Consider the following 57,671-nt stretch of genomic DNA (forward strand, 5'->3'; position numbering starts at 1 on the left):
GCTGGATTTCGTTGCCGGCGCCCTTTTCCTGGCCTTCGAGGATCTTGAAGATCTCGGGCTGCAGGATATAGCGGCCGTTGATGTAGAGGTTGGAGGGTGCTGTGCCGGTTTTCGGCTTCTCCACCATCTCGGTGATGCGGAAGCCGTGATGCGTATCCTCGCCACGGCCGACGATGCCATATTTGTGGGCCTCTGCCGGGTCGCATTCCTGTACGGCAATGATGTTGTTGCCGGTTTCCTCGTAGAGCTCGACCATCGACTTCATGCAGCTCTTTTCCGACTGCATGATCATGTCGGGCAAGAGCAGCGCGAACGGCTCGTCGCCGACCAGTTCGCGGGCGCACCAGACGGCGTGGCCAAGGCCCATCGGCACCTGCTGGCGGGTGAAACTGGTCTGCCCCGGCGCCGGCTGCAGCCGCTGCAGGCGGGCCAGCTGCTCGTCCTTGCCGCGCTGGGCAAGCGTGTCATAGAGCTCGAACTGGATATCGAAATGGTCCTCGATGACCGCCTTGTTGCGGCCGGTCACGAAGATGAAATGCTCGATGCCCGCCTCGCGCGCCTCGTCCACCACATATTGGATGACCGGCCGGTCGACGACGGTCAGCATTTCCTTGGGAACAGCCTTGGTGGCCGGGAGGAACCGCGTGCCGAGACCGGCGACCGGGAAAACTGCCTTGCGAACTCTCTTCATGCTTTCAATTATCCGTTTGCTGGCCGGCTCCGCAATCCCCGTCTCGCGACATTTTCACGCCGGAATTGAAGATTAGTGGGGCGGGTGAGGAAAACTTCCACCGGTTAAAGCATCGAGGTGTCTTTTCGTTCCAGGCGGCCCCTATGGTAAACTAATTCCTAACCCGGTTCGGCGATGAATGGTCTTTCCTGAGACAGAGAAGGAGGAAAACATGTCCGTTCGCAATGCCGCAAAACGTTTCACCAGCGTCATGACGGCCGCCAGCCTCTCGCTCGCTCTGCTGATGCCTGCCGGACCCGCTTTCGCCGACGCCGGTTTCCGCCAATGGGTCGCAGGCTTCCGCGCCACCGCTGTCGCCGGCGGCGTTTCCGGCGCTGTCTACGACCAGGCTTTCAGGGACATCAAGGAGCCCGATCCGGTCGTGCTGGAAAAGGCGCGCACCCAGCCCGAATTCACAGCACCGGCCTGGGATTATTTCGACAACCGCGTCCACGACCAGTCCGTCGCCGTCGGGCAGCAGATGGCGAAGAAGTGGAAGCCGTGGCTGGACAGGATCGAGGCGCGATTCGGCGTCGACCGCTACATTCTGCTGGCCATCTGGTCGATGGAATCGAACTATGGCGAGATCCTCAAGCGCGACGACATCATGCGCAACGTCATCCGGTCGCTGGCGACTCTGGGTTACGGCGACCCGAAGCGGTCGAAATATGCCCGCACCCAGCTGGTCGCGGCCTTGAAGATCCTGCAGACCGGCGACATTGACGAAAGCCATCTGATGGGCTCCTGGGCCGGCGCCATGGGCCAGACCCAGTTCATCCCCACCAGCTACCAGCACTATGCCGTCGACATGGACGGCAACGGCAAGCGCGACATCTGGAATTCCATCCCCGATGCGCTGGCGACATCAGCCAATCTGTTGAAAAAGAATGGCTGGCAAGCCGGCAAGACCTGGGGTTACGAAGTCACCATACCGGCCGGCAAGCTGCCGGGCGGATCGAAGACACTGGCGCAATGGCAGGCGCTTGGCGTCGTCAGGGCGAGCGGCAAGCCGTTCAAGAACCTTACCGACAAGGCGACGCTGAAAGTGCCGGACGGCCGTGGTGGGCCGGCCTTCCTGATGGTCCGGAATTTCTCGGTCATCAAGGCCTACAACAATGCCGACAAATATGCTCTGGCCGTTGGCCTTCTCGCCGACGAGATCGCCGGTGGCAGCGGCCTTGTCCAGGACTGGAAGCGCCCCTTCACCAAGCTCACCTTCGAGGAACGGCAGGAGCTGCAGAAGCGGCTTTCGCAGCACGGGCTTTACGACGGCAAGTTCGACGGCAAGATCGGTGACGGCACGAAAACAGCCATCATGACCTATCAGGCAAAGGTCGGCTTGACCCAGGACGGCTATCCGAGCATGGAAGTGCTCAAATGGCTCAGACAAAAATAGAGCCGGCGATGGCGCCGCGCGCATTTTGGGCGCGCATATCAAGCGCCATGGCACTTTGAACTTGCGCCCCGCCGCAAAACCGGCTCCGGTTTGCGCAACCAGGCGCAAGGGGATGGAGGAGTGATTGGTTTCGGCCGCGCGTATCGCGATCCTTGCTCGTCGCACGCCGATCCTTTTTCTGGCGATCGTCCTGTTGGCGATCGGCGCCGCCGGTGCCTTCCATGTGCCGGCCATGGCGCAGGAGCAGCCGCAGCAAAATCGTGGATGGTCGTTGCGCGACCTTCTGTTTCCGCGCCGCAGCGAGCGGGTCGAACCGCCGCTCGACATCCAGAAGGCAAAACCAAAGCCGCGTAAACCAAGGATACCGCGCGCGCCGGTCGAGCCACAAACACCGATAGCGGAAAAGGCGCCAGACGCTCGCATCGTCCTGGTCGTCGGCGACTTCATGGCGTCGGGCCTCGCCGAAGGCCTGGACATAGCCTTTGCCGACAACCCGGCTGTCAGGATCGTCGCGCGCAGCAATGGCTCGTCGGGCTTCGTGCGCGATGATTTCTACAACTGGCCCGAACAGATCAAATCGCTGATTGAGACCGAGAAACCGGCTGCCGTCGTTGTCATGCTGGGCTCCAACGACCGCCAGCAGATGAAAGTGGGGGATGTGCGCGAGCAGCCCCGGTCCGAGAACTGGACCAAGGAATATGAGCGCCGCACCGACGAACTCGGCAAGGCCATCGCCACCGCCAAGGTGCCTTTCCTGTGGGTCGGCATGCCAGCGTTCCGGGTGCCGAAGATGACCTCGGACATGCTGGCCTTCAACGACATCTACCACAAGGCCGCCGAAAGCCATGGCGGCGAATTCGTCGACGTCTGGGATGGGTTCGTCGACGAGAACGGCGCCTTCGTCACCAACGGCCCCGACATGAACGGCCAGCCGGTGCGGCTGCGCGCCGATGACGGCATCAACGTCTCCAAGGCCGGCAAGCGCAAGCTCGCCTTCTACACCGAAAAGCCGCTGATGAAGATCCTGGGCCTGGCCGGGCCGGGCAGCGTGGCCCCGGCGACGGCACCCGCGGGCGCGCCCGTCGAGGCACCGGCGCCGGCCGCGGCACCTATCGTGATCGACCGTACCGCACCCATGCTGCTCAGCGACCCGGCGCTCGACGGTGGCACCGAACTGCTCGGCGCCGCGCCCCCGGCAAAAGCCAATCCGGCGCTTCCCGGTGAAAAGCTGGTGATCGAAGGCAAGGCGCCGGAGGCCTCGCCCGGACGCGCCGACGATTTCTCCTGGCCGCCGAAGGCGGAGCCGCCGGCGACAGCCGCGGCGACCGACACGACGACGGCGATCACCCCTTAATCACGCAGAACTCTTGAGACTGTTTCGAAACTCGCTCCTGTGTTGGCCGCGGGACTAGAGTTTCCAAACGGTCTCAGCGCGGCAACACACTCGTCCCCATCAGCGCTTCATCGATCGAGCGCGCCGCCTGGCGGCCTTCGCGGATCGCCCAGACGACGAGCGACTGGCCACGGCGCACGTCGCCCGCCGCATAGAGCCGGTCGACACTGGTCTTGTAGTCGCGGTCATTGGCCTCGACATTCCGGGAGCGGCGGCTGTCGGTGGTGATCTTCATCTCACCCTCGAGTTCCTTCGCCACGCCCACCATCGCCGGTCCAGCAAAGCCGATGGCGATGAAGGCGAGATCGGCGCGGATGACGAATTCGGTGCCGGCGATCGGCTTGCGCTTCTCATCGACCTCGCAGCATTTGACGCCGGTCAGTTGGCCGTCCTCGCCGATGAATTCGAGCGTCGCCACCTGGAATTCGCGCTCCGCGCCCTCGGCCTGCGAGGACGAGGTGCGCATCTTGGTCGCCCAGTAGGGCCACACCGCGAGCTTGTCTTCCTTCTCGGGCGGCTGCGGGCGGATGTCGAGCTGGGTGACGCGCACCGCGCCCTGGCGGAAGGCGGTGCCGACGCAGTCGGAGGCGGTATCGCCGCCACCAACGACGACGACATGCTGACCGCCGGCGATGATCGGATGCGAGGGCCATGCCACCGACTGGATCGGCTCGCCGCCGACGCGGCGGTTCTGCTGCACCAGATAGGGCATGGCGTCATGCACGCCGCCGAGATCGTCACCCGGAATGTTGGCCGCGCGCGGCGTTTCCGAGCCGCCGCAATAGAGCACCGCGTCATGTTCGGCCAGCAGTTCGGCGACGGGCTTGTCGACGCCGACATTCACGCCGCAATGGAAGGTCACGCCCTCGCCCTGCATCTGTTCGATGCGCCGGTCGATATAGTGCTTCTCGATCTTGAAGTCGGGAATGCCGTAGCGCATCAGCCCGCCCGGGCGGCTCTCGCGCTCATAGACATGGACATCATGGCCGGCGCGGCCCAATTGCTGGGCGGCCGCCATGCCGGCCGGGCCGGAGCCGATGATGGCGACCCGCTTGCCGGTCTTCTTCTCCGGCGGATAGGGCCTGATGTGTCCGGTCTCGTAGGCCTTGTCGGCGATCGCCTGTTCCACCGTCTTGATGGCGACCGGAATGTCCTCGAGGTTCAGCGTGCAGGCTTCCTCGCAAGGGGCGGGACAGATGCGGCCGGTGAACTCCGGGAAATTGTTGGTCGAATGCAGGTTGCGGATCGCGTTGTCCCAGTCCCTGTTGTAGACGAGGTCGTTCCAGTCCGGGATCTGGTTGTGGATCGGACAGCCCGTCGGCCCGTGACAGAACGGAATGCCGCAATCCATGCAGCGCGCGGCCTGTTTCTCGACCTCCTTGTCCGACATCGGCAGCGTGAACTCGCGGAAATGCCGGATACGGTCGGAGGCCGGCTGGTACTTGTGCACCTGCCGGTCGATCTCGAGAAAGCCTGTTACCTTGCCCATAGTCCAGTTCCTGCTGTCCAGATGGTGCGGTTTCGCCGCACCCGTTAACCTCTTGAGGCAGCCATGGCAACCTTGCGCCCGAGGTCAAACTGTCGATGAAAGGGGCCGGGAAGCCTGGGCTCCCCGGCAATTCTCTTAAAATCTATTCGGCCGCGACGCCCATGCGCATGCGTTCCATCTCGATCAGCGCGCGGCGGTATTCGACCGGCATGATCTTGCGGAATTTCGGCCGGAACGTCGTCCAGTCGTCGAGGATCTCGCGGCCGCGCACCGAACCCGTATAATGCACATGGTTCGAGATCAGCTGGTAGAGCCGTTCCTCGTCATGGCTGGTCATGTCGCCGGACACGTCGACGCGGCCCTTGTGGTCGAGATCGCCGCCATGATGCAGCAGCCTTTCCATCAAATCGTCTTCTTCCGGAACCGGCTCCAGTTCGACCATGGCCATGTTGCAACGCTCGGCGAAATCGCCGGCTTCGTCCAGCACATAGGCGACGCCACCCGACATGCCGGCGGCGAAGTTGCGGCCGGTCTTGCCGATCACGACGACGACACCGCCGGTCATGTATTCGCAGCCATGGTCGCCGACGCCTTCGACGACGGCGGCGACGCCCGAATTGCGCACCGCGAAGCGCTCGCCCGCGACACCGGCGAAATAGGCTTCGCCCTCGGTCGCGCCGTAGAGCACCGTGTTGCCGACGATGATGGAGTCGGCCGCCACGATCCTGGCCTCTTCCGGCGGCCGGATGACGATGCGCCCGCCCGACAGGCCCTTGCCGACATAGTCGTTGCCGGCGCCGACAAGCTCGAACGAGACGCCGCGCGCCAGGAAGGCGCCGAAGGACTGGCCGGCTGTGCCGGTCAGCTTCACCTGGATCGTGTCTTCGCGCAGGCCTTTGTGCTTGAAGCGCTTGGCGACTTCACCCGACAGCATCGCGCCGGTCGAACGGTCGACATTGCGGATGTCCACCTCGATCTTGACCTGCTGCTTGGCCTCCAGTGCGGGCTTGGCCAGCTCGATCAGCTTGCGGTCGAGGACGTCGTCGATCGGGTGCTTCTGCCGCTCGGTCCAGTGCACCGCTTCGTGCGGCGCATCGGGCTTGTAGAACATCTTCGAGAAGTCGAGGCCCTGCGCCTTCCAGTGCTGGATCACGTCGCGCTTTTCCAGCAGGTCGGCGTCGCCGATGATCTGGTCGATATGGGTATAGCCCATCTCGGCCAGCAGCGCCCTCACCTCTTCCGCCACGTAGAAGAAGAAGTTGATGACATGCTCGGGCGTGCCCTTGAAGCGCTTGCGCAGCACCGGGTCCTGGGTGGCGACGCCAACCGGACAGGTGTTCAAGTGGCACTTGCGCATCATGATGCAGCCGGCCGCGATGAGCGGCGCGGTCGAGAAGCCGAACTCGTCGGCGCCGAGCAGCGCGCCGATGATGACGTCGCGCCCGGTGCGCAAGCCGCCGTCGACCTGCAGCGCAACACGCGAACGCAGGCCGTTGAGCACCAGCGTCTGGTGGGTCTCGGCCAGGCCCATTTCCCACGGGCTGCCGGCGTGCTTGAGCGAGGTCAGCGGCGAGGCGCCGGTGCCGCCATCATAGCCCGAGATGGTGATGTGGTCGGCGCGCGCCTTGGCGACGCCGGCCGCGACCGTGCCGACACCGACTTCCGACACCAGCTTGACCGACACGTCGGCCGCCGGATTGACGTTCTTCAGATCGTAGATCAGCTGCGCCAGGTCCTCGATCGAATAGATGTCGTGATGCGGCGGCGGCGAGATGAGACCGACGCCCGGCGTCGAATGCCGGACCTTGGCGATGGTCGCGTCGACCTTGTGGCCGGGCAGCTGGCCGCCCTCGCCAGGCTTGGCGCCCTGCGCCACCTTGATCTGCATGACATCGGAATTGACCAGATATTCGGCCGTCACGCCGAACCGCCCCGAGGCGACCTGCTTGATCGCCGAGCGTTCCGGGTTCTTGCCGCCGCCGGGCAGCGGCAAATAGCGGTCGGCCTCTTCACCGCCCTCGCCGGTGTTCGACTTGCCGCCGATCTGGTTCATGGCGCGCGCCAGCGTGGTGTGCGCTTCCCTGGAGATCGAGCCGAACGACATCGCCCCGGTCGAGAAGCGCTTGACGATCTCGGCCGCCGGCATGACGTCGTCGAGCGCGACCTTCTTGCGGCCGGTCTCCTCCGCCAATCTGATCTTGAACAGGCCACGTATGGTCTGCGCGCGGGCGGTCTCGCTGTCGATCTGCGCGGAATATTCCTTGAAGGTTTCCCACGAGCCCTGGCGCACGGCGTGCTGCAAGGTGGCGACCGCGTCGGGCGACCACATATGCGCCTCACCGCGCATGCGGAAGAGATATTCGCCGCCGACTTCGAGGCTGTTGCGCAGCACCGGATCGTTGCCGAAACCGTCCGTGTGACGGCTGACGGTTTCGCCCGCGACCTCGTCCAGCCCGACGCCTTCGATCAGCGTCGCCGTGCCGGTGAAATACTTCTCGACGAAATCGGTCTTCAGCCCGATGGCGTCGAAGATCTGCGCGCCGCAATAGGACTGATAGGTCGAGATGCCCATCTTGGACATGACCTTGAGGATGCCCTTGCCGATCGACTTGATGTAGCGCGACACGACCTCGTAGGCGTCGACCTCTTCCGGCAGCTCGCCGCGCTTGTGCATGTCGGTGAGCGTGTCGAAGGCGAGATAGGGGTTGATCGCTTCGGCGCCGTAGCCGGCAAGGCAGCAGAAATGATGCACTTCGCGCGGCTCGCCGGATTCGACGACCAGGCCGACGGAGGTGCGTAGCCCCTTGCGGATCAAATGATGATGCACCGCAGCCGTCGCCAGCAGCGCCGGGATGGCGATGCGGTCCGGGCCGAGCTGGCGGTCAGACAGGATGATGATGTTGTAACCGCCGGCGACTGCCGCCTCGGCGCGTTCGCACAGGCGGTCGATGGCGCCCTGCATGCCGGCAGCGCCCTCGTTCGAGCCATAGGTGATGTCGATGGTCTTGGTGTCGAAACGGTCCTCGGTGTGGCCGATGGAACGGATCTTCTCCAGATCGCCATTGGTCAGGATCGGCTGGCGCACTTCGAGCCGCTTGCGGCGCGAATTGCCGACCAGGTCGAAGATGTTCGGCCGCGGCCCGATGAAGGACACCAGGCTCATCACCAGCTCCTCGCGGATAGGGTCGATCGGCGGGTTGGTGACCTGGGCGAAGTTCTGCTTGAAATAGGTGTAGAGCAGCTTCGACTTGTCCGACATCGCCGAAATCGGCGTGTCGGTGCCCATCGAACCAACGGCTTCCTGGCCGGTGGTCGCCATCGGCGACATCAGCAGCTTGGTGTCTTCCTGGGTGTAGCCGAACGCCTGCTGGCGATCGAGCAGGCTGACATCCTTGCGCAGCGCTCGCGGTTCGACCGGCTTCAGATCCTCCAGGATGAGCTGCGTGTTGGCGAGCCAGGTCTTGTAAGGGTGCCTGGTTGCGATCTCCGACTTGATCTCCTCGTCGGGCACGATGCGGCCCTTGGCAAGGTCGATCAACAGCATGCGGCCGGGCTGCAGCCGCCACTTCTGGACGATCTTCTCCTCCGGCACCGGCAGCACGCCGGCCTCGGAGGCCATGATGACGCGGTCATCGTCGGTGACGATGTAGCGTGCCGGGCGCAGGCCGTTGCGGTCAAGCGTGGCGCCGATCTGGCGGCCGTCGGTGAAGGCGACCGCCGCCGGCCCGTCCCACGGCTCCATAAGGGCGGCATGGTATTCGTAGAAAGCCTTGCGGTCGGCATCCATGAGCTTGTTGCCGGCCCAGGCTTCCGGGATCAGCATCATCATGGCGTGGCTGAGGCTGTAGCCGCCCTGGAACAGGAATTCGAGCGCATTGTCAAAGCACGCCGTGTCCGACTGGCCGTCATAGGAGATTGGCCAGAGCTTCGAGATGTTATTGCCGAACAGCTCGGAATCGACCGAGGCCTGGCGCGCCGCCATCCAGTTGTTGTTGCCGCGCACCGTGTTGATCTCGCCATTGTGGGCGACCATGCGATAGGGATGCGCCAGCTTCCACGACGGGAAGGTGTTGGTCGAGAAACGCTGGTGGACGAGGATCAGCGCGGTCTCGAAGCGCGGGTCCTTGAGATCCTTGTAATAGGCGCCGACCTGATAGGCCAGGAACATGCCCTTGTAGACGATGGTGCGCGCCGACAGCGACACGCAATAGGCGCCGATGTCCTTGTTGTCGTTCTCGGCATAGATGCGGCCCGAAATGACCTTGCGCAGCAGATAAAGCCGGGCCTCGTATTCCTCGTCATCTGGAATATCGGATGTGCGGCCGATGAAGACCTGGCGATGGAACGGCTCGGACGCGACGATGTCAGGCGCCTTCGACAGCGACGAATTGTCGACGGGCACGTCGCGGAAGCCGATGAGCGGCAGCCCTTCGGACTGCGCCGATTCGGCGATGATGTCCTCGATATGGGCGCGCAGTGCGGCGTCCTGCGGCATGAACCAGTGTCCGACGCCGTATTGGCCCGCCGGCGGCAATTCGATGCCCTGGGCCGCCATCTCCTCACGGAAGAACTGGTCGGGAAGCTGCACCAGCACGCCGGCGCCGTCGCCGACGAGCGGGTCGGCGCCGACGGCGCCGCGATGCGTCAGGTTTTCGAGCACGGCAAGGCCGTCCTTGACGATCTGATGCGACTTCACGCCCTTCATGTTGACGATGAAACCGACGCCGCAGGCATCATGTTCGTTGCGCGGATCGTAGAGGCCCCGAGGGGCAAAACCGGTTCGGCCAATGTCAGATCGGCCAATGCCGGTTCGAGGCGTATTTTTGACGGCAGCCGCTTTCGTCTGCGCGGCCTGGCCGTTCGTCGCAGAGAGCGTCATGTCCGTCATTGTCCTGTCCTCCGTTCCAGCCCTTCAGGCGCTGGTTTGCCTCGGCAAGCGCTTGGCTCACCCTGATCCTTGCGGCACGTCTTGCGAAATCCTTGCCGAACCAGGCGGCTGTCCGCATGGTTCGCGTCTGGTATCGTACAGGCCAGAGTCTGGCCGTCCACCTGTCGCTCGCAGCAACAGCCGGAGAGGCCAATATGTTACGCCAATCCAGCCTGTTTTGTGCGACAAAATAAGACAGCACTACTGTCCTAAATTTTTATGGCAGAATTCCCCGACGCGCACAAGACCGATTCACAAAAAACTTGAGCGTTCCGCGACATAAAATTTCGTGAAGTTGAGAGAAAACGTAAGCTTCAGTCGCCGATCCCTGCCCTGTCGGCTTGGCTGGCTTTAACGGTTTTCCGGCGTCTGGCCCTTGCGGTTGGCGCATGAAACCGTTCAACTCCGGGCGGATTTTCCCCAAAACCCCGATCTTCCCCAGACATAGGCAGATGCATGTTCTTCGCTTCCGACAATTGGGCAGGCGCCCATCCCAATATCGTTGCCGGCCTGTCGGCCGCGGCCGGCGGCTTTGCCACCGCCTATGGCGACAGCGCGCTCGACCAGGCGGTCTACCAGCGCTTCAATGAGATTTTCGAACGCGAGGTCGCGGTGTTCTTCGTGGCGACCGGCACCGCCGCCAACTCGCTGTCACTGACCACCTTCAACAAGCCCGGCGGCATTTCCTTCGCCCACCGCGAATCGCATGTCATCGAAGACGAATGCGGCGCGCCGGAGTATTTTTCCGGCGGCGCGCGCTTGCATGCCGTCGACGGCGCACTGGGCAAGATCGACGCGCACAATCTGGAGCGGACCATTGGCCGCTTCGCGCCCGAAATCGTCCACTGGGGACGGCCAATGGCGGTTTCGATCACCCAGTCGACGGAGGTTGGCACCATCTACGGTCTCAACGAGATCGAGACGATTGCAGCTATCGCCAAACGGCATTCCGTGCCGCTGCACATGGATGGCGCCCGCTTTGCCAATGCGCTGGTGGCGCTCGACACGACGCCGGCCGAAATGACCTGGAAGCGCGGCGTCGACATCCTGTCCTTCGGCGGCACCAAGAATGGCTGCTGGTGCGCCGAGGCGATCGTGCTGTTCGATCTCGACCGCGCCAAGGAACTGGCCTTCCTGCGCAAGCGCGCCGCCCAGCTGTTTTCGAAGTCGCGCTTCGTCGCGGCGCAGTTCGAAGCCTATTTCAAGGACGGCCAATGGCTCGACACGGCGCGCCACGCCAACACCATGGCCGCCCGCCTCGCGGCGGCGATCGAGGATTCGGCCCACGCGAAGCTGGCCTGGCTGCCGCAGGCCAACGAGGTGTTCGCCGTGATCAAGAAGACCGAAGCCGCGAAATTGCAGGCGGCCGGCGCCGCCTTCTACGACTGGCACAAGCCGCACGGCTTTGACGGCCATATCGGAGAGGACGAACTGCTCTATCGTTTCGTCACCAGCTTCGCGACGTCAGCCGAGGAAGTCGACCGATTTGGCCAATTGATCGCTGGATAATCGGTCTCCGAACAACAAAAAAGCGGCGCCTTTCGGCGCCGCTTCTGTCTCGGGAGGAGACGCTTCTATTCCTGGGCTACATTACGCGGCGGTCTTGGCCTCGATCTGCTTGGCCTTGGCCGGAGCCGAGGTGATCGCGATCTTGCGCGGCTTCAGTTCCTCGGGAATGTTGCGCTTGAGGTCGACGAAGAGCAGGCCGTTCTTCAGCGTGGCGCCGACGACTTCAACGTGGTCGGCAAGCTGGAAGCGGCGCTCGAAGGCCCTGGAGGCAATGCCGCGATAGAGCAGCTCGGAGCCTTCACCGTTACCCTCGTCCTTGCGCTCACCCTTCACGGTCAGCACGTTGCGGTGGGCTTCGATCGAGATTTCCTCGTCCGAGAAGCCGGCTACCGCCATGGAGATCCGGTAGGAATCCTCACCGGTGCGCTCGATATTGTAGGGCGGATAGGTCTGCGCGCCATCGGGCTGCGCAAGCGAATCCAGCATGGTGAAGAGACGGTCGAAGCCGACGGTCGAACGGTAAAGCGGGGAAAAATCAACGTGACGCATGAGGTGTTCTCCTGTTGAGCAACATGGTTTGCGTATGGCCGGTGCGAAACCCGTAAGCGGCGTTTCGGCAGGACCAGCGGCCCCGACATTGGCGACCGCATTCCACATTTGGGGAGCGCTCGAATGCATTTCAAGATTTCGCCGGGTGGCAAAATCCGAGCCGACTGCCGCTTGATGAACGGCAGATGAACCGCCGCTTCGGCGCCCGTTCAGACAGCCGCCGCTAGAGTGACCTCAAGATCAAGGATTGGCGGCGCCGGACTTGCTGAGGCGCCGCAACGAGGCCGAACCGGGTGTTAACGTCCCTTCCTCCCGGATCGACAGAGGCCGGAAGCACGCCCTCGAGCGGCTTCCGGCCTTCCCCGTTGGGATCCCGGCACAACCCGGATTTGCTTTGCTTTTGATGCATTGGCGTCTATCACCTTGACGAGGCCAGCCGCGACAGGCTGGCACCTGAAGACGCCGAGCACAAAGCGCCGCATGACGGACCTTCTCCACGACACGCCGCTTTTCCATGAAACTGAGGGCAATCCGCGACCGGAAAACGCTACCGGCGGCTTTTTCATTACGCGCGACCGCAAGAAGATCCGCTATGGCCTCTTCGCGGCGGTGGCGCGCCCGATGCGGGGCACCGTGGTGCTCCTGTCCGGCCGCAACGAGTGCATCGAGAAATATTTCGAAACCATCCGCGACCTTGCCGCCCGCGGCTTTGGTGTCGCCACGCTCGATTGGCGCGGCCAGGGCGATTCCGACCGGCTGATCCGCGATCGCCAGCGCGGCTATGTCAGGTCCTTCCGCGACTACACGGCCGATCTGGAGCAGTTCTTCGAGGAGATCGTGCTGCCCGATTGCCGCGGGCCGTATTACATCCTCGCCCATTCAGCCGGAGCGGTGATCGCGCTGCTTGCCGCGCCGTCGATGGTGAACCGCGTGCGGCGCATGGTGCTGATCGCGCCATTCCTGACGTTGCCCGACCTGCCGGTCTCGATCCGAACGGTCCGCCGCGTCTGTTCGGTCTTCTGCGCTTTGGGGCTCGGCCGGCTCTATGCCGCCTGGGGTCCACGGCCCAGACACACGCTGCCGTTCGAGGCCAACAAGGTAACGTCGGATCCGCGGCGCTACCGCCGCAACACGCGCATCTACGAAGAGTATCCGCGAATGGCGCTTGGCGGTCCGACGATCCGCTGGCTGCAGGCGGCGGCGAAGGCGTCGGAAGCCATCAGCGACCCCGACTTCATGGCCCGCATACAGGTGCCTCTGCTGATCATCGCCGCCGGCGCCGACCGGGTCGTCTCGACCAGGGCGGTGGAAGCCTATGCCAGAAGCCTGAGGCTCGGTTCGCTGCTGATGATCGACGGCTCCAAGCACGAAATCCTGCAAGAGGTCGATCTCTACCGCGAACAATTCCTTGCCGCCTTCGACGCCTTCATCCCCGGCTCGGACGACCCGACGGCCTGACCGGCATCTCGGGCCGGATAGCTGACACACCGTTGTCAGGATGATCGGCCAGCCGCTCCCCGCGGCAGGCAAACCGCTAAAGATTCTGACAGCCCGCCCCCGCCCCGAAATGCTCATCTCAATGCGTCGAATTGAACGCCATGGAGATGAGATCATGACCGAGAAAACCTGCGCCGCCTGCGATTGCCAGCTGGATGCCAACCCGATCCGCGTCAAGGTCGGCGGCAAGACCGTCGAGGTCTGCTGCGAGGAATGCGCGACGGCGCTGAACGAGGCCGGCGCCTCGGCGGCCGGCGTGAGCGAGGATTGAGCCATGCGCACCGATCACGCAGTGGCGCAACGCCTGGCTGGCCAGGCTCCGGTGCCGCCAGTCCACACCGAAACCATCCTGCGAGCCTTGCACGCCCAATGCATCGCGGCGGCGAAATGGATCACCCGCCAGATGGAGAAGCGCCGAAGCCGGCTTGCCTTGCTGGAAATGACCGACGAACAGCTCAAGGACATCGGTCTGTCACGCGGCCAGGCCTATTCGGAATTCAGGCGCCGCTCATGGGATTGAGCAGCCCCAGGGAGAAAGTCTCCTGACAGGATTGGGCAGGCCGCTTGAGTAAAGTGCCCATCGCAATGCCGGAATCAGTTTCCGGCATCAGGGATGAGCGCAACGGCCATGTCGCAATTCAAGGTTCAGCTCCTTATGGACACCGGCACTGTCAGGGTGCGGGATGTCGTCTGCAGCGGCGAATGCCGTCATAGGAGCGATGAGGAGTGCACTGGGGCGACGCATCTGGTGTTTGCCTATCGTGGCGTCTTCGTGCGCCATGTCGGCCGCAATGATGCGGTCGCGGAAGCCAACCAGTTGCTGTTCTTCAATGAGGCCGAGGCCTACCAGATCAGCCACCCTGTCGAGGGTGGCGACGCCTGCCTCGACCTTGTCATCGAGGAAGGCCAATTGCGGGAACTGGCGCCGAAGGACCAGTTGCGCGCCGGTGGTGCCCTGGCGTTTCGCCGCCAGCGCCGGCGCATCGATCCGCGCGCGCAGGCGCTGGTGGCGCTGCTGCGCCACAGCCTGAGCCGCAATGTCGCCGAAACGCTGGAGGCCGAGACTTTGGCGCTGACGCTGGTGCGGCGCTCGCTCGGCGAGCGCACTTCGCACGTCGCAGGCGCCAGCCCCGGACGGCAAAAGCTGGTCGACCGCGCCAAGCTGGTGCTGGCGTCGGATCTGTCGCGGCGCTGGACGCTGGCCGAGATTGCCGCCGAGGTCGGCGTCTCGCCGGTCTATCTGACGCAAATATTCCAGCAGGTCGAGGCGATGCCGCTCTATCGCTATCATCTGCGGCTGCGGCTGGCGCGCGCGCTCGACCTGCTTGGCCGCTACGACAATCTGACCGCTTTGGGCATGGACCTCGGATTTTCCAGCCACAGCCATTTCAGCGCGTCGTTCAGACAGGTCTACGGACGCACGCCGGCGGAATTCCAGCGCTCGATCAGATCGCGCTGAAGCAACTGCTTCAAAGAAAGCGCGAGATATCAGCCGCGCAGGGCAGCCATGGCGGCCGCGTGAAGTTCCGGCGTCGCCGCCGCCAGCACATCGCCGCCCTTTTCCGCCGGTCCGCCATCGAAGGTGGTGACAACGCCGCCGGCCTTCTCGATGATCGGGATCAGCGCCACGATGTCGTAGGGTTTCAGGCCGGGATCGGCGACGATGTCGACGCTCCCTGAGGCGATCATGGCGAAGGCATAGCAATCGGCGCCATAGCGAGCGAGCTGGACCTGTTTCTCGAACGCGTCATAGCGCGTGCGCGCCTCGCCCTTGAACAGCGCCGGCGTGGTCGTGAACAGTGTCGCCTCATCGAGCCTTGTCGTCTTGCGGGTCGAAAGCTTGCGCGGACCGCCCGGCCCCTCATAGTGCGAGCCCGAGGCGTTGGCGTAGAACAGCTCGCCGGTGAAGGGCTGCGCCATCATGCCGGCGACCGCGTCGCCGTCGACCGTCAGTCCGACCAGCGTCCCCCACACCGGCAGGCCGGAGATGAAGGCGCGCGTGCCGTCGATTGGATCGATCACCCACACATGCCGGCTGGAGATGTTCTCGCTGCCGTGCTCCTCCCCGAGAATGCCATGGTCGGGATACTGCGCCGCTATCAGCGCCCGGATGGCACGTTCGGTCTCGCGGTCGGCTTCCGTGACCGGGTCGAAACTGCCCTTTTCCTTGTTGGCCACGGCCCCCTGGGCGCGAAAGCGCGGCAAGGTCTCGGCCGCTGCCGCCTGCGCGATGCGGCGCATGAAATCGATGCTGACGTCCAACTGATTCTCCCGCATTGCCGAGTGCCCAACCGGGCTCTGCCGACACTTTCCCGCCAAAACAAGCCTGTTTATCGATTTATTCGCCGCGACATTTGTTGCCCAAATGTCACATCAACGTCATGGAAACGCAATTTCCACATCACTCTGAATTAAAAAAGCCTGAAGGTCGCTTGACATTTGTGCACCGCACAATACCCTCGACCTCGGACAGGGTTTCCTGTCCATGCCCTCCTTGGGCGTTTCCTCCCTAGACTTCGACCGTATCGTGCAAACGATGCGGTCTTTTTTTACACCTGCACCTCGGGCCGGCTATTTCACTCCGCGGCCAGCGGCAGGTCGATGAAGTGATGGTCGGGCATCGCCATCAGATCCGCTGAAAATCGTGTCAGATCGTCGGCCAGTGCGTCGAACCCAGCGACTTTCTCGAACGTCCGCTCATTCATGTAGAGCCCGCGATTGACCTCGATCTGCAACGCATGCAGATGGCGCGCCGGGCGGCCATAGTGCTCGGTGATGAAGCCACCGGCATAGGGCTTGTTGTGGGCGACGGTATAGCCCATCGCGGTCAAGAGACCGATCGCCGTCTCGGTCAAGGCCGCGGTGGCCGAGATGCCGAAACGGTCGCCGATGATGAAGTCCGGCCGCAGGCCGTTGTCGCCGACGCGGATGCTTGCCGGCATCGAATGGCAGTCGATCAGCACGGCAAAGCCGAAGCGGGCATGGGTCCTGGTCAAAAGCCGCTTCAGCGTTTCATGATAGGGCTTGTAGACGGCCTCGATGCGGGCGACGGCTTCGGCGAGCGGCAGGCGGCCGGAATAGATGTCGAGCCCCTCGCCCACCAGCTTCGGCACGGTGCCAAGTCCGCCGGCCACCCGCGCCGAGCGGATGTTGCAGAAGGACGGCACCGGCTCGGCAAACATGCGCGGGTCGAGTTCCCACGGCTCTCGGTTGACGTCGAGATAGGCGCGCGGGAAATTCGCCGCCAGCATCGGCGCGCCAAGCGCCACGGCACCGCCGAACAGCTCATCGACGTAGCAATCCTCCGACCGGCGGATGGCGTTGCGGTCGAGCCTCGCCATGGCGAGGAAGCGTTCCGGATAGTAGCGACCGCTATGCGGTGAGTTGAACAGGAAGGGGACGCGCTGCTCGACGCCCGATCGGATTTCGAAAGGTTGAACGACCGAAAAATCCTCGGCTGCCGTCTTCAATTTGCACGAACCCGAAAACACCGATGCATCATCGTATGAAAGTGCCATCTTGCTGGCCGCATGTCCAGCATTTCGCCACGCGCGTCGCCTTGCCGAATACGGATAATGCTTCGCCGCGTTCACTTGATGTTTACCGTCACCTCCTCATATACAGGATGGTTAACGGGCTGCCTGGGCGGCAGTCTCGGGCGGGTGATTCGGACGGGATATCATGGCACGCATTCTTCTGGCGGAAGACGACGACGATATGCGTCGTTTCCTCGTCAAGGCGCTGGAACGCGCCGGCTACCAGGTCAGCGATTTCGACAATGGCGCCAGCGCCTATGAGCGGCTGCGCGAGGAGCCGTTCTCGCTGCTGTTGACCGACATCGTCATGCCGGAGATGGACGGCATCGAACTGGCGCGTCGCGCCACCGAGATCGATCCCGACCTCAAGGTCATGTTCATCACCGGTTTCGCCGCCGTTGCGCTGAACCCGGATTCCAAGGCGCCGAAAGACGCCAAGGTGCTGTCGAAGCCCTTTCACCTGCGCGATCTCGTCAACGAGGTCGAGAAGATGCTGCACGCGGCCTGAGCCGCCTTCCCGGCGAACGCATGTTGCGCGAAAGTGGCCCCGGTTTTGGGGGAACGACATGCATGAAAACAAAGATCTAGAGTGCGTCGCCTGAGTCCGTTTAGACGCGGCGCGCTTTAGCCATCGGCACTTGTTTGCCGGTGCGGCGAGACGACGCTTTCTTTCCTTTTTCTCGCTATTGACGCGCCGGACCAAAAATGGTGTATGCGCGACGTCGGATGGGCGTGTAGCTCAGCGGGAGAGCACTGCATTGACATTGCAGGGGTCACAGGTTCAATCCCTGTCACGCCCACCATCCAAACCAAACAATCGACACATTGCGCTGAAATTCCGTCGGTGAGGCATCCAAGGGGTCGGCTATCCCTGCTTCTTACTGTAGATCAGCAATTCAGGCCGATATTCGAAATGCATGGTGTCGTAGTGGTACCAGCGTCCGCCCCAGATAAAACCCTGCTTTTCAAACAGCGCGACGATCGACAAGGGTATGCGGTTCTTGAACGGGATCCGGCCCTTGGCGTCGGGCTTGCTCCAGAACCAATAGTCGGAATAACCGACATTGATGTCGAATGCGGCGCCGAAGGAATGGACGCTGAGTTGGTCCGTGCCGGCGATGGCCCGCCAGTTGAACCCGCCGCCCGGCTTGAGACCGTAGCGGCTTGTGTCGGCCGGCATGTCTTGCAAGGCATTCGAGATCTTAGCGAGGCGCGTATCGATATCGAAGAGTGAACTTACTCGAACCGGATACATGCCCAGTTTTGGCAGCCATTTGATGCTCGTTACGTGTTTGCCCACCGCTGCAGCACTGGCGCCATAAAGTTTCTTGAAAAAGGCCTCGTTGCGAACACGACCGGGATCGAAATCCACATCAGGGACAAGGTCGCCGGCACTGACCGTCGGATAGACGTAGTGGAACATGTCCTCGATATCGGGGGACTTGATCAGGTCCTCAGGCGTGCGTGCCTTGCCATCGTCCCACACCATCGTGGCACCATCCGACCACGTCAGCGTGTTGCCCGAGATGGTGAAAAGACCGGGATAGGCTTCGAGCAGGGCCGCCTTGGCCGCGGCCTGATCGACGCCGTCACCGCCTTGCGCAGCGGATACGGGAAATGCCGCCAGCAAACCCGCGAAAACGATGGAAATCCTCAGCTTCATCGACAGCGCGGCCTCCCGAAATCGCACGCGTGCGTTGTCAATCATAGACGAAAAGAGGACTATGGATCAGGCACGAGCCCAGATTATTGCGGGATACCCGCAACGGCGCAGAGACCCTTCATCCTGGCAACCGCCAAGTCCGGATCGGCCAGCAGGCCGGCCTGGTCGGCAAGGCGAAAGATTTCGGCATAGTGGCGGATACCGCGCGCCGACTGCATGCCGCCGACCATGGTGAAATGGTCCTGGTGGCCGTTCAGCCAGGCCATGAAGACGATGCCGGCCTTGTAATATTCGGTCGGCGCCTCGAAGATTTTTCGCGACAGCGGCACCGTCGGCGCCATCAGTGCGTCATAGCCGGCGCGGTCGCCCTCGGCGAGCCTTGCCAGGGCAGCGTTGGCGACCGGCGCGATGGCGTCGAAAATGCCAAGCAGCGCGTGCGAATGCCTGTTGCCGTCGCCGGCGATCAATTCGGGATAGTTGAAGTCGTCGCCGGTGAACATCACGACGCCGTCCGGCAGCCGGTTGCGCAACGCGACCTCCTTGCCGGCATCGAGCAGCGATATCTTTATGCCCTCGACCTTGTCTGCGTGGCGTTCGATGATGGCGACCACCGTATCGAGCGCTGTCTCGAAATCGCCGCTGCCCCAATAGCCCTTCAAGGCCGGGTCGAACATGTCCCCCAGCCAGTGCAGGATGACCTTGCCGCAGGCCTGGCTCAAGATGCGGTCATAGACGCGCGCATAATCGTCCGGACCCTTTGCGACGGCCGCCAATGCGCGGCTGGCCATCATGATCGCCTTGCCGCCCTGCCCTTCGATGAAAGCGAATTGCTCGTCATAGGCCGCGATCACATCGTCGAGCTTGGTGGCGGCGGCCGGCGCCAGATGGTCGGTTCCGGCGCCCGAGGCAAGATCGGCGCCTTCGACAGTGCGGGCCTCGGCGATCGACCGGCGGATCAATTCCTTCGCATTGGCCCAGTCGAAACCCATGCCGCGCTGCGACGTGTCCATCGCCTCGGCAATGCGGAAGCCGAGCCGCCACAAATGACGGCGGAACGCCATTGTCCTGTCCCAGTCGACCGCGGGCCGCGACCATGGATCGGTCATTTCGAGGGGATCGGCAACGACATGCGCGGCGGCATAGGCGATGCGCGAGAACCGCGCGCCGACCGCCGGCTGCACCGGCTGTCCGACCAGCGCGTAACGGGCGCTGCGGCCATTTTCACCAGGCAAGACAATATCCATCGACCTCTCCCCTTCGCAGCGCCTATAAATGGAACGTTCCAATAAATCAAGAACCTTTAAGATGCAGGGCGAGTTTGGCGGAAAATGCTGCGTTGCAGCACGGAAAGCCTTTCTAGGTGGGCCATTTGAGTACGAACAATCAGGTTTGCGGACTGAGAAAAATTCGCGGTTGACTCAGGATTGAACCAAGGATTAGAACGTTCCAATAGATTGGTTGGGAAAACTGGGAGGACGCATCGATATGGCCAGCCGGGCCAAGGCCACGATATTCGACATTGCCCGTGAGGCGGGCGTGTCCAAATCTACGGTATCGCTCGTGCTCCAGGGCAGCGGGCTGATCCGGCCTGAAACCGCGGTCAAGGTGCGCAAGGCGATCGAGGATGTCGGCTATGTCTACAACCGCGGCGCCGCCAATCTGCGCAAGGCCCATTCCAATGTCATCGGCATGGTCATCAACGACCTCACCAACCCGTTCTTCGCCGAGCTGGCGGTCGGCATGGAACGCGTCTTCCAGTCGGCCGGCATCGTGCCCTTCATCGCCAATACGGCGGAGAATCCGGTGCGCCAGGAAGAGGTGCTGAAGTCGCTGATGGAACAAGGCGTCGCCGGCCTCATCGTGTCACCGGCGCGCGGCACCACGCCAGGCGCTTTCCGGCGGCTGGAGTTGGCGGGCGTGCCGGTGGTCTTCGCCATGCGCCGCCTGCCTGAAAGCCGCATCCCTGTGATCGCGCCCGACAATCATCGCGGCGCCTATCTTGCCGCGGCTCATCTGATCGCCAAAGGACATCGCCGGCTCGCCTTCTTCGGCGGCACCTCGGATCTGGTGGTCTATCAGGAACGGCTGGGCGGCTTTCGCGAAGCCTGCGAGACGTTGGGCATCGCTGCCCGCGATGTGCTGGTCGTCGAGGGCGAAACCAACCGCAGAGGCGGCCTCGCTTGCCTGGAAACCGCCCTTACAATGGCTGAGCCTCCGACCGCGGCCCTCTGCTTCAACGATGCCGTCGCGTTTGGCGTGATGCTGGCGTTGCGCAAGCGTCGGCTTGAGCCGGGACCGGATTTCGCCGTCGTCGGCTTCGACGATGTGGTCGAGGCCGAACACTACATGCCGGCGCTGACCAGCGTCGCGGTGGATACAGCCGGCCTGGGCGAGCGCGCCGCCCACGTCATGCTCAAGCTGATCCAGTCGCGCACCACGCGGGCCGAAGACCATATCGGCGCGGTCAATCTCGTGGTCAGGGAAAGCTGCGGTCCGGATCTCCGCACGCGAAACAGGCTGGCGGGAACGGGAGGCGCCGCGTGAGTGTCAAATGGGGGCTGATCGGCGCCAGCACGATCGCCAGGCAATTCATGATCAACGCCATTCGCGCGCAAGAGGGGGGCGAGATCGCGGCGGTGATGAGTTCCAATCCGGAACGCGCCACGGCCTATGCCGGGGAAAACGGCATTCCGCTCGCTGTATCCTCTCTAGATGCCTTGCTGAACTCCGACATCGACGCCGTCTACATCTCGACCACCAACGAACTGCATCTCGAACAGGCGCTGGCCGCCATAGAGGCGGGAAAGCATGTGCTGTGCGAGAAGCCGCTGGCGCTGACCAGCGCCGACGCCCGCAAGATGGTCTCGGCAGCCAGGGCGGCCGGCATCGTGCTCGGCACCAATCATCATCTGCGCAACGCCGGCCCGCATCGCGCCATGCGTGACGCCATCGCAACGGGGCACATCGGCAAGCCGATCGCCGCGCGCGTCTTCCATGCCGTCTATCTGCCGGAGACCCTGCAGGGCTGGCGCATCACCAAACCGGAAGCGGGTGGCGGCGTGGTGCTCGACATCACCGTGCACGATGCCGACACGCTGCGCTTCGTGCTCAGCGACGATCCCGTCGAGGTTTCGGCCTTCACGCAATCGGCCGGCATGGCCGGCGGCGGGCTGGAAGACGGCGCCATGTGCATCTGGCGCTTCAAGTCGGGTCTCATCGCCCAGTCGCATGAAGGCTTCACCACCAAATTCGCCGGCACCGGCTTCGAGGTGCATGGTTCGGAAGGCTCGCTGATCGCCAGCGATGTGATGACCCAGAAACCGGACGGCTCGGTGCTGCTGCGTACGGCCAAGGGCGAGGAGCAGCTGAGCTTCGACCGCGAGGATCTCTACGTCAGATCGGTGCGTCAGTTCCATGCCGCGATCCTCGGCAAGGGCGAGGCCGCCGCCACCGGCGAGGACGGCATCTGGTCGCTGGCATCGGCCGAGGCGGCATTGCAATCGGCCAGTTCCGGCAAGGCCGTCAAGATCGACCCGAAACTCGGGAGCATGAAGTGAGCAAGGTCGTTTCAGCGGCACAGGCAGCCGGCCTGATCAAGGACGGCATGACGGTATCTGTCTCGTCGTCGAGCGGCCTTGGCTGTCCGGACGCGGTGCTGGCCGCCATCGGCGAACGTTTCGACATGGAAGGCCATCCCAAGAACATCACCACGATGCACCCGATCGCCGCCGGCGACATGTACGGCATCAAGGGCATCGATCATCTGGCCAAGCCGGGCCTGTTGAAGCGCACGCTGTGCGGTTCCTATCCGTCCGGCCCCTCCTCCGCCGAGCCGCCGCAGATCTGGAAGATGATCGGCGACAATTCGGTCGCCGCCTACAACGTGCCGTCCGGTATCCTGTTCGACATGCACCGCGAGGCCGCCGCCAAACGGCCGGGCGTGCTGACCAAGGTCGGTCTCGACACGTTTGCCGACCCGCGCCATCAGGGCTGCGCCATGAACGCGGCCGCCAGCGAGCCGATCGTCTCAGTGCAGCAGTTCGATGGCGAGGAATGGCTCTATTTCCGCTCGATCGTGCCTCACGTCTCGATCATCCGCGCCACCACATCAGACGAGCGCGGCAATCTCACCTATGAGCATGAGGGCGCCTATCTCGGCGGCCTCGAACAGGCGCTCGCCGCACGCAACAATGGCGGCATCGTCATCGCGCAGGTCAAGCGCGTCGTCGAGAACGGCACGCTGAAGCCGCATGATGTGCGTGTGCCGGGCGTGCTGGTCGACCATATCGTGGTGGCTCCCGACCAGTTGCAGACGACGCTGACGCCTTACGACCCGGCGATTTCGGGCGAGATCTTCCGGCCGCTGTCGACCTTCCGCAATGCCGAGATGAACGTGCAGAAGGTGATTGCGCGCCGCGTCGCCATGGAGCTGCGCGACGGCATGGCCGTCAACATCGGCTTCGGCATCTCGGCCAATGTGCCGCGCATCCTCCTGGAAGAAGGCCAGCACGGCAAGGTCACCTGGGTGATCGAACAGGGTGCCGTCGGCGGCGTGCCGCTGCTTGACTTCAAGTTCGGCTGCGCCTCCAACGCCGAGGCGATCATGCCCTCGCCGCACCAGTTCATCTATTTCCAGGCCGGCGGCTTCGACGCTTCGCTGCTGTCTTTCCTGCAGATCGACCGCCACGGCTCGGTCAACGTGTCGAAACTGTCGGCGCGGCCGCATGTCACCGCCGGCGCCGGCGGTTTTGTCGACATTACCGCGCGGGCGAAGAAGATCGTCTTCTCCGGCTTCTTCAATGCCGGGGCAAAACTCTCCCTGGCCGATGGCGGCATCCGCATCGACCAGGAAGGCAAGGTCAAGAAGGTGGTCAACGAGGTCGAGCACATCTCCTTCTCCGGCAAGCGCGCGGTCGCGCAGGGGCAGGACATCACCTATGTCACCGAGCGCTGCGTGATGAAGCTGACACCCGACGGGCTGATGGTGATGGAACTGGCGCCGGGCATCGACCTCGAGCGCGATGTGCTGGCGCAGGCCGAGATGCCGCTCGGTGTCGCCAACGACCTCAAGGTGACGCCGGCGGCGCTCTACCAGGATCGGCCGATCGGCCTGTCGCTCAATGGCGGCGCCTCGCTCGGAGGCGCGCATGGCTGAGCCTCTCGTCACCTTCGAAAGCGAGGGCGCCATCGGCATTGTCACCTTGCGCCGCCCGGAAAAGTTCAACGCGCTGGACATCCCGATGCTGCGCGCGCTCGAAGCCGCGCTCGACGAGGCGGAGCTGGCCGAAGGCGTACGCGCCGTGCTCTTGCGCGGCGAAGGCAAGGGCTTCTGCGCCGGTGGCGATGTCGAGGCCTGGGGCGCAATGAGCGCTGCCGACTTCCAGGTGCAATGGGTGCGCTACGGCCACCGCGTCTTCGACCGGCTGGCGCGGTTGCGGCAGCCGACCATCGCCGTGCTGTCCGGCCATGCACTGGGCGGCGGGCTGGAATTAGCCGTCGCCTGCGATTTCCGGGTCGCCGAGGCGCATGTGAAATTGGGCTTCCCCGAAACCTCGATCGGCGTCGTGCCGGGCTGGTCCGGCACGCAGCGCGCGGTGCGCCGCTTCGGTGCGCAGACCGTGCGGCGCATGGCGTTGGGTGGCGAGGTTTTTCTGGCTGCCGACGCGCTGGCTTTGGCTATCGTTGACCGCGTTGTCGAGACCGGCAGGGCGTTCGACGAAGCCAAGGCCTGGGGGGAAAAAATAGCCGAGCGCGGCCCGCTGGCGACGGAAGCGGCCAAGCTGATGATCGCGGTGGCCGAGGGCGAGGAAAGTGCGGCCGCTACCGAAGCGCTGGCCAGCGGCTTTATCGCGCTCACCGGCGACCTCAAGGCCGGTGTCGACGCCTTCAAGGCCAAGCAGATGCCGGTATTCTCAAGAAGCTAGAGAAACAGTCCCGATGAACGCACCCCTCAACATCGCCATGCCCGCCGAGGCCTCGGCAGCGCCGAAAAATTACCGGCTGCTGATCGACGGCAAGCATGTCGATGCCCGTGACGGCCGCACGATTGCGCGCAAGAGCCCCGGCCACGGCTTCACCGTCTCGCGCTATGCGCAGGCCGGCGAGGCCGAGGTCGAAGCGGCCGTGCAGGCCGCGCACAAAGCGTTCGAGACCGGACCATGGCCACGCATGAAGGCCGGCGAGCGTGCCGCGATCCTGTTCAGGGCGGCCGATCTGATTGAGGCGCGGCTGGAAGACATCGCCCGGCTCGATGCGCTGGAATCCGGCAAGCCGATCGCCCAGGCGCGCGGCGAGATCGGCGGCGCCGTCGACATCTGGCGCTACGGCGCCTCGCTCGCCCGCACGCTGCACGGCGAGAGCTACGCCAATCTCGGCGACGCGATGCTGGGCGTCGTTTTGCGCGAACCGATCGGCGTCGTCTCGATCATCACGCCGTGGAATTTCCCGTTCCTCATCGTCAGCCAGAAACTGCCTTTCGCGCTAGCCGCAGGCTGTACGGCGGTGGTCAAGCCGAGCGAAATGACTTCCGCCTCGACCTTCGTGCTGGGCGACATCCTGCTAGAGGCCGGCCTGCCCGCCGGCGTCGTCAACATCCTTGCCGGACTGGGCGCCGATGTCGGCGCGCCGATGGTCAGCCATCCCCTGGTCGAGATGGTCTCCTTCACCGGCTCTACCCGCGTCGGCAAGATGACAATGGCGTCCGCCGCGCAGTCGCTGAAGAAGGTCTCGATGGAACTTGGCGGCAAGAACGGCCAGATCGTCTTTCCCGATGCCGACCTCGAGGCTGCCGCCGACGCGGCGGTGTTCGGCGGTTTCTTCAATGCCGGCGAATGCTGCAATGCCGGCAGCCGACTGATCGTACACGAGGCGATCGCCGACGACTTTCTCAGCGCCGTCAAGGCGCTCACCGCCAGGGTGACGGTCGGCGACCCGCTCGACGATCAAACCAAGGTCGGCGCGATGATCTCGTCCGACCATCTGGCCAAGGTGACAGATTACGTCACGGCAGCGGCAGGCGAAGGCAGCAATGTCTATAGCGGCGGCAAGCAGCTGGCCTCGAATGCCGGCCAATATCTCGACCCCACCATCATTCGTGGCGTCACCGAGGACATGGCCATCGCACGCGAGGAAGTGTTCGGACCGGTGCTCTCCGTGCTCACTTTTGAATCGATTGAAAAGGCGTTGCACATCGCCAACAACACGCCCTATGGTCTGTCCGCAGGTGTGTGGAGCGCCAGCATCGACACTTGCATGTCGGTGGCGCGTGGGGTGCGTTCGGGAACGGTTTGGGTGAACACATTCATGGAAGGTTATCCCGAGCTGCCTTTCGGAGGCTACAAGCAGTCCGGTCTCGGACGCGAACTCGGCAAACGCGCTGTCGAGGACTATACCGAGGAAAAGACAATCCAGTTTCATCGCGGCCAGCGCACCGGATGGTGGGTCGGCTGAGTTGGGAAGAACCCGGTGGGCTTCCACCGGTCGTTTAATGCAACAAGGGAGGAAGTACATGTTGCGCAAACTGCTTATCGGAACGGCTCTCGCGACGAGCTTTGCCTTCTCGGCGCATGCCGCGGACGTCAAGGAAGTGCAGATGCTGCATTGGTGGACGTCGGGCGGTGAAGCGGCCGCCCTCAACGTGCTGAAGGGCGACCTGGCCAAGGAAGGCTTTGCCTGGAAGGACGTGCCGGTGGCCGGCGGCGGCGGCGACGCTGCCATGACCGCGCTGAAGGCGATGGTCGCGGCCGGCAATTACCCGACCGCCTCGCAGATGCTCGGCTACACAGTGCTCGACTATGCGGCGGCCGGCGTCATGGGCGACCTGACCGAGACGGCGAAGAAGGAAGGCTGGGACAAGTCGGTTCCGGCAGCCCTGCAGAAGTTCTCGGTCTATGAAGGCAAGTGGGTCGCGGCTCCGGTCAACGTCCACTCGGTCAACTGGCTGTGGATCAACAAGGCCGTCATGGACAAGATCGGCGGCACCGAGCCGAAGACCTTCGACGACTTCGTCGCCCTGCTCGACAAGGCCAAGGCCGCGGGCGTGATCCCGCTCGCTCTCGGCGGTCAGAACTGGCAGGAAGCCACCATGTTCGACTCGGTCGTGCTGTCGACCGGCGGGCCTGAGTTCTACAAGAAGGCCTTCAACGACCTCGACGACGCTTCGCTCAAGTCTGACACGATGAAGAAGTCGTTCGACAACCTCGCCAAGCTCGTCACCTATGTCGACCCGAACTTCTCGGGCCGCGACTGGAACCTTGCCACCGCCATGGTCATCAAGGGCGATGCCCTGGTGCAGGTCATGGGCGACTGGGCCAAGGGTGAGTTCCACGCCGCCAAGAAGACCCCGGGCACCGACTTCCTGTGCTATCGCTTCCCGGGCACCGACGGCTCCGTGATCTACAACTCCGACATGTTCGGCATGTTCAACGTTCCGGACGACCGCAAGGCCGCCCAGGTCGCACTGGCCACCGCCACCTTGTCGAAGAGCTTCCAGTCGGCCTTCAACGTCGTCAAGGGTTCGGTTCCGGCCCGGACCGACGTTCCGGACACCGACTTCGACGCTTGCGGCAAGAAGGGCATCGCCGACCTGAAGAAAGCCAATGAAGGCGGCACGCTGTTCGGCTCGCTGGCCCAGGGCTATGGCGCCCCGCCGGCTGTCGCCAATGCCTACAAGGATGTCGTCTCGAAGTTCGTCCATGGTCAGATCAAGACTTCGGACGAGGCCGTGACCGAACTGGTCAAGGCGATCGACGACGCCAAGTAAGCGCAACGTTCGAAATCACCTTCCCCGCTTCGGCGGGGAAGGTTTTATCCCAGGATTGGCCGGCTCGACACCATGCCGACTGAAGACCCGTATGCACGGGGCCGCCTTGCCGCCAGCCGGCAGAGCACGGACGACCCGAAACGGGAGGAGCTTATGAGCACGATAGCAACAAGCCAGATCAAGCTGACGCCGGAGCGGTCACGCCCCTCTGTGCGCTCACGCCTGCAGGACGCGCTGCCGAAGATCGTGCTGGCGCCGAGCTTCGCCATCACCATTGTCTTCGTCTACGGCTTCATCCTGTGGACGATCTATCTGTCCTTCACCAATTCCAAGACCTTCCCGTCCTATGTCATCACCGGTCCGCGCGCCTATCAGCGGCTATGGGGCTGGACCTTCGACACCGACCCGCCATCGAGCTGGTACACGTCGATCACCAACATGGGCATTTTCGGCTTTCTCTACATCCTGATTTGCCTGGCGCTCGGCCTGTTCCTGGCCATCCTGCTCGACCAGAAGATCCGCGGCGAAGGCGTGCTGAGGCCGATCTATCTCTACCCGATGGCGCTGTCCTTCATCGTCACCGGCGTCGCCTGGAAATGGTTCCTCGATCCCGGTCTCGGCCTCGAACAGACGCTGCATCAATGGGGCTGGACGAGCTTTCATTTCGACTGGATCAAGAACAAGGATTTCGTCATCTACACCGTGGTCATCGCCGGCGTCTGGCAGGCCTCCGGCTTCATCATGGCGATGTTCCTGGCCGGCCTGCGCGGCATTGACGGCGAGATCATGAAGGCGGCGCAGATCGACGGCGCCACCACCTTCCAACTCTACCGCCGCATTGTCATTCCGCTGTTGCGGCCAATCTTCCTGTCGGCCTTCATCGTGCTCGCCCACCTCGCCATCAAGTCCTATGACCTTGTCGTGGCGCTGACCAGCGGCGGCCCCGGCGGCTCGGCCTGGCTACCGTCCAACTTCATGTATGAGTACACCTTCAAGCGCAACGAGATGGCCGTCGGTTCGGCCAGTGCGGTGATCATGCTGATGACCATCGTCGCCATCATCGTGCCTTATCTCTATTCGGAACTCAGGGAGAAGCCGCGATGACCGCTGTCGCCACCCCTGCCCGCCAGGCCTCCGGCGGCATCAACACCAAGATCGCCAACCGCGTCGTCATCTACGGGCTTTTGGCGCTGTTCGCGCTGTTCTACCTGATGCCGCTCTTCGTCATGCTGGTCACCTCGTTCAAGACCATGGACGAAATCCAGAACGGCAACATGCTGGCGCTGCCCAAGGCGCCGACCTTCGACCCGTGGCTGAAGGCCTGGGGCGAGACCTGCGTCGGCCTCACCTGCGCCGGCATCAAGGGCTATTTCTGGAACTCCATCAAGATGGTGGTTCCGGCCGTGCTGATCTCGACCATGCTCGGCGCGCTCAACGGCTACGTGCTGACCAAATGGCGTTTTCGCGGCGCGACGCTGGTGTTCGGCCTGATGCTGTTCGCCTGCTTCATTCCGTTCCAGTCGGTGCTGCTGCCGATGGCGACGATCCTTGGCAGCGTCGGCCGCTTCGGCGTGGGCTTGCAGAACTCCGTCGGAACCAGCTTCGGCCTCGGTAATTCGACGGTCAATCTGGTCTTCGTCCACGTCGTCTACGGCATCGGCTTCACCACCTTGTTCTTCCGCAACTATTACGAGGCGTTCCCGAACGAACTGATCAAGGCCGCACAGGTCGATGGCGCCTCGTTCTTCCAGATCTTCCGCCGCATCATGCTGCCGAACTCGATGCCGATCTTCGTCGTCACCGTCATCTACCAGTTCACCAACATCTGGAACGACTTCCTGTTCGCCTCGGCCTATGCCGGCACCGGCGACGCCATGCCGATGACGGTGGCGCTCAACAACGTCGTCAACACCTCGACCGGCGTCGTCGAATACAATGTCAATATGGCCGCCGCGATGATCGCGGCCCTGCCCACCCTGATCGTCTATGTCGTCGCCGGCCGCTATTTCGTGCGCGGGCTGATGGCGGGCGCGGTCAAAGGCTGACCAATTCAGAAGGAACGACCATGGCTTTTCTGGAAATTGATGGGCTGAAGAAGCGCTTCGGGAACGTTGAGATCCTGAAGGGCATCGATGTCGAGCTCGAAAAGGGCGGCTTCCTGGTGCTGGTCGGCCCGTCCGGCTGCGGCAAGTCGACCCTGCTCAACACCATCGCCGGCCTGGAGCAGATCACCGAGGGCGAGATCCGCGTCGACGGCCGCGCCATCAACGATCTGCACCCTTCGAAGCGCGACATCGCCATGGTCTTCCAGAGCTATGCGCTGTACCCGAACATGACGGTGGCCGGGAACATCTCCTTCGGCATGGAGATGCGCGGCGTGCCGGCCGATGAGCGCCAGAAGGCGATCGACAAGGTGGCCAAGGTCCTGCAGATCGGCCACCTCCTGCAGCGCAAGCCGAGCCAGCTCTCCGGCGGCCAGCGCCAGCGCGTCGCGATGGGCCGGGCGCTGGTGCGCGACCCTAAACTCTTCCTGTTCGACGAGCCTTTGTCCAACCTCGACGCCAAGCTGCGCGTCGACATGCGCATCGAGATCAAACGCCTGCACGCCACGACCGGCACCACCATCGTCTACGTCACCCACGACCAGATCGAGGCGATGACGCTGGCGACCAAGATCGCCGTCATGCGCGACGGCGAGGTGCAGCAGTTCGGCACCCCGGCCGAGATCTACAAAAACCCCACCAACCTGTTCGTCGCCGACTTCATGGGCTCGCCGGCCATGAACCTGATCCCGGCGACCATCGCCACATCGGGCAATGCGCTGTCCGTCGTGCTGCAGCGCGAGGCGCGCGAGCCGATCACGCTGCCGATGGCCAATGCGCCGGCGGGTCTCTCGGCATTCCAGGGCAAGCCGATCATTTTCGGCGTGCGGCCGGAAGCGCTGACCGATCCGGAGGGCGCCGAACGCAACGCCTCGAACATCGCCACCGCCGACCTGCATATCGAAGTCGTCGAGCCGGCAGGTTCGGACACCTTCGCCGTCACCAATCTCGGCGGCAAGGGCGTGGTGGCGCGGCTGCGCGCCGACGCCAACATCCAGCCTGGCACCAGCACGCCGCTTGCCTTCAACCTGACCAAGGCGGTGTTCTTCGATCCGGCGACCGAGAACCGCATCCGCTGACGGCCATGGCAAATCCGGACATCGTCATCATCGGCTCCGGCATTGGCGGCGCCACGATCGCCTCCGGTCTGGCCGGCAGCGGCGCCTCGATCCTGATGCTGGAGCGCGGCGAGCCCTTGCCGGCAACCCCGCATGCGCGCGACACCCGCTCGATCTTCGTCGACGGCCATTACCGGCCGAAGGAGATGTGGCGCGAGGCCGGCGGGGCTGCCTTCAATCCCGGCAATTACTACTATGTCGGCGGTAACTCGAAATTCTACGGCGCGGTGCTGATCCGCTATCGCAAGGAAGATTTTTCGGCCATGGAGCATTTCGGCGGCGTTTCGCCGGCCTGGCCGTTTTCCTACGACGAGTTCGAGCCCTGGTATTCCAGGGCCGAGCAACTGTTTCGCGTGCGCGGCGCGCTGGGCGAAGATCCGACCGAGCCCTACCACTCGATCCCCTACGCCTTCAAACCGGTGCCCGACGAAGCGCCGATCGCGCGCGCCCGCGCCGAACTCAAAGGCCTCGGCCTGCATCCGGCCTCGCTGCCGCTCGGCGTCGACATCGACACCTGGCTGATGGAAGGCAAGACCGGCTGGGACGCTTTCCCCAACACCGGCCAGGGCAAGATGGACGCCCAGACAGCGCCACTGGCTGCAGCGCTCAGGGATAGCAACATCCGGCTCGATACCGGCTGCCATGTCGAGTATCTCGAGGCGGCACCCGATGGCAAAAAGATCGTCGCGGTCCATTACCGGCAGAACGGTGAGCTGAAGAAAGTGTCGCCAAAACTGGTCATCCTGTCCGCCGGCGCAGTCAATTCCGCCGTCATCCTGCTGCGCTCGCCGTCATCCGATGGCAAAGGGCTCGCCAACCGCTCCGACCAGGTCGGCCGCAATTTCATGAACCACAATTCCAGCGCCATGCTGGCCATCGATCCGCGTCGCAGGAACGATGCCGTCTACCAGAAGACGTTGATGCTGAACGACTATTATCTCTCGGGCGGCAAGGGCGGCAAGCCGCTCGGCAATGTCCAGCTGCTCGGCAAGATCGACGGCAACATGCTCAAGGCCAATGTGAAGACGATGCCGAAATTCGTGCTCGACTTCATGGCCGGCCACGCCGTCGACTGGTACCTGATGTGCGAGGACCTGCCCGATCCGGAAAGCCGCATCATGGTCGACGGCAAGGACATCGTCATGCAGTGGCGACGCTCCAACATGCAGTCGCTGGACGGGCTGACCAAGGTGATGCGCGAAAACTTCCGCGCCTGCGGCTACCCCATCGTGCTGTCACGCCCCTTCGACAAGCGCACGCCATCGCACCAATGCGGCACGGTGAAGATGGGTGACGATCCGGCCACCGCGCCGCTCGATCCGTTCTGCCGGTCGTTCGACCACCGGAACCTGTTCGTTGTCGATGCCAGCTTTTTGCCGAACTCGGCTGCGGTCAACCCTGCCCTGTCGATCGCCGCTCAAGCGCTTCGGGTTGCGGACCATATTCGCAAGGCTGGCTTCCAATGACCCGCCCCGCAGCCATCGTCACCGGCGGCGCACGCGGCATCGGGCTGGCTTGCGCGGAAGCGCTGGCCGATGCCGGCTTCGACATTCTGGTTGCCGACCTTGCCGAACAGGCGCCTGACGGGCTCGACACAGACATCTCGGCTCGCGGTGCGAAACTCGCCTATGTCAGTTGTGACGTCGCCAATCTCGACAGCCACGCCGTGTTGATCGATGCCGCGATGCGCGTCTTCGGCCGCATCGACTGTCTCGTCAACAACGCCGGCGTCGGCGCCGTGGTGCGCGGCGACCTGCTGGAACTGAAGCCGGAAAATTTCGACCGCACGCTGGGCATCAACCTGCGCGGCACGGTCTTCCTCAGCCAGGCCGTCGCCAAGGCGATGCTGGCCACACTGGGCGATCACACAAGATCGATCATCACCGTCACCTCCGTCAGCGCCGAAATGGCCTCGCCGGAGCGCTCCGAATACTGCGTGTCGAAGGCCGGGCTTTCCATGTGGGTGAAGAACCTGGCGCTGCGGCTCGCTCCGGAAAACATCGGCGTGTTCGAGGTGCGGCCAGGCATTATCCGCACCGACATGACCGCAGGCGTCACCGCCAAATATGATGCCTTGATCGAAGGCGGGCTGGTGCCGGCCAAGCGCTGGGGCGAAGCGTCAGACATCGGCGCGATGGTGGCGACGCTTGCCGCCGGCAGGCTCGGCTTTTCGACCGGCTCGATCATCAATGTCGACGGCGCGCTCTCCGTGCCGCGGCTGTAGGTGGAAACGACATGACCGACTACATCATCGTGGGCGCCGGCCCGGCCGGCTGTGTTCTGGCCAACCGGCTGAGCGAGGACCCCGGCAATTCCGTGCTGCTTCTGGAAGCCGGCGGCAAGGACTGGCATCCCTACATCCACATGCCGGCGGGCTTCGCCAAGATGACCAAGGGCATTGCGTCCTGGGGCTGGTCCACCGTGCCGCAGAAAAACATGAAGGACCGCGTCTTCTGGTACACACAGGCCAAGGTGGTCGGCGGCGGCTCCTCCATCAACGCCCAGATCTACACACGCGGCAATGCCCGCGACTATGACGCCTGGGAGAAGGAAGAGGGTCTCGCCGGCTGGGGCTACCGCGACGTGCTGCCCTATTTCAAGCGCGCCGAGAACAACCAGCGTTTCGCCAACGACTTTCATGGCGACCAGGGGCCGCTCGGCGTATCGAACCCGATCTCGCCGCTGCCGATCTGCGAAGCCTATTTCCGCGCCGGCCAGGAGATGGGCATCCCCTTCAACCCGGACTTCAACGGCGCCAACCAAGAAGGCGTCGGCTATTACCAGCTCACCCAGAAGGATGCCCGGCGCTCCTCGGCCTCGGTCGCCTATCTCAAGCCGATCCGTGCGCGCAAGAACCTGACGGTCAGGACCGATGTGCTGGTGACCCGCATCGTCGTCGAGAAGGGCCGCGCTGTCGGCGTTGAAGTCGTCGACCGGCCAGGCGGCGAGAAGAAGATCCTGCACGCCGAGCGCGAGGTGATCGTCTCGTCCGGCGCCATCGGCTCGCCGAAGCTTTTGATGCAATCGGGGATCGGTCCGGCCGACCACCTGAAATCGGTGGGCGTGACGCCGGTGCATGACCTGCCTGGAGTCGGCTCCAACATGCAGGATCATCTCGATCTGTTCGTCATCGCCGAATGCACTGGTGACCACACCTACGACAATTACGCCAAGCTGCACCGCACGGCCTGGGCCGGCCTGCAATATCTGTTGCTGAAGAAAGGGCCCGTGGCCTCCAGCCTGTTCGAGACCGGCGGCTTCTGGTACGCCGACCCGACGGCCGCCTCGCCCGACATCCAGTTCCATCTCGGCCTGGGATCCGGCATCGAGGCCGGCGTCGAGAAACTGAACAACCCCGGCGTCACCTTGAACTCGGCTTTCCTGCGGCCGCGCTCGCGCGGCACGGTGCGGCTGAAGAGCGCCGACCCGGCCAACCATCCGCTTATCGATCCGAACTACTGGTCCGATCCCTATGACCGCGCCATGTCGATCAAGGGGTTGCGGCTGGCGCGCGAAATCATGCGTCAGAAGGCACTTGAGCCCTACGTGCTGCGCGAAGTGCTGCCCGGTCCGTCGCTGGCTAGCGACGACGAACTGTTCGACTATGCCTGCCGCAGCGCAAAGACCGACCACCATCCAGTCGGCACCTGCCGCATGGGCCATGACGAGATGGCCGTCGTGACGCCGGACCTGCGGCTGCGCGGCATCGAAGGCCTGCGCGTCTGCGACGCCTCGGTGATGCCGCGCGTGCCCTCCTCCAACACCAATGCACCGACCATCATGGTCGGCGAAAAGGGTGCCGACCTGATCCTTGGCCGCGAACCGCTGCCGCCGGCGGTGTTTTCCGGCAACCGGGCCGCTTGAAGGGAAAAGAAAATGATCAGGCACTGTGTCTTCGTCAGGTTTCGCGGCGATGTCCCCGAAAGCGAGCGCGCTGCAATCCATGCCGACCTCGAGGCGCTGCGCCAGGTGATCGACGGCATGGACACTGTCCACTTCAGCGCCAATGTCAGCCCCGAGCCCTTCGCGCGCGGCTTCAGCCACGGCTTCACCATCGATTTCCGCGATGCCGCCGCGCGCGACGCCTATCTCGTCCATGAAGCCCATCAACGCGCCGGCGCCCGGCTGGTCGCCGCACTCGAAGGCGGCACGGACGGTTTGATGGTCTTCGATCTCGACCTTACGAAAAAGTGACCGCCGGTTCTTCGAAAGCCGGCTGATCGCTGTTCTCTTTTGCGAGCAGGGCGACATATCGTTCCTTTGGGGGCACCAAAGGAGGACGCCTTGAATCTCACCGCCGGGCAGAAGAAAACCGTTTTGGCCTCATTCCTGGGCTGGACGCTCGACGCTTTTGATTTCTTCCTTCTGACATTCCTGCTCACCGATATTGCCAGTGAATTCCACACTGATGTCCCGGCGGTCTCGAAGGCACTGTTCCTGACCTTGGCGACGCGCTTCATCGGCGCGTTTTTCTTTGGCATGCTCGCCGACAAATACGGGCGCAAGCCCATGCTCATGCTCAACATCGTCAGCTATTCGGTGATCGGCGCGCTCGCCGCCTTCTCGCCCAATCTCGGCATTTTCCTGGCCCTGCGCGCGCTGTTCGGCATTGCCATGGGCGGCGAATGGGGGCTCGGCAGTTCGCTCGCCATGGAGTCCATTCCGCCCAGCGCCCGCGGCATGGTCTCGGGCATCCTGCAATGCGGCTATCCCGCCGGCTACCTCCTGGCGGCGGTGGTCTACGGCCTGCTCTATCAGCAGACGATCGGCGGCTACACGATCGGCTGGCGCGCCATGTTCCTGCTTTCCTTCTTGCCGGCGCTGATCGTGCTCTTCATCCGCTCGCATGTGCCGGAATCGCCGGCCTTCGTCGAGGCACGGAAATCCGTCAAACCGGGGCTTCTGGAAACGCTGCAGAAACACTGGGGCATCGCGCTCTATGCCGTCGTGCTGATGATGTTCTTCAACTTCTTCAGCCATGGCACGCAGGACCTCTACCCGACCTTCCTGAAGAAGCAGCACGGCTTCGATCCGCACACGGTGAGCTGGATCACCATCGTCGCCAATCTCGGCGCCATCGTCGGCGGCCTGACGTTCGGCGCACTGTCCGAGAAGATCGGCCGCGTCAACGCCATCACCCTTGCCTGTCTGATCGCGCTGCCGTCGATCCCGCTCTGGGCCTACAGCACAACGCCCTTCATGCTGGCCATCGGCGCTTTCGTCATGCAGGTCGCGGTCCAGGGCGCCTGGGGCGTCATTCCGGTGCACCTCAACGAACTTTCGCCGGGCTCGGTGCGAGCCACCTTGCCCGGCTTCATCTATCAGGCCGGCAATCTCGCGGCGTCCTATGGCGGCCCGTTTCAGGCGGGAATCGCGGAAGCGCCTGGAGGCAGCTACGGTTACGCGCTGGCGCTTTTCGCCGGCGTCGTCGCCATCTGCATCATCGTCGTCATCCGCTTCAGCCCGGAACGGCGCGGCCAGGTGATGACCGTCCTGGGTTGACGGCTGCTAGCCAAGTCTGAGGGCGATGACACCGGCAACGATGCTGAGCGCGGCGGCGCCGCGCCAGCCCGTCATCTTCTCGCCAAGCGCGTAGACCGAGATCAGCATGGCGAACAGGATCGAGGTTTCGCGCAGCGATGCCACCGAGGCGATCGGCGCCTTGGTCATCGCCCACATCACGATCCAGTAGGCAGCGCCGCTGAGCACGCCGGTGAACAGCCCGGCCTTCCAGTCGCGCGCCAGCACGGGCAGTGACTGCGGTCCGCGGAAGACCACGCACAGCACCAGTGCCCACGTCGCGTCGCAGACGAACAGCCACGCCGCGTAGCTTTGCGCCGTCGCCGCCAGCCGCGCACCGCTGCCGTCGGACAGAGTATAGCTGGCGATAAAGATCGAGGTGCCTAGCGCAAAACCGACCGCACGCAGGTTCAGCCTTTCCAGATGCGCGCCGCCGCGAAACGACATCACCAGCGTGCCGGCCGACAAAAGCAGGATGCCGAGAATGGCAAACGGCGCCGGCACCTCCTGCACCACCACGATGCCACCAAGTGCTGCCAGCAAAGGTGCGGTGCCGCGCGCCAGCGGATAGGTCTGGGCGAAATCGCCGGCCCTGTAGGCGCCGATCAGGAAGGTTCGGTAGCCCATGTGGAAGACCACCGAAGCGAGAATGAATGGCCAGACCTCGGCCTTCGGGAACTCGACGAAAGGCAGCACGAACAGCGCGGCAAACCCCATGCCCAATGTCATCAGCGTGATCGACAGGAAGCGGTCGAGATGCACCTTGACCAGTGCGTTCCAGATCGCGTGCATGGCGGCCGCGGCAAGCACCGCGAAGAACACGAAAAGCGTCATTTCGGGTCTATCGACCTCCCGAGCCAAGCGGCGTTTCGAGATCGATGTCGACCCGGACCGGAAAGTGGTCGGACGCCATTTCGCCTATGTCGGATCTGACCGAGCGGACCCGCCTCGCGAACACCCCGCCGACGAAACAATGGTCGAGCCGGCGCTTTGCCAGCCTGCCGTCGATGATCTTCTCGTGGGTGTGGAAGTCACCAGCCAGCTCGATCGCCACGGCTGCGGCATCGACGAAGCCGTCGAGATAGGCCGCACCCCGATGATAGGGCGTGCGGCCGACGATGCGGCGGTATTCGGCGCTGCCCGGCTCCATGTTGAAATCGCCCATCCAGATTGCCGCCAGCGGATTTTCCGGCTCGATCTCGCCGCTGGTCCAGTTGCGCGAAGGCTCGTCATCGATGCCGCTCCACGGCCCGCCTTCGGACGGCGCACGGCGGTGTTCGGCGAGCAGATAATCGATCTGCTCCAGCCGCTCTTCAGCGGCGATATGGGCGAGATGCAAGGACAGGACCCGCACCGGGCCAGCCGGCGTACGGATCATGCATTCGAGCGCCGCGTTGCGCGTGTTGAGTGGCCTGAGCGTCCGGCGCATCGGCAGTGCATGCAGGCGCGACCAGACAATTGGCAGCTTCGACAAAACCATGGTGCCGAACTGCCGACGCCGATTGATCAGACGACCGTCGCGCCGCTCGCTGGCATCCATGTCGAAGGCCGGGCCGTAGACCCAGTGATACCCGGACAGCAGGCGCGACAGCAGCTCCGGCTGGTCGTCGAAACGGCTGCGCTGCCAGTGCCGCTCGACCTCCTGCAAGGCAATGATGTCGGCGCCGTCGACGATCCGCGCCGCGCGCGAAAGATCGTAGCGGCCGTCGCTGCCGAACCCGTACTGGATGTTGTAGCTGACCAGCTTCATTGCTTACCCGGCTCACCTTCGGTGATGGCAGTAGCGGCTCAGTGGATTGCTTGCAACGAGAACGCAAGCGGCTTGTGCCAGGAGCGTCCCCCTGCCCCGCCGCGCGATCTTCTAATCTGTCGTCAACGGCTGGAATCGTCCCGCTGGCGACGCCGCCAGTTCCGCCCAGTCGATTTCCTCTTCCAACCGGTGGTAGGCCTCGTCGCCGATCGTGCCGTTGCTGCGCAATTCCTCCAGCGTGTCGCGTTGACGGTTGATGGCGTAGAGGCGCAGCCGGTCATATTCGGTTGCCGCCTGTGCGTCTTCCGGGTTTTCCGCAATCACGCGCTGGGCCTCGTACTGCTCGCGCACAACAGCCGCCGCAGCCGATGTCTTGCGGCTCAGCACGTCGAGTGCCGCCTGCATGACGGCAACACGCGCTTGCGCAACCTCATTGTCGATCGTTCTGTCCGGGTCGAAGTCGAGTATCCGCAGCAAAGGCTTCAGCGTCATCCCCTGCAGCACCAGCGTGCCCAGAACCACCGCGAAGGCGGCAAGCACGATCGGGTCACGCCCGGGAAAGCCGGCCGGCAGCGCAATGGCCACCACCAGCGTCACCAGCCCCCGCATGCCGCACCAGCCGACCAGCACGGCCCCGCCAAATGTTGGCAAATCCCGCTTTTTGTCTTCGCTGCCGACGCGGGCAAACCACCGTATGATCGCGACGTAGCTCGCCACCCAGACAAGGCGTGCCACGATGACGACAACCAGCACAGTTGCGGCAAACAGAAAGGCCTCACCTTGTCCTTCGCCGGAAAGCCGGCCGACGATCGACCGTGCCTGCAGGCCCATCAGCACGAAAGCCAGCACGTTGAGAACGAACACCGCCGACTCCCAGACTGAATAGGTGCTCACACGACGTCGCGCCGACATGCGGCGCGGCGCCCTGCGCGCAATCGTGATGGCATAGACGACGATGGTGATGATGGCGGAAAGGCCGAGCTTGTCGGCCAGTATCCACACGCCGAATGTCCCGGCGAACTGCACCACGGTGCTGCTCGCCGCATCCTCGATGCGGGTAAGCGTCAGCAGCGAGAGGCGGCCAAGCAGGTAACCGGCGATCAGGCTGCCGATCGTTGACAGCAGGATCACCGGAATGGCGTTGCTCAGCATGATCGAGCCGAGTGCCGCCGACACCGCCAGCCGGTAGATCAAGAGCGCGGTGGCATCGTTGAGCAGGCTTTCGCCCTGCAGGATGGCGGTGATGCGGTGCGGCACCTTGAATTGCCCGAGCACGGCGGATGCCGCCACCGCATCCGGCGGCGCGACGATGGCGCCGAGCGCGATTGCCGCGGCGATCGGCAGGCCGGCCATCTTCCAGCCGACGAAGGCAACCACGACAGTGGTGAAGACGACGGCGCCAAGCGCCAAAAGCAGCAGCGACAGCCGGTAGCGCTTCAGGTCGCGCAGCGACGTGTCATAGGCGGCATCGAGAAGCACCGGCGCGATGAACAGGGCAAGCGCCAGTTCCGGATCGATCTCGATCATTGGTGCGCCAGGCACGAAGGCGATGCCAACCCCGGCCAAGGCCAGCAGCGACGGATAGGGGACCTCCAGCCGTCGCGACAGCGCCGTCAGCGCGACAGCAGTCAGAAGCAGGACAAGGGTGAGTTCAAAAAGGGCCATGGGTCATCGTAGCGGCGAAGAGCGACGGTTGGCAGTACCCCGGGGCAGGATACTGTTGATTGTCGAAGCCTTGGCCTGGGATATAAAAGCGATCAACTGAGGTCGGCGCTGCCCCTCATTGCCCTGCCGGGCATTTCTCCCCGCATAGTGACGGGGAGAAAGACGCCGTCACTGAGGGTTTGCCAACGGCCGGTGCGGCGCATCAAAGACCGCTACGGATGACGTTCGCTCCGCTAGTGCAGCACCAGCATGTCGCCCGAAGAGAACGAAATCTCGGCCTTCTCGCCGACGGCGGGCGGCGGGGTGGCCGAGTTGTTGAACGTGTCGAGCGACACCGTATTGCCGCCGATGCCGACGCGGACCCGGATCACCGAGCCGAGGAAATGCACTTCGGATATCTCTCCGGTCAGGCTGGAGTCACGGCCAGGCTGGCGGCCAAGCGAGATCGCTTCCGGCCGCAGGGCCAGCGACAGCGTGTCGCCGGACTTCGAGCCGTTGAGCTTGCCCTTGAGCGAGACTTCCTGCGTGTTGACCTGAACCGTGCCGGCCGCGGCATCGGTGACCTTGCCTTCGAGCACGTTGAGCGTGCCGACAAAATTGGCGACGAATTTGGTCGCCGGCCGGTTGTAGATCTCGAACGGCGTGCCGACCTGCTCGGCCTTGCCGCCATACATGACGGCGATGCGGTCGGAGATCGACAGCGCCTCTTCCTGATCGTGCGTGACGAAGATGGTGGTGATGCCGAGCTTCTTCTGGATCGAGCGGATTTCCTCACGCAGCGACACGCGCACCTTGGCGTCCAGCGCCGACAGCGGCTCGTCGAGCAAAAGCAGCTTCGGCTTCGGCGCGATCGCGCGCGCCAGCGCGATGCGCTGCTGCTGGCCGCCCGAGAGTTGGTAGGGATAGCGGTCCGCCATCTGCGGCAGCTTGATGATGCCGAGCATCTCGGCGACACGGGCATCGATGTCCGCCCTGGGCATGCCGGCGACCTTCAGGCCGAAGCCTATATTTTGCGCCACGGTAAGGTTCGGGAACAGCGCGTAGGCCTGGAACACCATGCCGACATTACGCTGGTTGGGCTTCAGCCGGGTGATGTCCTTGCCAGCTACGACGATCTTGCCGGCTGTCGGCTCCTCGAAGCCGGCCACCATGCGCAGCACGGTGGTTTTGCCGCAGCCGGACGGCCCGAGGAACGAGACGAATTCACCCGGCTCGACGTCGAGATTGAAATCCTCCACCACCGTGGTGGCACCGAAGGATTTTCGCACGTGCTGGATGGAGAGAAACGGATCGGCCATGGTGTTGTTCTTTCGATCAGTACTTTTCGATCAATTGGGGCGGTTCGCCGAGCGCGGCGCGAAGCGGGACAGGATCTGGATCAGCGACATGCAGCCCCAGGTGATGGCGAAAGCTATGATGGCAAGGGCTGCCGGCTCATAGGCGCGGTTGGCGCCGATGTTCTGCAGATAAGGACCAAAGGCGGGCCGATTGAGCAGGCTGGCCATGGTGAACTCGCCAATGACGATCGCGAAGGTCAGGAACGCACCCGACAACACCGCGATCAGCACGTTGGGCAGGATAACGCGCGTGATGATCGTCGACCAGCCGGCGCCAAGGATCTGCGCCGCCTCCGTCAGCGTCCGCACGTCAATGGTCCTAAGCCCGGTGTCGACCGCACGGTACATATAGGGCAGCGACAGCGTGGCATAGCCGATGACCAGCAGGGCGTTCGTACCGGCGTCGCTTGCCAGGAACGGCAGCGGCGAATTCGATCCGTACATTCTGATATAGCCGAAGACGATGACGATTGCCGGGATAACCAGCGGCAGCAGCGTGATGAACTCGACGATTGGGCGCAGCTGTGGCAGGCGCAGCCGAATCCAGTAGGCGGCGGGCACGACGATCAGCACGCCGAGAATGATGGTGAAAACGGCGGCAAGCACCGAATAGCCGAACGAAGCCTGGAAGCGTGCATCGCCCAGCACGACCTTGTAGGCGTCAAAGGAATAGACGCCGCGCCGCATACGCATGGAGAACTCCACCGTCGCGATCAGCGGGATGAAGAAATAGGCCGCACCCAGCGCGAAAACGATCCAGGCCCAGAACTTTCCCGACTTCATTTCAGCCACCTCTCGGAACGGGTCCGGAACCAGATGTAGAAGACATTGGCCAGGCCGGTGATGAAGATCATGCCGAAGGCGATCGCATAGCCAAGATGGGCATTGTGCAGCACGTCGCCCCGAATTTGCGCATAGAGCAGGATCGGCACGATGTTGAGCGACGAGCCGGTCAGCGCATAAGCGGTGGCGATGGCGCCGAAGGCGTTGGCGAACAGCAGTATGACCGTACCGAGGAAGCTCGGCCAGATCACCGGGATGACCACCATGCGCCAGTATTGCGCCATGGTCGCGCCCAGCGTCGCGGCGGCCTCGCCCCACTCCTTCTTCAAGCCGTCGATTGCCGGCACGATAATCACCACCATCAGCGGAATCTGGAAGTAGACGTAGGTCAGCGTCAGCCCCCAGAACGACAGGATGTTGAAGCCGTGGGCGTAAATATTGAGGCCGAACAGGGTGTTCAGGAGCACCGTCGCAAGGCCGAGCCTACCGAGCGTGGCGAGAAAGGCGAAGGCCAGCGGCACGCCGGCGAAATTGGAAGCGACACCGGAGAAGGTCAGCGTAGCCGAGCGTATCCACTCCGGCAGACCGCCGCGCACGATGGCGATGGCGATGGCGAGACCGGCGAAGGCGCCAATCAACGATGAGGCAAGGCTGACCTTGATCGAGATCCAGTAGGCGGCAACGATCGACGGCTGCGCCAGTGCTGCGATGTTTTCGAGGGTGAACTCACCCGCATCATTCTGGAATGCGCCCAGCATCAGATAGAGCGTGGGCAGGATCAGGAACATGATGGCGAAGATGAAGAATGGCGCAACGCCAAGCCACTGCGTCGGCAGCCTCATGCTGCGCGCCTCGGCGGGAGGCGCGGTCTTCCCGGCAACAGCGTGGTCGGACATTGAGATATCGGTCATGCGCCGGCTACCGTCTTCGAGAGAAAGACTTTGAGAGAAAAACCGGGCGGCCGTGAAGCCACCCGGTGATTTCAACTGTTACTTAACGTTGGCGCCGACAACGGCGTCCCAGTTCTTGGTGATGGCTTCCTTGGCCTTGCCCTGCTCGTCGAGCGTCGGGAACACCGCTGCCGCATAGGACTCAGCAGGCGGCAGCTTGGCCAGCACGTCCGCCGGGATCTTGCCGTTCTTGGCCAGATCGTTGAAGCGGATCGGGTGGCAATAGCCCTTCAGCCAGGCGATCTGGCCTTCGTCGGAATACAGGTATTCCAGCCAGAGCTTGGCCGCATTCGGGTGCGGCGCGAAGGCGCTGATTGCCTGCACGTAGACACCGGCGACGACACCTGTCTTCGGCACGACGACGTCGACGGGCGGGTTGCCCTTCAGCGTGTCGCGACCGGCGAGCGCATTGTAGTCCCAGGTGACGAGGATCGGGGTCTGGCCCTGGGCCAGCGTCGCGGCCTTGCCAATGACCGGCACGAAATTGCCAGCGGCGTTGAGTTTCTTGAAGAAGTCGAGGCCAGCCGTGCCGGCGGCTTCGCCAGCTGCCGCACCACCGGAAAGGCCGGCGGCGTAGACCGCCTGGATGGCCTGGTTCGAAGCGCGCGGATCACCGGCAAGTGCGACCGAGTTGGCGAATTCCGGCTTCAGCAGGTCGGCCCAGTCCGTCGGCGAAACCTTCACCAGGTCCTTGTTCACCTGGAAGGAAAGCACACCGTAGTAATCGCCCGTCCAGAAGCCGTCGGCGTCCTTGGCGGTGTCGGGGATCGAGTCCCAGGTCGACACCTTGTAAGCCTGGATCAGACCGTCCTTCTTGGCGGACGGACCGAAAGACAGGCCGACGTCGATGACGTCGGGAGCCTGCGGGCCCTTGTTGTCCTTGTTGGCCTTGATCGCCTCGACCTCGTCGCCGGAGCCGGCATCGGGGTTGAGCTCGTTGATGGTGATTTCCGGATACTTCGCCTTGAAGCCGGCGATGACGTCGCCGTAACCGCACCAGTCATGCGGCAGCGCGATGGTGGTGAGCTGGCCTTCAGCCTTCGCGGCCTTGACGAGATCGTCCAGCGAAGCCGCGGACGAAATCACCGACGACACCATAAGGGTCGCGGCCGAGAGGGAAAGCACCTTCCCCGTGAATTTGAACATGTGTTCTCTCCGTTGAACTGACGCCGTTGGACGCCTGCGATGCGGTATCGTTTTGATGTGACAGCCAGATGAAAGCTTTATGAAACCATTGGCCGGCAGCAGAAAAAGTTAACTCTTTTTAACGGGCTGTAGCAATTAGCCATCACTTATTTTTCCGGCTAATCACTTTCAGCCTTGCATTTCATCCTTTCCCCCTTGGTTAGCCCTGATTTTCCAGATCAATTTCCGGCGATGACGAGACCGTCAGATCGTGCCGGCGATAGCGTTTTCCAGCAGCGTCAGCGCCGCCTTCTTGGTCAGCTTGACCGGGTTGCCGCCGGCGGTCGGATCGACCACCGCCATGTCGGCGATCAGCGCCTTGCGCTTCTTGTCCATGTCGAGCCCCTTGATCAGGCCCGGCAGCGCGTGCGGCACCTTCAACTCCTTGCGCAGCTTGATGATCGCCTTGGCGAAGCCGTCGAAGCCGCCCTTGATGCCGCAATAGGCGGCGAGCCGGGCGATACGCTCCTCGATGGAGTCACGATTGAAGGCGAGCACATAAGGCATGAACACCGCATTGGTCATGCCGTGATGGGTGTCGTAGAGCGCGCCGATCGGGTGCGACAGCGAGTGGATGGCGCCCAGCCCCTTCTGGAAGGCGGCGGCGCCCATGGCGGCCGCGCTCATCATATGGGCACGCGCGACCAGGTCCTTGCCGTTGGCATAGGCCTTCGGCAGGTTTTCAAACACCAGCCGGATGCCTTCCACCGCGATGCCGTCAGCCATCGGATGGTAACCCGGCGCGCAATAGGCCTCGAGGCAGTGGGCAAGCGCATCCATGCCGGTGCCGGCGGTGATGAAGGCGGGCATGCCGACCGACAGTTCCGGATCGGCAATGACGATCGCCGGCAAGAGCTTCGGATGGAAGATGACCTTCTTGGTGTGCGTCTCCTCATTGGTGATGACGCCGGCGCGGCCGACTTCCGAGCCGGTGCCGGCCGTCGTCGGCACGGCGATGATCGGCGCGATCGCATCCGAATTGGCGCGCGTCCACCAGTCGCCGACATCCTCGAAATCCCACACCGGCCGCGTCTGGCCGGCCTGGAAGGCGATCAGCTTGCCGAGATCGAGCGCCGAGCCGCCGCCGAAGGCGATGACGCCGTCATGCTTGCCCTTCTTGAACACGGCGATGCCGGCGGTGAGGTTGGAATCGACCGGATTCGGCTTCACCTCGGAAAACACACCGTAAGGCACCTTGGCATCGTCGAGGATCTTCAGCGTCGAAGCGACGACCGGCAGTTTCGCCAGGCCCGGATCGGTGACGAAGAGCGGCCGCTTGATACCGGTGGCCTCGAGCACCTCAGGCAATTCCTTGATACGCCCGGCGCCGAAGCGGACGGTGGTGGGGTAGTTCCATTTGGAGATGAGTTTGGACATTTTTTGTCTTTCGAAAAATCAGATGGCTTCGCGCAGGTGGAAGGATTTCGGCCGGGTCAGATTGTCGTAGCCGATGGCCGACAGTCCCGCGCCCTTTCCGGTGTCCTTGACGCCGGTCCAGACCAGCGCCGGATCGAGGTAGTCGCAGCGGTTCATGAACACCGTGCCGGTCTCGACGCGGTTGCCGATCGCCACCGCGTGCTCGGTATCGCGCGTCCAGATAGAGGCCGTCAGCCCATAGGCGCTGTCGTTCATCAGCGCGATCGCTTCCTCGTCGTTGCGTACCTTCATGATGCCGACGATCGGGCCAAAGCTTTCCTCGCGCATGACGCTCATCTGGTGGTCGACTTCGGTCAGCACTTCCGGCGCCAGATAGGGCGAACCGGCCTTGTCGTTAGCCATCTTCATGTTGATGTGCGCCTTGGCGCCCTTGCGCAGCGCTTCGGCCTTTTGCTCGCGGATCAGGTCGGCGAAACGCGCCTGCGCCATCGGCCCCATCGTCGTCGTCTGTTCCAGCGGATTGCCGACGACATAGTTTTTCGTCTCGGCGATGAAGCCTTCGACGAACTCGTCATAGACCTTTTCATGGACATAGACGCGCTCGATGCCGCAGCAGCACTGGCCGGAATTGTAGAAGGCGCCGTCGACCAGATTGGCCACCGCATGGTCCATCTTGGCGTCGGGCAGAACATAGGCCGGGTCCTTGCCGCCAAGCTCGAGGCCAAGCGTCATGAAGGTGCCGGCCGCCGCCCTTTCGATGGCGCGGCCGCCGCCGACCGAACCGGTAAAGTTCACATGGTCGATCTTGCCGGAGCCGAGCAGCTTTTCGGTCTGAGCATGGTTGAGCACGACATTCTGGAACACGCCCTTTGGCAGGCCGGCTTTGTCGAAGGCTTGCTGAAAACGCTCGCCGACCAGCAGCGTCTGCGCCGCGTGCTTGAGGATGACGGCGTTGCCGGCCATCAGCGCCGGCACGATGGTGTTGACGGCGGTCAGGTAAGGATAATTCCACGGCGCGATCACCATGACGACGCCGAGCGGATCCTTCTTCACGTAACGGCGAAACCCATCCTTCGGGTTTGAGGCCGGCACGGATTTCAGCGCCTGTTCGGCGATCTCGACCATGTAATTGGTGCGTTCCTTGACGCCACCGAACTCGCCGCCATAGCGCACCGGACGCCCCATCTGCCAGGCGATTTCCGGCACGATCTCGTCGGTCATCGCGACCAGCGCTTCGAGCATCGCCAGCATGTATTTGCCGCGCTCGACGATCGGCGTCTCGGCCCATTTCTCCTGCGCCGCCTTGGCGCGCTCGACCGCGGCATTGACCGCCTGGTCCGTTGCCACGGGCCGCTCGGCATAGATCGAGCCATCGATGGGGGATTTCAACTTGACCGTTTCGGTCATTCCTTCAGTCCTCGCACTTCATAAAATCTTGATTTTGACGCCGCCCGCCATTCCTGCGATGGCCAAGGGCGGCAACGCCGACATAGTTTAGTATCGCTCGAACCCCCTGTGCAGTTCCCAATCCGTAATGCGGCGGTCGTATTCGAACTGCTCCCACTTGGCGGTGTGGACATAATGTTCGAGCACATCCTCGCCGAGCGCCTGCTTCAGCATCTTCGACTTGGCCAGCGTTTCGGTGGCGTCGCGCAGCGTCTTCGGAATCTCGGGCAGACGAGACGCCTGATAGGCATCGCCGACGAAAGGTTTTTGCAGTTCGAGCTTCTCATCGATGCCGGCGAGCCCGGCTGCGATCAGCGCCGCGAAGGCGAGATAGGGATTGAGGTCGGCGCCGCCGATGCGGCATTCCATGCGGATGCCCTTGGTGCCCTCGCCGCACAGGCGGAAACCGGCGGTGCGGTTGTCCTCGCTCCACATGATCTTGGTCGGTGCGAAAGTGCCGGCCTGGAAGCGCTTGTAGGAGTTGATGTAGGGCGCCAGGAACCAGGTGAATTCCTTGGCGTATTTGAGCTGGCCGGCCGCCCATTGCTGGCCGAGTGTCGACAGCGTCCAGTCCGCCTTCTTGTCGAAGAACAAAGGCGTCTTGCCGTCGGCGCTCCACAGCGAATTGTGGATGTGGCTGGAATTGCCGGCGAGCCCGTAATTGTACTTGGACATGAAGGAGATGGCCTTGCCTTCGGACTCGGCGATCTCCTTGGCGCCATTCTTCAGGATGACGTGGCGGTCGGCCATGTCGAGCGCCTCGGCATAGCGCACATTGATCTCTTCCTGGCCCGGGCCCCACTCGCCCTTGGAATTCTCGATCGGGATGCCGGCCGCTTCCATCTCGTTGCGAAGCCGACGCATGACGCCTTCTTCCTTGGTGGTGATGCCGATCTGATAGTCGCCGATATAGGGCGAGGCGGTATCGAGGCCCTGCCAGTGTTTCTTGCGGGCGGAATCATAGGTCTCGTTGAACAGGTAGAATTCCAGCTCGGAAGCGAAATAGCCGATATAGCCGCGCTCGGAGAGCCGCTTGACCTGCTTCTTCAGGATGGCGCGCGGCGAATGCGGCAGGTCGTCATGGGTGTGGTGATCGAGCACGTCGCAGATCACAAGTGCTGTCTTTTCGAGCCACGGAATGCGCCGCAGCGTGGCCAGGTCCGGCTTCATGACGAAGTCGCCATAGCCCTTCGACCAGCTCGCCGCCTTGTAGCCGGGCACCGGCTCCATATCGATGTCGGCGGCCAGCAGATAGTTGCAGCCATGCGTTTCGTCATGCGCGGAATCGACGAAGTACTGCGCCAGGAACCGTTTTCCCGCCAGCCGGCCCTGCATGTCGACGATGCAGGCCAGCACCGTGTCGATCTCACCGCTGGAGACCGCTTTCTTCAACTGATCGAACGAGAAATTTCCGGCCATTCCTTTGGCACTCCAGCGCTTGGTCATTGAAAGGGATAAACGAAACCATGGCCGGCACGATGCCGGCCATGGCCTTGATGGGAGAAGTCAGTTGCCGGTTTCGCCGACCGCCTGTTCCGCTGCCTTGATCGCCGCCTGGCGCGCCGCGATGATGTCGCCGAGCGGCGGGCCCTGGAAGCGGTTGCGCTCGAAGGCGAACCAGACGATCGCCGTCAGGATGAAGAAGCCTACGGTGATGTAGAGCGCCCAGTCGTTCGGCGGCTGGATGCCGATGACGAAGATCAGGATCATCGACACGATCGACAGGACGGCAAACAGCATGAACACGCCGCGCCCCATGTTCCACGGGCCCATCTTGTCCCACTTCGGCGTGCCCCAGGCCAGCATGCCGAGCACGATCGGCACGGTGAAGGACAGGAACAGGAAGATGACGGTGCACGACACCACTATGGTGTAGGCCGAGGTGCCGGCGACCGAAACCAGCGTCGAGCCCCAGACGAACAGCACCGACAGGATCGACGCCGTCCAGATCGCCGCCACAGGCGTGCGGTAGGTCGGGCTGACCTTGGCGAGCGCCGCCGAGCCGGGCAGGCCGCCGTCGCGCGAGAAGGCAAAGATCATGCGCGAGGCCGACGTCACCGTGGCGAGACCGCACAGCAACTGCGATACGAACACGACGAGATAGACGAACTCCTTGATGCCGGAGGGAACGCGCTGGTCGAAGGCCCAGAAGAACACGTTCCAGCCCTGCTTGGCGGCATCGTCCATGTTCGGGATCATCAGCACGAAAGCAGCCAGGAACAGATAGCCGAAGAGGGCCGACCAGACGACCGACATGACCATGGCGCGCGGCACGGAAGAGGCCGCCTTGATGGTTTCTTCCGATGTGTGCGCGGAAGCGTCGTAGCCGGTGATCGTATAGATCGGCAGCAACAGGCCGAGCGCGAACACCCAGGCATTCGAAACCGACGGCCAGACACCGCCGCCAGCGTCACCGGAATAATTGTGGAAGGTGAAGAGACGGCTGACATCCCAATGCTCGGCGAAAATCAGGCAGACGACCGCGATCAGGATAGCGCCGAAGAAGATCAAATAGCCCGAGAAGTCGGTCAGCTTTGCCGTCAGCTTGATGCCGAGATGGTTGATCAACGCCTGGAGACCGGTGACCACGACCAGGAAGATCATCTGGTTGGTCAGCGAACCGTCAATTCCCAGCGCAGGTCCGAAGGCGCCGATGAAGAACGTCCAGGTGCCGACATTGATGGCGCCGAGCACGGTGATCAGGCCAAGCAGGTTGAGCCAGGCCGTCACCCAGCCGGTGCCGCGGTTGCCGAGGATCGAACCCCAGTGATAGAGGCCGCCGGCCGTCGGATAGGCCGAGCTGATCTGCGACATGGCCACCGCGAAGGTTAGCGACACGAAGCAGCCGACCAGCCAGCCGATGCCGATGCCGATGCCGCCGGCGCCGGAGGTGGCTTGCGCCAGTGAATTGATGCCGCCCGACAGGATGCAGATGATGGAGAAGGAAACCGCGAAATTCGAAAAGCGGCTGAGGCGCCGCTCCAGTTCCTGGGCGTAGCCCATGCTGTGGAGGGCCTTTACGTCCTCCGCCTTGTCAACGTCTGTATAACCCGGTGCTGCCATTGGAAGTCCCCTGTTTGTTTCTCAGCTGGCCGATTGGACTGACTTTCTGACTGAATGCGATCTGGGCCGCGTGGCCTCCTCAGGTTCCAGATCCGAAAAAATGCCTGTGAGCAGATCCGCCCATTTCCGCTGCCCGGTCTCACCGGAGATTTCATCGTTGCGGATTTCGATCATCGCGCAGGGCAGCCCGCGCGAGCGTGCATGCCGTTCCAGCGTGAAATAGACGCGATCGGCCGGCGAATAGGGTTCGTTGATACCGACGGTGACGCCGGCAAGTCGCTTGAGCGCCGATATCAGCGGCGACGCCAGCCGGCGATCCTCGTCATGGATGATGCCGATATGCCAGGGCCGGTCGCGGCCCTTGTAGACCGGCGTGAAGGAATGCACGGAAACCAGCCGGGTCTCCTGGCCGCGCGCCAGCCTCTCCTCGACGATGCGTTCGATGGTAGTGTGAAATGGCTGCCAAGACAGGGCGATCCGCGCCGCGCGCTGCTTTTCCGACAGGCCGGCATTGCCGGGTATGGCTGTCGTCTCGCTGAGCTGCGGCACCAGGTCCGGCGCGTCGAGCGGCCGGTTGCAGTCGATGACGAGACGCGAAATGCAGGTTTCGACCAGCGTCGCATCGAGCGCTTGCGCCATGCGCGTTGCCACCGGCAGCGCGCCGGGGTCCCAGGCGATGTGACGGGACAGGTCTTCGGCGGCAAGACCGAGCGTACCGAATTCGACGGGCAGGAAATTAGAGGCGTGGTCGCAGGTCAGCACGAAGGGGCTCGATCCGCCCGGGTTCGTCACCCTCACGGTACCGGACGATGCAAGGCTGGCGGGCCGTGCTTTCTCCATAGTCTGCCGTCCCCGGGGAGCGCTGTATCGTATGTTACGTATTTTGCCTCATTGCGTCCCTACGGATGATTTCATACAGTTTACCCGGCTTTGTCAAATGCGATCTCATGGGCCAGGCCAAGGGGTGGGGAAAAGATGATTTCCAGCATTGCCGAACTGATCGCCGACCGCATCGGCACGATGCCGGCCGGCGAACGGCGCGCGGCCCAGACGCTGATCGCCAGCTATCCGATGATCGGCCTGAAGACGGTCGCCGAATTCTCGACGGCGGCCGGCGTCTCCTCGCCGACGATCCTGCGTTTCGTGGCCCGGCTCGGCTTCCAGAATTATCCGGAGTTCCAGTCGAGCCTGCAGGACGAACTGGCGGCGCAGCTGCAGTCGCCGGCGATACGCACGCTCAACCCGCCCTCGCCCGGTGGCGGCACGGTCTCGCCGATGCTGGAAGCGACGCTCGACAATATGCGCGAGACCTTCCGCCACCTCTCCGACAAGCAGTTGGCGGACATCGCCACACGGCTTGCCGACCGGCGTGGCAAGACATTCCTCATCGGCGGCCGCTTCACCGATCCGCTGGCGCGTTACATGGCCGCCCACCTCGCCGTTATCCAGCCCGATGTCTTTCACCTCGCCGGACAGGAGAGCATGTGGCGCGACCGGCTGATCGACATGGGCAAGCGCGACGTGCTGGTGATCTTCGACATCAGGCGCTACCAGGACAGCCTCGTCCGCTTTGCCGAGAAGGCGCATCAGCGCGGCGTCCAGATCGTGCTGTTCACCGATCAGTGGCTGTCGCCGATTGCCCGCTTTGCCCGCCATGTCATCGCCGGACGCACGGCAGTACCGTCGGCATGGGATTCCTCGGCTGCCCTGTTCGTCGTCGCCGAAACGCTGATCGGTGCCGTCACAAGGCAACTGGAAGCCGACGGCGCCAAACGCATCCGCGAGATGGAAAGTCTGCGCTAGATCCTCGTTCTTGTCGGATTGGTGGCCGCCGGGGCGGTGCGCGCCGGCGGACCGAGGCCGTGGCCGGGCCAAGTTGCGGTCGGCACGATCAGGCGATCGAATAGCCGCCATCGGCAAGCAGGCCGTGGCCGGAGACGAACGAAGCATCATCCGAGGCGAGGAAGGCCACGACTGCCGCCATCTCTTCGGGCGACCCCGCCCGGCCTGGTACGGTCGATGCGGCAAAGGCGTCCTTTGCCTCGGCGCTCGGCCAGATGCGATCCTGGAACGGCGTGTCGATGATGCCGGGATTGATGGCGTTGACGCGGACGCCTTGCTTGAACAGTTCGATCGACGCGGTCTTCGTCAGGCCGAGAACAGCGTGCTTGCTGGCGATGTAGAGGCCTGCGTTGGCGAAGCCGATCACGCCCCCCATGGAGGCGTTGTTGATGATGGCGCCGCCCCCCTGGGCCAGCATCGCCTTCGCCTCGTGCTTCATCGACCAGAAGACACCGCGGACGTTGGCGTTGAAGATGGTGTCATAGGTTTCGTTGGTTTGGTCGACGAATGGCGAAAACATGCCCTCGGTGCCGGCATTGTTGAAGGCGATGTCGATCCGGCCGTAGGTCGAGATCGTTTTGGCGACCAGGTCGATCACGCTGTGCTCGACATTGACGTCGGCAACCACAGCGGTGGCTTCAAAGCCTTCGTTCTTGATGTCGGCGACGAGAGTTTCAATTTCAAAAGCGCGCCGGGCGCTCGCAATCACCTTTGCCCCACGGCGCGCCAGTTCAACGGCGGTGGCGCGGCCAATGCCGGAACTCGCTCCTGTAATGAGTGCGACCTTATCTTCAAGTGTCTTGAACGGCGTCTTGGTCATGATGACCTCCATCTGTTGAATGCCTCGCCCGGCCGGGCGCCAATTTGATGGGCCCAATCTGCCGGTCCTCGTCATCTAAGCGGTCCGGATAGTGATGATTAGTCGATGAATTTTAACTAGAGTAGTGAATGTAAGATATTAATTGGGGCACACTGCATCATGCACGGAACCGAGCTTGCCGAGTTGTCGACCTTCCTGGCTGTCGCCCGCCACAGGAGCTTCAAGCAGGCCGCGGTCGAGCGGGGCGTGGCGGCTTCGGCGATCAGCCACACGATCCGTAGCCTGGAGGAACGCGTCGGCGTGCGGCTGTTCCATCGCACCACACGCAGCGTATCGCTGACCGAAGCGGGCGCACGATTTCTCTCAGAGCTGCATCCCGCCTTTGGCCAGATCGAAAAAGCGCTCGACAGTCTCAATTCCTTCCGGGGTACGCCGTTCGGCACGGTTCGGATCAACGTCCCCAACTCGATCGCACCCTTTGTCCTGCATGACGTGATGGGACCATTGCTCAAACAGAATCCGGGCCTCCACCTCGACATTGTGGCAACGGACAGGCTGGTCGACATCGTCGAGGGCGGCTTCGACGCTGGTATCCGCTTTGGCGAGCGGCTGATGCAGGACATGATCGCCGTTCACATCAAGCCGACCCTGCGCTTCTCGGTCGTCGGCTCCCCCGATTACCTTGCCGGGCGCAAGACACCAGTCATGCCCGCCGACCTGCGCGAACACGCTTGCATTCGGTATCGCTATCCGAGCGGCGCTATCTACAACTGGCAGTTTGAGAAGAATGGCGAGGCTGTTGATGTTGAAGTCAATGGCCCCGTCACTCTCGATGACCAGGAACTGATGGTCGAGGCCGCGCTACAAGGCTGTGGCCTTGCCTATGTCTGGGACAACCGGGTGATGCGTCACTTGGCAAGCGGCGCGCTAATCCGCTGCCTGGATGATTGGTGTGCCCCGGACGATGGCTTGTTTCTCTATTACCCCAGCCGGCGGTATCTCTCAGCCGGCCTGCGCGCCCTGATCGATATGCTCAAGACCGGCTAGCTAGCGTAGCGGATTTGGAGTTCCTGCTCTATCGCGCCTATCCAACGTTGGGTGCGCGAGGCGATCGAGCAGGCCTCGATCATCCGGGCGCGCCCGGCGGGTGATGACGATGATCTGCACCGTGCTCGGCGGCCTGCCGCTGGTGCGGGCGAGACTCGGCTGGCCACCATCTCGACACTGTTCCTGACGCCGGTCGCCTATCTCCTGCTTGGCCGCTTCCTCACAGCGAAGACCCATGAAGAAACACGCCTCCAGTGTGAGCTCGAGGAAGCCGCCTATGTCGGTGCGGAGCCGGCGCAGTAGCCGTTATTTCAGCAACCGGCCTTCGATCGACCAGCGCGCCGCAAGGAAGTTCAACACCGCCGCCACGATGACACCGCCGATCTTCGCCGGCCACACGCCGGCAATACCGGCGAAAAGCGCGATCGACAGGCTGGAGACGCCGAGCGAAATCAACGCCCCAAGCGAGACGAAACGCAGGAAAGCGTCATGCAGCCGGATGGCCTGGTTGCGCTCGAACGACCAGAAGCCGTTGGCCACGAAAGAGAAGATGACGGCGATCGACCATGAGATGACATTGGCCGGCAGCGGCGGGACATGCAACTTGAGCAGCAGAAAAAAGCCGGCGAGGTCGATGGCCGTGTTCGCCAGCCCGACAATGGCAAAACGGATGATCTTGCTGCCTGTCGAACGGCGGGGCTGGTCGGCGCCGCTCATCCCTTGCCGTCCATGATCTCGACACCGGCGCGGGCGAGGCTCGCACCGAACGCGTCGGAGGCCAGCACCGCGTATTCCACCTCACGCACGCCTTGCATCGGGTCGCGCGCCCGCAGCGTCTCGTCGACATGGCCGGGATGGCACATGAACAGGCCTCGTTCTGGCAGTGTCTCGACAGCGGCCTGCAGAACTGGAGCAAATCTCTCGGGCTGCCGCCAGTCATAGATGCCGGTCAGCGGCGCGAAAAGGGTGAAGCCGGCGCGTGTCATCGAGCGGTTGAAGCCGGCGGCCACGGCAGCGATCGCCGCGACTTTCGGCGCCACGGCGGCATTGCCCAAGGCAGGCGCGCCGCGCAGCGCCGGCCTGCCGCTGGTTTCGGAAAACTGTCCCCGCAGCCATGTGCGCACGACCGGCAGAAAATGCACATGCTGATGCCCGTCGATGAAGTCAGGCTGGCGGCCAAGCGCCTCGACGAAGCGGCTGTACTGCGCGCTGAGCTCGGCATGGACATCCCGCTCGTCAATTTTGCCGCGCAGCACCGGCAGCGCCAGCAAACGCAGCGGCGGCAGCCGGCCTTCCGGCGCCAGGCTCGACGGGCCGGTGAAAGCCGGTTGATCCGTCAGGGTCAGGTGCAGCCCGACCGCCGCGCGGCCGCACAGCGGCTTTATGCGCGCCGCGGCATCAGGCCATTCCGGAAAGCCGGTCATGCAGCTGGTGCCGGTCAGGCGGCCGCGATCGAGCAGGTCGAGAATTCCGGCGGAAACGCCGGGCGCCAGGCCGTAGTCATCGGCGATCAGGCGGATGCGCCGCCTCATGCGCCGGACGCGCCTGGCGGCCTGTCCGAAACGTCGGCGCGCACGACATCGCGCACGATATACACCGGCCGGTCTTTGCTTTCAGAAAGCGTGACCCAGACATATTCGCCGATTAGGCCGAGCAAGGTGAGGTTGAGGCCGCCGAGCAGGACGACGGCGACCATGAGGCTGGGGTAGCCGGGGACGGCGATGCCGTAGAACAGCACCTCGAAGAACACCTTGGCTCCGTAGATCATGCCGGCCAACGCCGCCAGCATCCCGCTCAGGCTGATGATGCGCAGCGGGATGACGGAAAAGGACGTAAACCCTTCCAGCGAGAAGGCGATCAGGTTGAGCCGGCTCCATTTCGACGTGCCGGTGACACGATTCTCCGGCGAATAGGGCATGGCTTTCTGGCGGAAGCCGGCCCAGGCGAACAGGCCTTTGTTGAAGCGCCTTTTGTCGCGCAGGCTGGTCAGCGCGCGCACCACCGCACCGCGCATGACGCGGAAGTCGCCAGCATTTTCCGGAATGTCGAAACGCTGGCTGCTGTTGATCAGGCTGTAGAACAGCTTCGCCAGCTGGCTGCGCCGCCAGCTGGCCTCGCGGCGGTCATTCTGTGCGTAGACGACGTCGATATCCGGATTTTCCACCAGCTCGGCGATCATCTTCAGGCTGGTGTCCATCGAATGCTGGAGGTCGGCGTCCATGACCAGTGCCATTGCGCCGCGCGACTGGTCGAGGCCGGCGAGCACCGCGACCTCCTTGCCGAAATTGCGGCTGAGCCGCACGATTTCCCAGGAACCCGACAGCGCCTGTGAAAACCGCTCGGCGCCGTCGTCGCGGCTGCCATCGTCCACCAGGATCTTGTGGACTTGCATGTCGAAACGCTGCGACACCTCGGCTTCGAGCTTGTCGAGCAATGCGGCAAAGGCCGATGCCGATTGCGCCTCGTTCAAGAACGGCGCCACGATATCGAGAACAGGCCGCGACTCAGCCATTTGCGACAGGCCTTTCCTTCATCACCTTGTCTCGCGCCACCTTGCCTCGCGCCTCGCCCCAGAACCACCAGATCAGGGAACCGGCAATGAGGGTGACCGCGATTGGCCGGAACCAGGGGTACAGGAAATCATGGATGTGACGTTCGACGCCCGTCAATCCGGTCAGGAACAGCATCACAGACAGCACCGAAGCCAGGACACCGCCTCGTTCCTCGCGCCACAACAGGGCGATAGCGAGACCGGCCGGCACGGCGATCATGGCATAGGTGTTGGGCTCGACGCGCGGGTTGAAGACGCACATGTAGAAGGTGGCCGTCAGGAAGATGGCGAGACCAGCTCTTCCGCGTTCGAGCTTGCGGTCGAACCAGATGACGGCTGAAAGCGTGAACAGGGCCATGACGATGCGAACGATCGTGGCGGCGAATTCCGGGATGGGCAGCCCGATTTTGGTGAAGGGCGCCGTGAAGTCGGTGGGAACAAAATGGCTGGTGTTGTCGACAGCCATCGAGGTCAACATCCCGCCAAAAACACGATACTGGTCATTGAGATAGCTCGCGGGAACGAAGGCGTAGGGCAAGGCGAGCACGAACAGCACCGCCAGCACCAGCACCGGTATCAGCCGCAGGCGCAGGGCGCCGACCAACAACAGCATGATGATCGCGGTCGGCTTGGCGATGATGGCGACCGAAGCCCAGAAGAAGGTTTCGGCACGCCGTCCTTCAAGCGCCGACAAGGTGAGAAGCCAGCAGGCGCCGGTCAACAGGATCGTCGCCTGGCCGTTGCGGATCGCCCCCAGCGCCATGGGCAAGGCAAGGAACAGCCCGAAGGAAAGCAGCCATGGCAATTCCTCGCCGCCGAGCTTGCGCACCTGCCGCATCGCCGCAAAGGTCAGCACCGCGAAGCCGATAACATGCCAGACCAGGCCGCCCAGATGCGGGCCGAGCTTCACAAACGGAACATAGAGCGCAGCAAAGGCTGGCGCGTAGAGATACCCCATCTCGGACTGGGTATTGTAGAGCGGCTGGCGGGCCAGCAGCGCCTCACTGCCGTCTACATAGGCTTGCCAGACCGTCCGCGTGTGGGGAGACCACAAGACCAGGACAAGAACGATCAGGAACGCCCCGATCCACAGGCCAAATCCCAAACGGTCGAAAACCGGCTTGGACATCGTCATCAAGACACCCCGCGACATCCGGAAACAGGCTCAGTCCAGCACTGTCCCGGCATTCGATGGCGGCGGCATATCACGGACAAAGCGGCGAGGCATAGAGGGCTGAAGGACGCGGTTGTGATCTCGGCGGGCCGCCGCGGATGGCTGGACGCCCGGGCATCCTAGTCGGAAAGAGGCTCCGAAAGCCTCGTATTCGGCTTCCGGCGCCGCTTCGAACAGCATCAAGGCCGGATGAAAACCTTGCCGTTGGGCTTGGTGAGTTCCGCCGGCACCCACGCGATAGCCTCGGCGAGCGGCACGACGGCCGTCACGTCGGTCGACCAGCGTCCGTCGGAGAAACGCTTCTGCGCTTCAAGGATCGCCGGACCGCGCCGCTCTTTGAATTGCCGCATCCATTCGCTCAACCAGAAACCCTCAATGTGCTTGTGCTGGAAGATCAGTTGGCCAGGCTCCCGGATGACGGTGGCATCCGGGTCGAGCCGGCCGTAGATGATCCAGCGCGCCCGTTTCGGCATCGCATTGAAGATGGCCGA

The 57,671-nt window shown here is 63.3% G+C and carries 50 protein-coding genes, 1 tRNA gene and 1 pseudogene (2 of these 52 running past the window's edge); 26 read left to right on the forward strand and 26 right to left on the reverse strand.

Annotated elements, in window-relative coordinates; all coding sequences use genetic code 11:
- Positions 1-691, reverse strand: partial view of a UTP--glucose-1-phosphate uridylyltransferase GalU gene (gene galU / locus MAFF_RS12910; protein WP_010911358.1) — the 5' portion only. It extends 215 nt beyond the left edge of the window; 691 of the gene's 906 nt are visible here — the first part of the coding sequence; the start codon lies at positions 689-691; its stop codon lies off the left edge, out of view.
- A gap of 211 nt (positions 692-902) precedes the next feature.
- Here galU and MAFF_RS12915 point away from each other — a divergent pair, with 211 nt between their 5' ends.
- Positions 903-2,126, forward strand: a complete 1,224-nt coding sequence (locus tag MAFF_RS12915) for a lytic murein transglycosylase (RefSeq protein ID WP_032933739.1) — start codon at positions 903-905, stop codon at positions 2,124-2,126.
- Positions 2,127-2,250: 124 nt separating this feature from the next.
- Positions 2,251-3,480, forward strand: a complete 1,230-nt coding sequence (locus tag MAFF_RS12920; RefSeq protein ID WP_044548308.1) for an SGNH/GDSL hydrolase family protein — start codon at positions 2,251-2,253, stop codon at positions 3,478-3,480.
- 73 nt (positions 3,481-3,553) lie between these two features.
- On the opposite strand, the gene MAFF_RS12925 is transcribed toward MAFF_RS12920, so the two are convergent.
- Entirely contained in the window at positions 3,554-5,008 is a 1,455-nt protein-coding gene (locus MAFF_RS12925; protein WP_010911361.1) for a glutamate synthase subunit beta, read from the reverse strand.
- 142 nt (positions 5,009-5,150) lie between these two features.
- Entirely contained in the window at positions 5,151-9,896 is a 4,746-nt protein-coding gene (gene gltB, locus MAFF_RS12930; protein WP_010911362.1) for a glutamate synthase large subunit, read from the reverse strand.
- Positions 9,897-10,391: 495 nt separating this feature from the next.
- Here gltB and MAFF_RS12935 point away from each other — a divergent pair, with 495 nt between their 5' ends.
- Positions 10,392-11,444 (forward strand): threonine aldolase family protein, encoded by a 1,053-nt coding sequence (locus MAFF_RS12935; RefSeq protein ID WP_010911364.1) that lies wholly within the window; start codon positions 10,392-10,394, stop codon positions 11,442-11,444.
- Between the two features lie 81 nt (positions 11,445-11,525).
- Here the strand turns inward: MAFF_RS12935 and MAFF_RS12940 are convergent, their stop codons facing one another.
- Complete coding sequence (locus tag MAFF_RS12940) at positions 11,526-11,993, reverse strand: Hsp20 family protein (RefSeq protein WP_010911365.1); 468 nt, start codon at positions 11,991-11,993, stop codon at positions 11,526-11,528.
- Positions 11,994-12,473: 480 nt separating this feature from the next.
- On the opposite strand from MAFF_RS12940, the gene MAFF_RS12945 reads away from it, so the two are divergent.
- From MAFF_RS12945 to MAFF_RS12960, 4 genes are all read left to right on the forward strand, one after another.
- Positions 12,474-13,451, forward strand: coding sequence for an alpha/beta fold hydrolase (locus MAFF_RS12945; RefSeq protein ID WP_010911366.1), 978 nt, complete (start codon positions 12,474-12,476; stop codon positions 13,449-13,451).
- A 154-nt stretch (positions 13,452-13,605) separates the two neighbouring features.
- Complete coding sequence (locus MAFF_RS40015; protein ID WP_164987199.1) at positions 13,606-13,761, forward strand: hypothetical protein; 156 nt, start codon at positions 13,606-13,608, stop codon at positions 13,759-13,761.
- Positions 13,762-13,764: 3 nt separating this feature from the next.
- Positions 13,765-14,010 carry a DUF1127 domain-containing protein gene (locus MAFF_RS12955; protein WP_010911368.1) on the forward strand — a complete coding sequence of 82 codons (246 nt, stop codon included), beginning with the start codon at positions 13,765-13,767 and terminating at the stop codon, positions 14,008-14,010.
- 108 nt (positions 14,011-14,118) lie between these two features.
- Positions 14,119-14,949: a helix-turn-helix transcriptional regulator gene (locus tag MAFF_RS12960; RefSeq protein WP_044550871.1), complete on the forward strand. Its 831-nt coding sequence runs from the start codon at positions 14,119-14,121 to the stop codon at positions 14,947-14,949.
- Between the two features lie 29 nt (positions 14,950-14,978).
- Here MAFF_RS12960 and hisN read toward each other — a convergent pair whose 3' ends face one another.
- Both hisN and MAFF_RS12970 read right to left on the reverse strand, forming a co-directional pair.
- Positions 14,979-15,752, reverse strand: coding sequence for a histidinol-phosphatase (gene hisN, locus MAFF_RS12965; protein WP_044548309.1), 774 nt, complete (start codon positions 15,750-15,752; stop codon positions 14,979-14,981).
- A 314-nt stretch (positions 15,753-16,066) separates the two neighbouring features.
- Positions 16,067-17,008 (reverse strand): N-formylglutamate amidohydrolase, encoded by a 942-nt coding sequence (locus MAFF_RS12970; protein WP_010911371.1) that lies wholly within the window; start codon positions 17,006-17,008, stop codon positions 16,067-16,069.
- A 163-nt stretch (positions 17,009-17,171) separates the two neighbouring features.
- On the opposite strand from MAFF_RS12970, the gene cpdR reads away from it, so the two are divergent.
- Complete coding sequence (gene cpdR / locus MAFF_RS12975) at positions 17,172-17,534, forward strand: cell cycle two-component system response regulator CpdR (RefSeq protein WP_010911372.1); 363 nt, start codon at positions 17,172-17,174, stop codon at positions 17,532-17,534.
- A gap of 220 nt (positions 17,535-17,754) precedes the next feature.
- Positions 17,755-17,829 (forward strand) — tRNA-Val (locus MAFF_RS12980).
- A gap of 62 nt (positions 17,830-17,891) precedes the next feature.
- Here the strand turns inward: MAFF_RS12980 and MAFF_RS12985 are convergent.
- Together MAFF_RS12985 and MAFF_RS12990 are read right to left on the reverse strand one after the other, a co-directional pair.
- Complete coding sequence (locus MAFF_RS12985) at positions 17,892-18,689, reverse strand: M15 family metallopeptidase (RefSeq protein ID WP_044550874.1); 798 nt, start codon at positions 18,687-18,689, stop codon at positions 17,892-17,894.
- Between the two features lie 83 nt (positions 18,690-18,772).
- On the reverse strand, positions 18,773-19,933 hold the full coding sequence (locus MAFF_RS12990; protein ID WP_010911374.1) for a dihydrodipicolinate synthase family protein: 1,161 nt from the start codon (positions 19,931-19,933) through the stop codon (positions 18,773-18,775).
- 241 nt (positions 19,934-20,174) lie between these two features.
- Here MAFF_RS12990 and MAFF_RS12995 point away from each other — a divergent pair, with 241 nt between their 5' ends.
- The 14 genes from MAFF_RS12995 to MAFF_RS13060 all read left to right on the forward strand — a co-directional run bounded on the left by MAFF_RS12995 (position 20,175) and on the right by MAFF_RS13060 (position 36,172).
- Positions 20,175-21,233, forward strand: a complete 1,059-nt coding sequence (locus MAFF_RS12995; RefSeq protein ID WP_010911375.1) for a LacI family DNA-binding transcriptional regulator — start codon at positions 20,175-20,177, stop codon at positions 21,231-21,233.
- Positions 21,230-22,246, forward strand: coding sequence for a Gfo/Idh/MocA family protein (locus MAFF_RS13000; RefSeq protein ID WP_010911376.1), 1,017 nt, complete (start codon positions 21,230-21,232; stop codon positions 22,244-22,246). The genes MAFF_RS12995 and MAFF_RS13000 overlap by 4 nt, the downstream gene beginning before the upstream one ends.
- Complete coding sequence (locus MAFF_RS13005; RefSeq protein WP_010911377.1) at positions 22,243-23,844, forward strand: acyl CoA:acetate/3-ketoacid CoA transferase; 1,602 nt, start codon at positions 22,243-22,245, stop codon at positions 23,842-23,844. The genes MAFF_RS13000 and MAFF_RS13005 overlap by 4 nt, the downstream gene beginning before the upstream one ends.
- On the forward strand, positions 23,837-24,613 hold the full coding sequence (locus MAFF_RS13010; RefSeq protein WP_010911378.1) for an enoyl-CoA hydratase/isomerase family protein: 777 nt from the start codon (positions 23,837-23,839) through the stop codon (positions 24,611-24,613). The genes MAFF_RS13005 and MAFF_RS13010 overlap by 8 nt, the downstream gene beginning before the upstream one ends.
- Before the next feature lie 13 nt (positions 24,614-24,626).
- Positions 24,627-26,138, forward strand: a complete 1,512-nt coding sequence (locus MAFF_RS13015; protein WP_044548310.1) for an aldehyde dehydrogenase family protein — start codon at positions 24,627-24,629, stop codon at positions 26,136-26,138.
- A gap of 58 nt (positions 26,139-26,196) precedes the next feature.
- The gene (locus MAFF_RS13020; protein ID WP_044548311.1) at positions 26,197-27,450 is read left to right on the forward strand and encodes an ABC transporter substrate-binding protein; all 1,254 of its coding nucleotides are present in this window, start codon (positions 26,197-26,199) and stop codon (positions 27,448-27,450) included.
- Positions 27,451-27,603: 153 nt separating this feature from the next.
- Complete coding sequence (locus MAFF_RS13025; protein ID WP_032933746.1) at positions 27,604-28,554, forward strand: carbohydrate ABC transporter permease; 951 nt, start codon at positions 27,604-27,606, stop codon at positions 28,552-28,554.
- The gene (locus MAFF_RS13030; RefSeq protein ID WP_010911382.1) at positions 28,551-29,495 is read left to right on the forward strand and encodes a carbohydrate ABC transporter permease; all 945 of its coding nucleotides are present in this window, start codon (positions 28,551-28,553) and stop codon (positions 29,493-29,495) included. Before MAFF_RS13025 ends, MAFF_RS13030 begins: the two co-directional genes overlap by 4 nt.
- Before the next feature lie 20 nt (positions 29,496-29,515).
- A complete protein-coding gene (locus MAFF_RS13035) occupies positions 29,516-30,631 on the forward strand; it encodes an ABC transporter ATP-binding protein (RefSeq protein WP_010911383.1) in 1,116 nt (371 codons plus the stop codon).
- 5 nt (positions 30,632-30,636) lie between these two features.
- Positions 30,637-32,136: an FAD-dependent oxidoreductase gene (locus MAFF_RS13040; RefSeq protein ID WP_010911384.1), complete on the forward strand. Its 1,500-nt coding sequence runs from the start codon at positions 30,637-30,639 to the stop codon at positions 32,134-32,136.
- Positions 32,133-32,894 (forward strand): 3-ketoacyl-ACP reductase, encoded by a 762-nt coding sequence (locus tag MAFF_RS13045; protein ID WP_010911385.1) that lies wholly within the window; start codon positions 32,133-32,135, stop codon positions 32,892-32,894. The genes MAFF_RS13040 and MAFF_RS13045 overlap by 4 nt, the downstream gene beginning before the upstream one ends.
- Before the next feature lie 11 nt (positions 32,895-32,905).
- Positions 32,906-34,534 carry a GMC family oxidoreductase gene (locus MAFF_RS13050; protein WP_010911386.1) on the forward strand — a complete coding sequence of 543 codons (1,629 nt, stop codon included), beginning with the start codon at positions 32,906-32,908 and terminating at the stop codon, positions 34,532-34,534.
- 12 nt (positions 34,535-34,546) lie between these two features.
- On the forward strand, positions 34,547-34,864 hold the full coding sequence (locus tag MAFF_RS13055) for a Dabb family protein (protein ID WP_010911387.1): 318 nt from the start codon (positions 34,547-34,549) through the stop codon (positions 34,862-34,864).
- 90 nt (positions 34,865-34,954) lie between these two features.
- Positions 34,955-36,172 (forward strand): MFS transporter, encoded by a 1,218-nt coding sequence (locus tag MAFF_RS13060; protein ID WP_044548312.1) that lies wholly within the window; start codon positions 34,955-34,957, stop codon positions 36,170-36,172.
- A gap of 6 nt (positions 36,173-36,178) precedes the next feature.
- On the opposite strand, the gene MAFF_RS13065 is transcribed toward MAFF_RS13060, so the two are convergent.
- The 12 genes from MAFF_RS13065 to MAFF_RS13120 all read right to left on the reverse strand — a co-directional run bounded on the left by MAFF_RS13065 (position 36,179) and on the right by MAFF_RS13120 (position 50,586).
- Positions 36,179-37,024, reverse strand: coding sequence for an EamA family transporter (locus MAFF_RS13065; protein WP_010911389.1), 846 nt, complete (start codon positions 37,022-37,024; stop codon positions 36,179-36,181).
- A 7-nt stretch (positions 37,025-37,031) separates the two neighbouring features.
- On the reverse strand, positions 37,032-37,940 hold the full coding sequence (locus tag MAFF_RS13070) for an endonuclease/exonuclease/phosphatase family protein (RefSeq protein WP_010911390.1): 909 nt from the start codon (positions 37,938-37,940) through the stop codon (positions 37,032-37,034).
- Between the two features lie 111 nt (positions 37,941-38,051).
- Positions 38,052-39,605 (reverse strand): cation:proton antiporter, encoded by a 1,554-nt coding sequence (locus tag MAFF_RS13075; RefSeq protein WP_010911391.1) that lies wholly within the window; start codon positions 39,603-39,605, stop codon positions 38,052-38,054.
- 233 nt (positions 39,606-39,838) lie between these two features.
- Positions 39,839-40,903 carry an ABC transporter ATP-binding protein gene (locus tag MAFF_RS13080; protein WP_010911392.1) on the reverse strand — a complete coding sequence of 355 codons (1,065 nt, stop codon included), beginning with the start codon at positions 40,901-40,903 and terminating at the stop codon, positions 39,839-39,841.
- Between the two features lie 30 nt (positions 40,904-40,933).
- On the reverse strand, positions 40,934-41,725 hold the full coding sequence (locus tag MAFF_RS13085) for an ABC transporter permease (RefSeq protein WP_032931603.1): 792 nt from the start codon (positions 41,723-41,725) through the stop codon (positions 40,934-40,936).
- A complete protein-coding gene (locus tag MAFF_RS13090) occupies positions 41,722-42,636 on the reverse strand; it encodes an ABC transporter permease (RefSeq protein ID WP_044548313.1) in 915 nt (304 codons plus the stop codon). Before MAFF_RS13090 ends, MAFF_RS13085 begins: the two co-directional genes overlap by 4 nt.
- A gap of 78 nt (positions 42,637-42,714) precedes the next feature.
- The gene (locus MAFF_RS13095) at positions 42,715-43,821 is read right to left on the reverse strand and encodes an ABC transporter substrate-binding protein (RefSeq protein WP_010911395.1); all 1,107 of its coding nucleotides are present in this window, start codon (positions 43,819-43,821) and stop codon (positions 42,715-42,717) included.
- A gap of 243 nt (positions 43,822-44,064) precedes the next feature.
- On the reverse strand, positions 44,065-45,237 hold the full coding sequence (locus MAFF_RS13100; protein WP_010911396.1) for an iron-containing alcohol dehydrogenase: 1,173 nt from the start codon (positions 45,235-45,237) through the stop codon (positions 44,065-44,067).
- Between the two features lie 18 nt (positions 45,238-45,255).
- On the reverse strand, positions 45,256-46,644 hold the full coding sequence (locus MAFF_RS13105; RefSeq protein WP_010911397.1) for an aldehyde dehydrogenase family protein: 1,389 nt from the start codon (positions 46,642-46,644) through the stop codon (positions 45,256-45,258).
- Between the two features lie 87 nt (positions 46,645-46,731).
- Positions 46,732-48,102: a glutamine synthetase family protein gene (locus MAFF_RS13110; protein WP_027047383.1), complete on the reverse strand. Its 1,371-nt coding sequence runs from the start codon at positions 48,100-48,102 to the stop codon at positions 46,732-46,734.
- Positions 48,103-48,189: 87 nt separating this feature from the next.
- A complete protein-coding gene (locus MAFF_RS13115) occupies positions 48,190-49,746 on the reverse strand; it encodes an amino acid permease (RefSeq protein WP_010911399.1) in 1,557 nt (518 codons plus the stop codon).
- A gap of 21 nt (positions 49,747-49,767) precedes the next feature.
- Positions 49,768-50,586, reverse strand: coding sequence for an N-formylglutamate amidohydrolase (locus tag MAFF_RS13120; RefSeq protein ID WP_010911400.1), 819 nt, complete (start codon positions 50,584-50,586; stop codon positions 49,768-49,770).
- 135 nt (positions 50,587-50,721) lie between these two features.
- On the opposite strand from MAFF_RS13120, the gene MAFF_RS13125 reads away from it, so the two are divergent.
- Positions 50,722-51,549 carry a MurR/RpiR family transcriptional regulator gene (locus MAFF_RS13125; protein ID WP_010911401.1) on the forward strand — a complete coding sequence of 276 codons (828 nt, stop codon included), beginning with the start codon at positions 50,722-50,724 and terminating at the stop codon, positions 51,547-51,549.
- 88 nt (positions 51,550-51,637) lie between these two features.
- Here MAFF_RS13125 and MAFF_RS13130 read toward each other — a convergent pair whose 3' ends face one another.
- A complete protein-coding gene (locus MAFF_RS13130) occupies positions 51,638-52,408 on the reverse strand; it encodes an SDR family NAD(P)-dependent oxidoreductase (RefSeq protein WP_044550887.1) in 771 nt (256 codons plus the stop codon).
- A gap of 159 nt (positions 52,409-52,567) precedes the next feature.
- Here MAFF_RS13130 and MAFF_RS13135 point away from each other — a divergent pair, with 159 nt between their 5' ends.
- Positions 52,568-53,455: a LysR family transcriptional regulator gene (locus MAFF_RS13135; RefSeq protein WP_010911403.1), complete on the forward strand. Its 888-nt coding sequence runs from the start codon at positions 52,568-52,570 to the stop codon at positions 53,453-53,455.
- 51 nt (positions 53,456-53,506) lie between these two features.
- Positions 53,507-53,758 (forward strand): annotated as a pseudogene (locus tag MAFF_RS13140) (hypothetical protein); the annotation flags it as partial.
- Positions 53,759-53,761: 3 nt separating this feature from the next.
- Here the strand turns inward: MAFF_RS13140 and MAFF_RS13145 are convergent.
- The 5 genes from MAFF_RS13145 to MAFF_RS13165 all read right to left on the reverse strand — a co-directional run.
- A complete protein-coding gene (locus MAFF_RS13145; protein ID WP_010911405.1) occupies positions 53,762-54,172 on the reverse strand; it encodes a GtrA family protein in 411 nt (136 codons plus the stop codon).
- The gene (locus tag MAFF_RS13150; RefSeq protein WP_010911406.1) at positions 54,169-54,987 is read right to left on the reverse strand and encodes a ChbG/HpnK family deacetylase; all 819 of its coding nucleotides are present in this window, start codon (positions 54,985-54,987) and stop codon (positions 54,169-54,171) included. The genes MAFF_RS13145 and MAFF_RS13150 overlap by 4 nt, the downstream gene beginning before the upstream one ends.
- Positions 54,984-55,967: a glycosyltransferase family 2 protein gene (locus tag MAFF_RS13155; RefSeq protein ID WP_010911407.1), complete on the reverse strand. Its 984-nt coding sequence runs from the start codon at positions 55,965-55,967 to the stop codon at positions 54,984-54,986. Before MAFF_RS13155 ends, MAFF_RS13150 begins: the two co-directional genes overlap by 4 nt.
- Positions 55,960-57,141 (reverse strand): glycosyltransferase family 87 protein, encoded by a 1,182-nt coding sequence (locus MAFF_RS13160; protein WP_080512067.1) that lies wholly within the window; start codon positions 57,139-57,141, stop codon positions 55,960-55,962. The genes MAFF_RS13155 and MAFF_RS13160 overlap by 8 nt, the downstream gene beginning before the upstream one ends.
- A 218-nt stretch (positions 57,142-57,359) precedes the next feature.
- Positions 57,360-57,671, reverse strand: the 3' end of a protein-coding gene (locus MAFF_RS13165) for a zinc-binding dehydrogenase (RefSeq protein WP_044548315.1). The gene runs 726 nt beyond the window's last position; the window shows 312 of its 1,038 coding nt (coding positions 727-1,038); the start codon falls outside the window, past its right edge — the gene reads right to left on this strand; it ends in the stop codon at positions 57,360-57,362.

The organism is Mesorhizobium japonicum MAFF 303099 (genome assembly GCF_000009625.1).
In the GTDB taxonomy this organism is placed as follows: Bacteria; Pseudomonadota; Alphaproteobacteria; order Rhizobiales; family Rhizobiaceae; genus Mesorhizobium; species Mesorhizobium japonicum.

Coding starts and splice junctions, on each gene's coding strand:
- MAFF_RS12915 (WP_032933739.1), top strand. CDS start 903: ATGTCCGTTCGCAATGCCGCAAAACGTTTCACCAGCGTCATGACGGCC.
- MAFF_RS12925 (WP_010911361.1), bottom strand. CDS start 5,008: ATGGGCAAGGTAACAGGCTTTCTCGAGATCGACCGGCAGGTGCACAAG.
- gltB (WP_010911362.1), bottom strand. CDS start 9,896: ATGACGGACATGACGCTCTCTGCGACGAACGGCCAGGCCGCGCAGACG.
- MAFF_RS12935 (WP_010911364.1), top strand. CDS start 10,392: ATGTTCTTCGCTTCCGACAATTGGGCAGGCGCCCATCCCAATATCGTT.
- MAFF_RS12940 (WP_010911365.1), bottom strand. CDS start 11,993: ATGCGTCACGTTGATTTTTCCCCGCTTTACCGTTCGACCGTCGGCTTC.
- MAFF_RS12945 (WP_010911366.1), top strand. CDS start 12,474: ATGACGGACCTTCTCCACGACACGCCGCTTTTCCATGAAACTGAGGGC.
- MAFF_RS40015 (WP_164987199.1), top strand. CDS start 13,606: ATGACCGAGAAAACCTGCGCCGCCTGCGATTGCCAGCTGGATGCCAAC.
- MAFF_RS12955 (WP_010911368.1), top strand. CDS start 13,765: ATGCGCACCGATCACGCAGTGGCGCAACGCCTGGCTGGCCAGGCTCCG.
- MAFF_RS12960 (WP_044550871.1), top strand. CDS start 14,119: ATGTCGCAATTCAAGGTTCAGCTCCTTATGGACACCGGCACTGTCAGG.
- MAFF_RS12970 (WP_010911371.1), bottom strand. CDS start 17,008: ATGGCACTTTCATACGATGATGCATCGGTGTTTTCGGGTTCGTGCAAA.
- cpdR (WP_010911372.1), top strand. CDS start 17,172: ATGGCACGCATTCTTCTGGCGGAAGACGACGACGATATGCGTCGTTTC.
- MAFF_RS12985 (WP_044550874.1), bottom strand. CDS start 18,689: ATGAAGCTGAGGATTTCCATCGTTTTCGCGGGTTTGCTGGCGGCATTT.
- MAFF_RS12990 (WP_010911374.1), bottom strand. CDS start 19,933: ATGGATATTGTCTTGCCTGGTGAAAATGGCCGCAGCGCCCGTTACGCG.
- MAFF_RS12995 (WP_010911375.1), top strand. CDS start 20,175: ATGGCCAGCCGGGCCAAGGCCACGATATTCGACATTGCCCGTGAGGCG.
- MAFF_RS13010 (WP_010911378.1), top strand. CDS start 23,837: ATGGCTGAGCCTCTCGTCACCTTCGAAAGCGAGGGCGCCATCGGCATT.
- MAFF_RS13015 (WP_044548310.1), top strand. CDS start 24,627: ATGAACGCACCCCTCAACATCGCCATGCCCGCCGAGGCCTCGGCAGCG.
- MAFF_RS13020 (WP_044548311.1), top strand. CDS start 26,197: ATGTTGCGCAAACTGCTTATCGGAACGGCTCTCGCGACGAGCTTTGCC.
- MAFF_RS13025 (WP_032933746.1), top strand. CDS start 27,604: ATGAGCACGATAGCAACAAGCCAGATCAAGCTGACGCCGGAGCGGTCA.
- MAFF_RS13030 (WP_010911382.1), top strand. CDS start 28,551: ATGACCGCTGTCGCCACCCCTGCCCGCCAGGCCTCCGGCGGCATCAAC.
- MAFF_RS13035 (WP_010911383.1), top strand. CDS start 29,516: ATGGCTTTTCTGGAAATTGATGGGCTGAAGAAGCGCTTCGGGAACGTT.
- MAFF_RS13040 (WP_010911384.1), top strand. CDS start 30,637: ATGGCAAATCCGGACATCGTCATCATCGGCTCCGGCATTGGCGGCGCC.
- MAFF_RS13045 (WP_010911385.1), top strand. CDS start 32,133: ATGACCCGCCCCGCAGCCATCGTCACCGGCGGCGCACGCGGCATCGGG.
- MAFF_RS13050 (WP_010911386.1), top strand. CDS start 32,906: ATGACCGACTACATCATCGTGGGCGCCGGCCCGGCCGGCTGTGTTCTG.
- MAFF_RS13055 (WP_010911387.1), top strand. CDS start 34,547: ATGATCAGGCACTGTGTCTTCGTCAGGTTTCGCGGCGATGTCCCCGAA.
- MAFF_RS13065 (WP_010911389.1), bottom strand. CDS start 37,024: ATGACGCTTTTCGTGTTCTTCGCGGTGCTTGCCGCGGCCGCCATGCAC.
- MAFF_RS13070 (WP_010911390.1), bottom strand. CDS start 37,940: ATGAAGCTGGTCAGCTACAACATCCAGTACGGGTTCGGCAGCGACGGC.
- MAFF_RS13075 (WP_010911391.1), bottom strand. CDS start 39,605: ATGGCCCTTTTTGAACTCACCCTTGTCCTGCTTCTGACTGCTGTCGCG.
- MAFF_RS13080 (WP_010911392.1), bottom strand. CDS start 40,903: ATGGCCGATCCGTTTCTCTCCATCCAGCACGTGCGAAAATCCTTCGGT.
- MAFF_RS13085 (WP_032931603.1), bottom strand. CDS start 41,725: ATGAAGTCGGGAAAGTTCTGGGCCTGGATCGTTTTCGCGCTGGGTGCG.
- MAFF_RS13090 (WP_044548313.1), bottom strand. CDS start 42,636: ATGACCGATATCTCAATGTCCGACCACGCTGTTGCCGGGAAGACCGCG.
- MAFF_RS13095 (WP_010911395.1), bottom strand. CDS start 43,821: ATGTTCAAATTCACGGGGAAGGTGCTTTCCCTCTCGGCCGCGACCCTT.
- MAFF_RS13100 (WP_010911396.1), bottom strand. CDS start 45,237: ATGTCCAAACTCATCTCCAAATGGAACTACCCCACCACCGTCCGCTTC.
- MAFF_RS13105 (WP_010911397.1), bottom strand. CDS start 46,644: ATGACCGAAACGGTCAAGTTGAAATCCCCCATCGATGGCTCGATCTAT.
- MAFF_RS13110 (WP_027047383.1), bottom strand. CDS start 48,102: ATGGCCGGAAATTTCTCGTTCGATCAGTTGAAGAAAGCGGTCTCCAGC.
- MAFF_RS13115 (WP_010911399.1), bottom strand. CDS start 49,746: ATGGCAGCACCGGGTTATACAGACGTTGACAAGGCGGAGGACGTAAAG.
- MAFF_RS13120 (WP_010911400.1), bottom strand. CDS start 50,586: ATGGAGAAAGCACGGCCCGCCAGCCTTGCATCGTCCGGTACCGTGAGG.
- MAFF_RS13125 (WP_010911401.1), top strand. CDS start 50,722: ATGATTTCCAGCATTGCCGAACTGATCGCCGACCGCATCGGCACGATG.
- MAFF_RS13130 (WP_044550887.1), bottom strand. CDS start 52,408: ATGACCAAGACGCCGTTCAAGACACTTGAAGATAAGGTCGCACTCATT.
- MAFF_RS13135 (WP_010911403.1), top strand. CDS start 52,568: ATGCACGGAACCGAGCTTGCCGAGTTGTCGACCTTCCTGGCTGTCGCC.
- MAFF_RS13145 (WP_010911405.1), bottom strand. CDS start 54,172: ATGAGCGGCGCCGACCAGCCCCGCCGTTCGACAGGCAGCAAGATCATC.
- MAFF_RS13150 (WP_010911406.1), bottom strand. CDS start 54,987: ATGAGGCGGCGCATCCGCCTGATCGCCGATGACTACGGCCTGGCGCCC.
- MAFF_RS13155 (WP_010911407.1), bottom strand. CDS start 55,967: ATGGCTGAGTCGCGGCCTGTTCTCGATATCGTGGCGCCGTTCTTGAAC.
- MAFF_RS13160 (WP_080512067.1), bottom strand. CDS start 57,141: ATGACGATGTCCAAGCCGGTTTTCGACCGTTTGGGATTTGGCCTGTGG.